Consider the following 57671-nt stretch of genomic DNA (forward strand, 5'->3'; position numbering starts at 1 on the left):
TTTAGGACGCTTACTGTCTAGCCACTGAAAACCGCGAAGGCGCATTTCACCATGATTCACCTGTCCCATAGGGAAAGTAGTGCCTTGCAAGTTACTTCTGAATACTACCCGTTGTGGTTTGCTACTTTCTTTTTCTGGATTGAAGAATACATCAATGATGTCTGCAGTAGCTCGGTTTACACCAATAAAAGCATTGCGGTCGTCAGTGCCGTAATAAATGCTTTCAGAGTTTCCTTTCGAGCGAAGAAAATCCATCCGACCGTCTTTGAAAATACCGTTAATGGTATTGCCTTTTAGCTGATTGAAATAATCACCACCAGCTTTGCTAATCGCTAAAGCATTTTCATATACATAGAGTCGCTCTGGCTTTTTGTTTTTGGTAAAGAGTAACATGGTATCACCAGTAATCTGATTATCCTGCGCCCAGGTAATTGGTGATTTGTACAAACGGAAAATAGAGTCCTTTAATGAATAGAATAAACTATCGCAGCTTGCCTGTAAAGAATCTGAGAAGATTTTAACGTTGTAATAGGCTTCAAAGAATTTGTCTGTACTGTCTTCAGGCGTCTTTTTGTCTTTATTGGGTGGCGGTAGTTTGATGAATGGGGTGGATGAATCACGGATGCTCGGTACTTTTCTGCTACTGGTCAGTTCGCTGAGCCTGGATGAGTATAGTGTATCCGCTTTTATCCAAATGGAATCTCTTTCTTGTTTTACCAATAATATCGGCTTCTGTGTAGCCAGAAATGAATTCTTCTTATTATTCGTTTTGATATCATTGGCGATAATATCGAAGCCTTGTGCAGAATCCTTGCCTCTGTATACGGCATTACCTTTAAAATGACCAAGTCCGGTAGAATCATCGAATGCCATTTGGTCTGCTGTAAACGTGTATGTGCTGTCGTCTACAAAGGGTCTTCTGCCGAATTCTGCTTTCTTGGTGCGCAGGTTGTAAAAACCTTCTCTTGTTTTGATCGTACGCTTACCATTCACAATCCTGCTCGGTGAAACAAATGTGGCAATTTCTGTATTGGTATTGTACAGCAAGGTGTCTGTGTACATTTTAAACTCAGGATCAGTTAATACTACTTGCTGTTTGAAATACACATCTTTTGTATCACCATAATAATAACCTTCTCTACTGACTAGGGTAGTTTTACCATTTACCAATTTGGCACCTTTGAGATAAGTGCCAATGCGTAGCTGTGTATCGTATTCCAGTTCTTCTGTGGTTAGTACACCTTTACCATCAGTCAGCTTGACTGATTTTTTCAGGTAGGCTCTGCGTTCACGACCCAGGTACTTAAGGTATTGTGCATACGTATGTATGGTATCAGCATCATTAATATGCACATTGCCGAAAGCTTCCAGAAAGTTTTCTTTTTGATTCAACACAATACTGTCTGCATAGAAAAGGGTAGTCTCCTGCTTTACCGCAGCTTTACCTGCCAGCGAGAAAAAAGTGGTGGAATCCTTTTTCTGAATGTTTTCTCTGTCGGCCCTGATTACTTCAATGAGTTTACCCGGAACAAATCCGGTATCTGCAATAGCAGTTCTTTGCGCATTGGCGCAGATCGCATAGAGTGTACAAATCAGGAGAAAGCTATGGCGTAAAAGCATCATTGTTTTTGCTTGCTGGAATCAGCCAGTGGTTGCATCAGCGGACCGCTTTTATCCTTTTTGCCAAATACGGATACATTGACGTAGCGCTTAGGATGCATTCTAAGATCATCTACTAGTATATTAGCGCTGCGTATGGTGTTGTTAAGGTTGTCGTAAAGCGCTTTATCATTCATCAGCTTGCCCATCGAGCCTTCACCTTTATCAATCTTGGTGAGGATATTATTCAGGTTGTTAACTGATGTTTTCAAGTCTGCAATGGTTCCGTTAATATCCGATTTGGCGAGTTTGTCTGTTGTAGTCTGCAGATTGCTAACCACACCATTGATTTTTTCATTATTGTCAGCCAGATTCTTTGTGAAGCTATTCACATTATTCATGGTCTTGGTGATGCTGCCTGTTTGTTCATTCAGCATACCCTGCATCGACGCTGAAGCGTTCATCAGGTTGGCTGTGGTCTTGTTCAAATTGGCAATCACTTCCTGCAGATTTCCCTTGGTAGTAGGATCGAATATGCTATTGACATTTTTCAGTACGATATCTAATTGCCTTACAGTTTCCTTGATCTGATCAGCAACAGGCAGGAGTTGATTAGCTACCGCACCAAGAATGCCCATACTTTCCTTAGTCATTAATGTGTCGCCTGTTTTCAAGTGCTTTGGATCATTACCCAATGCGATTTCGATACTCGGGGTACCAAGTGGGTCTTTGATGATTGAAGCAACTGAATTAACCGGTATTTCGTAATCGTCCTTAAGCTTGATGGAAACATTTATTTTCTTCAGGTCTGCACTCTCGGTTTCTATATCGTAAACAGATCCAATCTGAAACCCATTCACATAAACCGGGTTAGAGACCATCAGGCCCTTGGCATCAGGATATTTGGCATAAAGGAAATGCCCTGTTTTAAAAAGGCTTCTGCCTTTCAGGAAATTAAACCCAAGAACCAATAAAGTAATGGCAATGGCTGTTAATGCTCCTACCTTGGTTTCATTCGAAATCTTCATAGCTACAAATGTAGGAATGAAGAAGCATTATTTGCGGGCTACTCCATTAACGGTGCCGATTGTTCTGTTTTCCAGCGAGTTTTTGTAGCGTTTTAATGCATTGATGATCACCTGACTGGTTTCGCGTTGTCCGGCATCGCTGAAAAGATATCTTTCTTCCTCTGGGTTTGAAATAAAGCCGGTCTCCACCAAAACAGATGGCATGGAAGTGCCTTCCAGAACCCAGATACCTTTTTCATTACGTTGACGGGCTTCGCGACTTACTCTGCCGATTTTCTTGAATTCATCTTCAATCGTAAAGGCGAGGTGCTGACTACGCTCAAAAAATTGCTTGGCTTTCAGGGCTACAAATGCGGCGTTTTCAGGAGAGCGGCTATCGAACTCACGAATAATCTGGTTGATAGAGCTATCAACAAAAGCATCTTCATTCTCCATCATTTCGCGCTTCTTACTCTCATTTTTAGCTGCACTCCAGATGTAGGTTTCTGTACCCATTGCTGGAGAAGGAGAGGTCCAATAACGGTAAACGGGTACTTCCTTGGTGTACTTTTTCTTCTTTTTGCCTTTGCCTTTATAGAAAGTTTTGGTCTCGTAATGAGTCACTTCTTTATGCTTAATGCCAGCTGCTGAGTTCAGGTGGATTGAGATAAACAAATCCGCCTTGGCACGATTGGCGATATCACATCTTTCGTAAAGAGATGGATAAATGTCATCACGTCTGGTCATAATAATGTCCAGTTCGGGCATCTGCTCACGGAGCATTTGCTCCAGTTTCAATGAAATTTGTAAGGCAATATTCGCTTCGGTAGATAATGTGCCCTTGGCGCCTTGATCATGTCCGCCATGTCCGGCATCAATCACAATGCGGCGCAAAGCAGGGCGTTGAGGCGCTTTTTGCGCCGCTGCACCAATACTGAATATCATTAACAAAACCCAGGCAACGAACAGTCTTTTCCTCATATCCAATTTGTTAAAGATGTGCTTTATTATCATCTTCAGCCCGAAGGGGCTATTTTTGCCACTACTAACATGAGCAAACGGCGTAAAATTAACGTAAAATATACCCCGGCTATTGCAGTACTCGCAGCATTCCTGATTTTAACAAAGTATCAGCAGGCAGCGGTTCACCTGTCTGGGCAGTTTGGGCAATTTTTAACGTATCCTGACACATTGCCTGCAAAACCGGATTCTCCAAGGGTAAAACCCAATATCATTCGTACAGATAGCACAAAACCTGCACGTGTTAATACAGTTGATACGATTGTTATTTCAAAAGATTCCATAGATGCCCCAATCAAATACACGGCAGAGGATTCCGGCGTTCTAAAAATTGAAACCAAGGAATTTCTACTGTACGGTAAAGCAGAGGCCGATTATAGCCAAATGCAACTGAAGGCAAACACGATTCAGTACGATCAAGCTTCACAATTAGTAAGGGCATACGGTTCAAGAGACACAACCGGTAGTCCGCTGAGTAAACCTGAAATGCGCCAAGGTGAAATGACTTCTCTGAGTGATAGTATCACCTTCAACCTCAAGACATTGAAAGGGGTTACTAAAAATTCTTATTACAAAGAAGGTGAGATGTTTGTGAACGCAACACTCTTGAAAAAAGTGGATACCAATGCCTTCTTCGGGTATAATGCCAAATTCACTACTTGTAACCTGGATACCCCACACTTCGCCATCCGAGCTAAGAAACTCAAATTGATCAATAATAAAGTGGCCATGTCAGGCTTAGCCATTCCAGAATTTGAAGGAGTGCCTGTGCCTATCGGACTGCCCTTTGGTATTTATCCGCTCTCGCGGGGAAGAAGTTCAGGCCTGATGGCGCCGCAATTCATCACTAGTGAGGATTTTGGTATTGGTTTGGAGGGATTGGGTTATTATAAGGTCTTGAGTGATTATGCTGATGTAACAGTAAGAACCAATTTGTATTCATATGGCGGCTGGGCAGTGAATGTTGCGCCAAAGTATATGAAGCGCTATCATTATACAGGTGGTATGAACATCACGTTTCAGAATACCAAATCCCTGAATCGTGGGTTTACTGCCAGTAAGGAGGAATTCAATAGTGTACGCAGCTTTATGATTAACTGGAACCATTCCAGAGATAATAGGGCAAGGCCGGGTACCAATTTTACGGCCAGTGTCAATTTTGGTAGTACCAGATTCAACCAGAACCTGCTCAATAACCCAATTCAGAATTTCCAGAACCAGCTAACTTCTTCAATTAGTTATACCAAGGATTGGAAGGGTAAAATAAATATGTCGGTAAACGCTACCCATAACCAAAACAACAATACCCGATTGGTAAACCTGAGTTTGCCAAATATTGGATTCAATATGGTGACGGTTTACCCGTTTCAAAAGAAAGAAAGAATTGGTACAGAACGTTGGTATGAGAAGCTGGGTATAGGTTTGAATAGCCAATTACAAAATCAGATTTCTTTCTACGATACCGCTTTCAATATGCGCCGATTGCTGGATACCATGCAGTGGGGTGCATCGCATAGCATACCAATTACTTTATCCTTACCTGCATTGGGGCCAATTACTATCGGTCCATCTATTTCGTATGATGAACGTTGGTACGGACAAAGAGTCATTCGTAACTGGAATGCAGTCAATAAAAAAGTAGATACTACTATCCAGCGTGGATTTTATGCGGCAAGACAAATGAGTTTTGGTATTTCTGCCAGCACGCGGATATTCGGTACTGTGGTGATGAAGAAACCGATGGGTAATATCAAAGCCATTCGCCACGAAATCAGACCAAGTTTTGGTGTCTCTTACAAGCCTGATATGATGGCTCGTTATTACAAGAATTTGCAAATCGATACAACAGGCCGTACTATCCGGGTTTCACAATTTGATGGAGGTATTCTGGGAAGCTTTAGTGAAGGCAGATTTGGTGGTATTAGTTTCGGCGTGGACAACCTGCTTGAAATGAAAGTGCGGGATAAAAAAGACACATCAGCACCGGATAAGAAAGTGCGCTTGATTGATGGCTTTGGTTTTACCTCATCCTACAACTTAATGGCAGATAGTTTTGCCCTGTCTCCATTTAATTTTTACCTGCGATCCAATTTGTTTCAAAACATCAATATTACTGCCGGTTTTGTTTTAGATCCATACGAAACCGATAGCAGAGGCTTCAGAAAAAATCAGTTGCAGTGGTCGAGAAACAAGTTTAGTCCGGGCTCCATTACAACAGCCAATATCGCAATTTCAACCAGTTTCCAGGCAAAGACCAAGGATGGTAAAGAGAAGGATAAGGAGATTCCGATGGATCCTTTCATGACACCGGAGGAACAACAAAGACAATTACAGTTTGCACGCGCAAATCCTGCAGAGTTTACGGATTTTGATATTCCCTGGAGCCTTAATTTATCATATTCTTTGAATTACTCCAGAACCATTAAGCCTGATTACAGTGGCTTTCAAAGTGTGATCATACAGGGTATGAGTTTCAATGGGGATTTCAGTTTGTCCAGTAAACTGAAGATTCTTGGAAATGGATTTTTGGATCTCAGTGCAGGTAAGATTCAGCAGTTCACTATGAGTCTTAGTCGTGAAATGCACTGTTGGCAATTATCTGCCAATGTAACACCAATAGGTTTGTTCCGTTCATTCAGTATTACAGTGAATCCTAAATCAGGTATTCTTCGCGATCTGCGCATCAATAGGGCCAGAACTTATTCTAACGCCGGCTTCTAACGATTGGCATCATAATAGTTCCACATAGTTTGGAAGACTTCATCTTTTAAAGCAACGCTTTGTTTGCCTTTACTTTCAATGGGAGCCAAGAAATGAATTTCCAGTTTGTGTGGTATGAGATAAAAAAACTTATTCACCGGTAAGGCTTTGCCGGTATTGAATATGAGTGTGGGTATTACGGCGTTTCCGGTATCTGTTGCCAGTTTAAATGCGCCGTCATAGAATTTTTTCAATGGTTCACCTGTTCTGTTGCGGGTACCTTCTGGATAAATGCACATGTGCATACCAGCTTTCAGTACATGGCGCATTTCGTCAAAACTTTTTCTCCTGCTTTGTTCACTGTTGCGATCTACCAATACAGAACCTTTACGATAGTAGAAACCAAAAATGGGTACTTTGGCAAAAGAGGTTTTGGCAATGGTTTTATTGGGGCCAGGAATAAAAGGTGAGGAGAGTGGCACATCCAATAAAGTGTTGTGGTTGCAAGTGATGATATAGGAAGTATTGGGTGCGAAGTTTTCTTTGCCGCGCACTTTTACCGGGCAACCAATCAATGTTAACCAAACACGCATCCAGATGCGAGCCAACTTGATGAATAAATCCTGACTACGCCACTCAGGCCATAAATGCGTGAGCATGGATGGAATGAATATCAGCAGAAATGTGCCCACGAAAGTCAATAGGCCCCACAAAGCCCAAATGCGCGCAAATATGTTTTTCAGCAAGTTCATGTTCTTGAATTAAAGGTGCCAGTCGATAGGTGCTTTTCCTTGTTTAGCGAGTAGTTCATTGGTTTTACTGAAATGCTTGCAACCAAAAAATCCCTTATCAGCACTAAAGGGAGACGGATGCGCCGCTTTGAGTACATGGTGTTTGGTTTCGTCAATTAGCACTTGTTTCTCTAGTGCAAAGCGCCCCCAGAGCAGGAATACGATTCCTTGCTTTTGATCTGAGAGGGTACGGATCACGTAATCAGTAAAATCCATCCAGCCAATTTTGGCGTGACTGGCAGGTTCATTGGCACGTACAGTTAATGCTGCATTCAAAAGCAATACACCCTGATCGGCCCATTTGGTGAGATTGCCAGTTGATGGAATGAGCATGCCGATATCAGCTTTCAGCTCCTTAAAAATGTTGACCAATGAGGGTGGTGGCGGAACACCATCTTGAACTGAAAAGCTGAGTCCGTGCGCTTGACCCGGTCCATGATAGGGGTCTTGCCCTAAAATCACCACTTTCACGTTGTTGAATGGTGTATGTTCAAAAGCATTGAAAATGAGCTGACCCGGAGGGTAGATGGTTTTGCCAGAAGCTCTTTCTGTTTTCAGGTGGGTAACAATTTGGAGGAACCAAGGCTTGTGAAAAGCCGCCTGTAGCGCTTGTTTCCAGCTTTCTTCAATTTTTACCTCCATGATTGCGAAACAGTTTGGGCGCAAACTAATTAAAATATATTTTTGCCAGCCCAAAAAGGGATGGTCCGGTAGCTCAGCTGGATAGAGCAACTGCCTTCTAAGCAGTAGGTCATTGGTTCGAATCCAATCCGGATCACAAAACCCCTCGCATTTGCGAGGGGTTTTTGTTTGTACCGCCCTTCTGCTGAAATCAGAATAATTTGTAATTTGATTTTCCTTAAACCAACGCACATGAAAAAATCATTCTTAACCAAGACATGGGATGTCTTGCAATATATATTTATCTATTTTCTATCACTGGTATTAATTGCTTTTGCCTTTTCTAAGTTTTTCGATAACCAATTTGAAATATATAAGTATTCAGGTTATGTGCCTTTAAAGGATGTTTCACGAATGACGCATGCATGGTCTTTCTTTGGTCGCTCTTACCCCTATAACTTGTTCTTAGGTATTATTGAATTTGGGGCAGGCGCATTGATTTTGTTTAAGCGTACGAGATTAATAGGTCTTTTACTAGCACTTGGATTATTCGCCAATATCCTTATTATCGATATCGAATTTCAAGTGAAAGATGCGCTGACGCATGTTATTGTAGAAACGATTATGGTCATACTCTTGCTGATTCCTTATTTGCCAAGTTTGAAAGCGTTCTTCTGGAATATGGCTGGTAAGATTCAGTCCGAAAGCCAGATAACTGTCTCCAAATTCGCACGTATTGCGCCTATTGCTTTTATAGCACTGCTTTGTATTGGCTTTTTGGTTGAAGCATATTTGTTTGCGCAATCCAAAGAAAAGTTTATGGGTGAATATGCTATTCAAAGAATGGTGGTTGCTAATGATACACTGCCATTAAGTGGTGGAAAAAATACCAAACAGCCGATGTTATTCTTTGAGTTTGGTAACGTGTGCATCCTCTCTGCAGATGATTCAACTTTTTGGGGTGATTATTTTATTAGAAAAGATAGTATTGAGATCGTCTTAGATAAGCAGTTTCGAGGCGTAAAATCAATAAAAGCCGGTTTGAACAGGTCGCAAGCGCTGATACAGGGTATTACTGATCAGCAGCAACCAATACAGGTTCAATTGGCAACAATGCCTAAGCGAAAGAAATAGTTATAAGAAACCTGATGAAATTAATTCCGGAAGAAATGAAACATCCCCTCCGTATTTCTCTAAAAATCTTTTCTTAGATACTTTCTTAAATAAACCCTCATTAGTTCCCATGCCTTCAATAATCCTAAACAAAATGGGTGAGCCAAAGTCAATGAAAATGTCCCTTTTTGATTGGGACCATGATTTACGAGGCCAGCTCCACTTAAAAGGGTATTTACTATATTCATCCAATTTCCTTTTTTCTCTGGATGTACTATTTGACTGCATTATAAAACGGTTATAGCTGCTTATTTCCTCAGTTATATCAGAAGATGTATCCTTAAAGTTATCTTTAAATTCATTGCCATTTATTATCCATAGCATCTGCTCGCCATAAAATTCTTCTCTTTTCACGATAGTTTGCTTCTGAATTGGCGAATTCTGTAGTTCAATTATCACATTGCTTTTTGTCCGAACATCAGCGATATGTTTAATTCTATCCTTTGTGATTATGACTTCACTTTTTTCTTTCCCAAAAGCATGTTTCCATTTTTTATGCCATTCAGTTTCAGGTTCATGCCAACTGTCGCAGTTTTCGTCTGCAACGTGAGCCCAGTGCCATAAATTTATCTCACCACATTTAGAGAATACATCACCATGACACAAAGGACATTTGCCATGCAACTTTGGTCGAGCTTCAACTTTTTCTCCATTGACATTTGCGTATAGCATTATTTATGCTGAATTACTTAAGCAATTTATCAAGTTAGTTGGAATTAATCCATAGGAGGATATAATAAGCTGTTTATGAAGCCTATAGCAAATTCACCTATCTGCCTTTGGCACTTGGCCTTGCGCCCTTGAAACCGTACTTTTGCCACCTAATTGGCTATCCATGAGTGAAGAGAAAAGCTTGAATTTTATTGAGGAAATTATTGAGAACGACCTGAATAGTGGTAAATTCAGTTCTATTGTCACCCGCTTTCCGCCGGAACCCAATGGCTACCTGCATATTGGTCATGCCAGTTCCATTTGCCTAAACTTCGGTTTAACCAAGAAATACCCCGGTTATACGAATCTCCGTTTCGACGATACCAACCCAACCACTGAGGAAACAGAATATGTAGAAAGTATCAAAGAAGATATTCGTTGGATGGGTTTTGAGTGGAAGCATGAATTATATGCTTCTGATTATTTCCAGCAGCTCTATGATTTTGCTGTGTTACTAATCAAAAAGGGATTGGCTTATGTGGATGATTCTACCAGCGAAGCCATTGCTGCCATGAAAGGAACGCCAACTGAGCCTGGTAAGGATAGTCCGTTCAGAAACCGTTCAGTAGAAGAAAACCTCGATTTGTTTCAGCGCATGAAGCATGGTGAGTTTCCTGATGGAAGCAGAACCCTGCGTGCTAAGATTGATATGGCCCATATCAATATGCTGATGCGCGATCCAATCTTGTATCGTATTAAGCATGCACATCACCATCGTACGGGAGATGCCTGGTGTATTTATCCGATGTATGATTTTGCGCATGGTCAGAGCGATTCCATTGAAAACATCACACACTCCATTTGTACACTAGAATTTGTACCGCACAGAGAATTGTATGATTGGCTGATTGCACAATTGGAAATTTATCCATCACATCAATATGAGTTTGCGCGCAGAAACATCAATTATACGGTTACCAGTAAGCGTAAACTCTTACAGTTGGTGAATGAAGGCCATGTAACCGGCTGGGATGATCCGCGTATGCCAACCATCAGCGGTTTACGCAGAAGAGGTTTTACGCCGGAGAGTATCCGCGATTTCTGTGACCGTATAGGCGTAGCCAAGCGTGAGAATATGGTGGATGTTGGCTTGTTGGAATTTTGTGTGCGTGAGCACCTGAATAAAGTAGCTCAGCGTAGAATGGTGGTATTTGATCCATTGAAAGTGGTGATAACGAATTATACTGCTGCAGAGGAATTATTGCCAACGGAAAACAATCCGGAAGACCCGAATGGTGGTACACGCATGGTGCCATTCTCTGCGGAGATATTTATTGAGCAGGATGATTTTATGGAGAATCCGCCTAAGAAGTATTTCCGTTTGGCGCCCGGACAAATGGTTCGTCTGAAGAGTGCATATATCATCCGCTGCGAAGAAGTCGTAAAAGATGCCGATGGAAAACTGATTGAATTACGTTGTACCTATATCCCAGAAAGCAAGAGCGGTTCTGATACATCTGGCATTAATGTGAAAGGTACCCTGCATTGGGTGAGTGCCAAACACGCAGTGAGTGCAGAAGTACGTTTATACGATCGTTTATTCCGCGTGGAAGATCCAACTGATGAAGAAGGTGATTTTAAGGAATATTTGAATCCTGAATCATTGCAGGTGGTGAACCGTGTATACGCAGAGCCAGATTTGCTCAATGCTGATTTGAATAGTCGTTATCAGTTCTTGCGTAAGGGATATTTCTGCCTCGATAAAGAAAGCACTACCGAACACCTCGTCTTTAACCGTACTGTTACGTTAAAAGATGCCTGGGCCAAGGAAGTGAAGAAAGCCTAACCGATATGCATACCGCATTCCAACAAATCATGGCCGCACAATTTTCTTTTGTGCAGCGCCAGCATACCATCCTGCTTGCCATTAGTGGTGGAGTTGATTCTGTGGTATTGGCTAATTTGTTGTTGAATGCTGGTTTTCGGATTGAGTTAGCACATATGAATTTTCAATTACGTGGTGAGGAGAGTCTGCGTGATGAGCAATTCGTTCAAGATTTCGCCAAGCAAAGAAATTTGGTTTGCCATATCAAGCGGGTTGATACCCAATCTTTCATGGAGCAGCATAACATGGGTGTGCAGGAAGCAGCCCGAGTATTGCGGTATCAATGGTTTGAAGCATTGATGCTAGATCGAAAACTTGATTATCTGGCTACTGCGCATCATGCAGATGATCAATTGGAAACTGTATTTTGGCATTTTTTCCGCGGTACAGGTATCAACGGGTTGAAGGGGATGGATGCATATTCGCCTAAACAAAAATTGATTCGTCCCTTGCTGTCATTTCATAAAGACGCTATTCTTGCACAAGCAAAAGCTGATGGATTGGCTTTTGTGGAAGATAGTAGCAATGCTGATAGTGATTACACTAGAAATTTCTTTAGAAATGAAGTATTGCCCTTGATTGAATCGCGGATGCCGCAAGCAAAACAACAAGCGCTACAGACCATTCAGTATTTACAGGATAATGCAATCATCCTCAAGCATACAATTGATCAGTGGAAAAAGAAACTATTGATCGCTGATGGAGTGCAATACCGAATTCCCATCTTATTGCTGCAAGAATATCCAGCTTGGACAACTGTTTTGTGGGAGCTACTGCATCCTTATGGTTTTACAGCCGGACAGCATGCAGAGATTGTCAAATTATTGCAGGCAGAAAATAGCAGTTATGTAAGTGGTGAAACACATCGTGTGATTAAAGATCGTAAGCACTTGCTGGTTGCTCCAATAAAGTCTACAGTTGATCCACAAACATTGTTAATTGAAGCGGGACAAGCGAGTATTTCATTTTCATTAGGAGAGTTGCTAATTCAACAAACAGCAGTGCCGAAAGAAATCAGTGCAGATCCAATGCTTGCATTGATTGATGCAAGTGCATTAACATTCCCATTTTTATTGCGTCCATGGCGGGTAGGCGATTATTTCTATCCCCTCGGTATGCGCAAGAAGAAAAAGTTGAGTCGGTTCTTTGGCGATATCAAATTGTCACGCACTGAAAAAGAACAAGTATGGGTGATTGAATCCAATAAAAAGGTTGTCTGGATTCTTGGTCATCGTATTGACGATCGATTTAAAATCACGCCGCTGACCAAGCAGGTTGTTCAGATCCGCTTTAAAAAGAACGCATAAAGTCCATCACCTGGCGGATAAAACTTTCCAAAGGATCAAATCCTTTAAAGAAAACAGAAGCAATCAGGATAAACACAATACCTGATACAGCGCCCCAGATATGTGCGGAGTGATTCACATTATCGCCACCACGTTTTTCCATGTAAGCTGAACCAATCAGATATATTGGTGCGAATACGAATCCCGGAATAATCGGTGGCAGAATGAATAAACCAATCTTGATAGTAGGATAGAGGAAGATGCCTGCAAAGACAATGGCAGAAACAGCCCCCGAAGCACCCAAACTTCTATACCAATAATCATCCTTGTGTTTGATATAGGTTGAAATAACACTTACGATGGTTGCCAAGAAATAAAGCAGCAAATACATCACAGTGCCAAGTCCCGGATAGATTTGTGCAAATGCTTCTTCAACGATATCGCCAAACATATACAGCGATAGCATATTGAACAGTAAGTGTGTGATATCAGCATGAATAAAACCACAAGTAATAAAACGGTACCATTGTTTTTTGGTCTTGATGATGGCTGGTTGAAAAATCAGGTCATCAATCGTTTTATGATTGGAGAATGCAGGAAAAGAAATAATCGTGGTGAGTATGATAATAGAGAGTGTAGAATTGATCATAGCGCAAAATTAGGGCTAAACGTGGTGGTATTTTTCATTGCGGTTGATGGTGCAGGCGCGATAGACTTGTTCAGCAAGGATCAAGCGCACCAGCATATGCGGGAATACCAATTTGGAAAGACTCCAGGTAAACTGCGCTCTCTGCTGAATAGTACCGTCCACACCAAAAGCACCGCCAATCAGGAAGACAACTCGCTTGGTACTTTCGTTAGCACGTTGCTGCAAAAGGTTAGCCAATTCGGGTGAACTGATGTTTTTGCCTCTTTCATCTAATAAAATGAGGAAATCATCAGGTTGCAGTTGTTGTAGCACCAATTCAGCTTCTGCTTTTTTGAAGGCTGCTTCATTCAATGAAGCCGCATTCTTTGGTGGTGCAATGATTTTCCATTCCACGCCATAGTATTTCTGAATCCGTTGGGTGAATTCTTCCACACCGGCTTTCACCAAAGCTTCATGTGGTTTGCCAACAGATGCCAGTACAATTTTCATGTGGTAAAAGTAAGTGATTCGTGCGCGGTTTTATACTGTGGACTTTAGTCCACAGTATATGTATTAATTAAAGCAATAGATGTATTTCCCCGGACTTCAGTCCGGGGTGAAATGTGATGTGTTTTAGAAAAACACTGCGGCCATTGTTGGTCGCCCGACCAACAAGAAAAATGATGCAACTAAAGTCGGGCGCTGAAAGCGTACAATATAAATAGAGTCATTCGTGTGAATTCGATACACAACCCTGAAGGGGTTGAATAAAATGTCGCGGTGAGGACACCGCTCTTGGCTGTTAGGATTACTACTTGATTTCTGGCCATTGTTGGTCGCCCGACCAACAAATAGATGTCTACAATTAGAATCGGACGCTGAAGGCGTCCAATATGAATAGAGTCATTCGTGTGAATTCAATACACAACCCTGAAGGGGTTGAATAAAATCTCGCGGTGATAACACCGCTTTGGGCGTATAGGATTACTTCGTGATCCGTGTCGCATTGGTCTAACCCAAAGACCTATCCACGCTTTTAGCGTGGGGGTTATCACTTTTTTGGAAAATATCTGTGGTATGAAAATCAGGATTACTACGTGATCCTTTTCGCATTGGCCTTACTCAAAGACCTATCCACGCTTTCAGCGTGGGGTCTTTTTATTCGTCTGCTTAGCAAAGCAAGCTTTGCACGCATCCAAATAAAAAGACCTGCCAATTTTGGCAGGTCTTTGTGACCCCGTCAGGATTCAAACCTGAAACCTTTTGATCCGTAGTCAAATGCTCTATTCAGTTGAGCTACGGGGCCATTCCCTTAAATGGGCTGCAAATATAGGCGGGGGAGTTCATATTTTGAAATTCCCGCACAAAAATTATCAGAAATGCCAGCGTACAAATGCCTCAATAGCAGCATATTTAGTCATACCCAAAGCTGCATACAGATTGGCTGTATTGGCATTGCGTTCTTCTGCACGCTGCCAGAATTCGCGGCTATCGGTTCCCTGGAAGGGTACCATGTCTTTCTGGCTCTGGTGAATAAAGATGCCAAAACGCTTTTTCATCACCTGATCGGGACTCATAGGGATGGCCATTTCGATATCAGCAATATCCCATTCCTGCCATGCACCTTTATACATCCATACATAGCAGTCCTTCACCCATTTTTCACCGGCAGCTTTTAATCTGCGCATGCTTTCAAAAACAATGTCCAGACAAACTTTATGTGTACCATGCGGATCAGCCAGATCACCAGCGCAATAAATTTGGTGCGGCTTAATCTTATTCAACAATTCCATCGTCAACACCACATCTTCTTCACCCATGGGTTTTTTCTCCACCGTACCAGTTTCATAGAATGGCAGGTTTTGAAAATGACAACGGTCTTCGGTTAAGCCAACATAGCGACAAGTAGCTTTTGCTTCGCATCTGCGGATCAACCCTTTGATGGCGCGTATCTCAGCAGTATCGGGCTGATTTTTAGCTTTATTCGATATGTATTGTCTTGCTTCTCCCAGAATCTTGGTGCTTACTTCATTGTTGATGCCAAACATGTCTTCAAAACCAACAGCAAAATCCAGAAAGCGTGTAACGAATTCATCCGTTACCGCAATATTACCACTGGTTTGATAGGCTACGTGCACTTCATGTCCCTGATCATGTAAGCGCTGGAATGTACCACCCATGCTGATGATATCATCATCGGGGTGTGGACTAAAAATTAAACAACGCTTTGGATGTGGGTCGCTGCGTTCTGGGTGGCCAGGAATCACTGCATTCGGTTTGCCACCGGGCCATCCAGTTAAACTATCGCGCAGCATGTAAAACACTTGCAGGTTTACTTCGTAAGCATCACCTTTTTCAACGAGCAAATCGCCTAAGCCATTCTCATTATAATCATGTGCAGTAAGGCTTAGCACCGGCTTACCTAATTTGAGTGCCATATGTACTACTGCGCGCTTGATCATCTTGGGTGTCCAGTCAACATCACCACTCAGCCAAGGCGATTTAATACGTGTTAACTCACTTGCAGCTACTTCATCAATCACAAATGTGCAATCGTTGTGCTGCTGCAGAATAGAAGCGGGGATTTGTTCTGTTACATGTCCTTCCACTGCTTTGGCTACAATCGGCGCTTTCATACCCCAGGCCATCAGAATCACTTTGCGTGCTTTCATGATGGTACTGATGCCCATGGTAACCGCCATGCGCGGCACTTGAGATATATTCTGAAATTCAAATGAGTTGGCGATACGTGTACTGTTGTCCAACGACACCAACCTCGTCTTAGAAAAAATACTCGAACCAGGTTCGTTGAAACCAATATGACCGTTATTACCAATACCCAATATTTGCAAATCAATACCACCTACGGCTTCTATCAATTGCTCATACTTTACACAATGCTTCTTGATATCTTCTTTCGGTAATTGTCCGTTGGGAATATGAATATTCTCCGCATCAATATCCACGTGATTGAAAAGATTGCGATGCATAAAGCTCCAATAGCTTTGATAGGCTTCTTTCTCCAGGGGATAATATTCATCCAGATTGAAAGTGATCACATTACGGAAGCTGAGCCCTTCTTCCTTATGCATACGCACCAACTCCTTGTATAAAGTAATCGGTGTAGAGCCGGTGGCTAATCCCAATACACAATCTTGTCCCTTCGCCTGCTTCTCGCGAATAAGTGCCGCAATTTCAGCAGCAACAAACTGTGAACCGTGCTTAGAGTTTTCAAAGACTTTCACAGGAATTCTTTCCAGACTATCGGATAAATCAACCGAAAACTTGTGCTGGGCCATATTGCGGATTTTTGCAGACAAATATAAAATTTTGCAGGTTTATGCGGAATTAAGTTTACTTTATTATTTAACTGATTGTTTACCAGCGAAATACACCTTGTTGTAATTGCTGCCCCATAGCTGATAGCGCTTTTGCTGGGTACCTAAACGTTTCTCAAAACTGCTCCAGTTACGCTGTTCTTTTGGCGACCATAACACTTCGCTTAAAGCACTGAGTCGGGGGAAAATCATGTACTCAATCTTGTTGGTATTCTTCATGTATTCTGTCCAGACATTGGCTTGTGCGCCTAATACATATTTGGCTTTATCGCCAGTCAGTTCTTTTGGAACGGGTTCATAACTATACACTTTATCAACTGGGGTATAACCGCCAATGGTTACAGAATCTTCAGGCTTGTTTTGAGAATGATCAAAATAGCACCAACCGCCCGGAGTCATAATAACGTTATGGTTTTGCTTGGCAGCTTCAATACCACCAGCTTCACCGCGCCAGCTCATCACTGTTGCATTAGGCGCTAAGCCACCTTCCAGAATTTCATCCCAGCCAATAATCTGACGGCCTTTGCTGTTCAAATATTTTTCTATGCGCTGAATGAAATAGCTCTGTAAACCGTGCTCATCCTTCAAACCTTTTTCACGAATCAATTCCTGACAAAAAGCAGAACGCTTCCAGGCTTCTTTGGGGCACTCATCACCACCAATATGAATATAGGTAGAAGGGAAGAGGGCCATCACTTCATCCAATACATCTTGCAGAAAATTAAACGTGAATTCACTTGGGCAGAACACATCTTCAAACACTCCCCAAGCTTGTTGCACTTGCTTGCCTGTGGTAGGGCCACTCCAACTAGTCTTTGGTGCTACCTTGGTATTTTCATTAGGGAAGCAACTTAATTCGGGGTAAGCTGCAATCGCTGCAGAGGAGTGTCCGGGTAATTCGATTTCCGGTACAACAGTGATATGTCGCGCAGCAGCATAAGCTACTACCTCCTTGATTTCTTCTTGCGTATAATAACCACCGTATCGGATACCATCATTGCCCTTGCCGGGATAACGATCAATGATGGTGCCATTTCTAAATCCACCTACTTCAGTCAACTTAGGATACTTCTTGATTTCAATACGCCAGCCCTGGTCTTCCGTTAAATGCCAATGAAAAGTATTCATCTTATGCAGTGCGATATAATCGATGTACTGCTTGATGAAAGCCACCGGGAAAAAGTGTCTGCCTACATCCAGGTGTAAGCCGCGATAGGCAAAGCGTGGTTTATCCTGAATGGATACTTCTTTAATCTTGAGTTGTGAAGATTTTTGTACAGGCAATAATTGAATCAATGACTGTACACCATAGAATACGCCTGTTGCATTATCGCCACCAATATAAACATGCTTTTTGGTAACATCCATATTGTAAGCGCCGGGAATAGGGTATTCCATTTTATCGTAGTTGAGTACGATGTTGTGGTCATATTTGCTATCTGTGCTTGTCTGCAAAGTGAAACCGTAAAACTGTTTCAGATATGCATTCAGAAAATCAGCAGCATTTTCCAAACCACTACCTGCAAACACAATCTTGGTTTTTGGGGTGATGGTGAAACTGCCTTTGCCCACTGTCATAGCGGCTGGCTGTGGAATGATATTTACTTCCTGTGCTTTTGTCAGCATAGTTATAAACAAAGCACTCATGATCAGCAATCGTTTTTTCATAAAGGGTTATTTCAAGATAGGTAAATGAATTTTGGATTGATTATGGTAAACGCGAATGGTTGCTTTTTGAAAATCGCTGTCTTTTGCAGTATAGATATTGATAAACTGTTGCGGGTTTCTGTCAACCAAAGGAAACCAACTGCTTTGTATCTGCACCATGATGCGATGCCCTTTTTGGAATGTATGGGCTACATCAGGCAGATTGAATTTTACAGTGGTCGGTTTGTTGGGTGTGAAAGCTTCCGGCTTTTCAAAACTATTGCGGTATCTGCCACGCATCACTTCGCCGCGCACCAACATCTGATAGCCACCCATGGGTACTTTACTTGGCGCTGTTCTGGATGCCTGCGCGCCTTCGTCTGCATATTTGAAATCATCCGGAAATACATCAATCAGTTTAACGACAAAGTCTGCATCTGTACTGCTTAAACTTACCAATAGATCAGCTACCAATGTGCCTGCAACAGTTACATCCTCATTCAATACATCTGTTTCAAATGTGAGTACATCTGTTCTTCTGGATGCGAAGCGTTGATCATCTGTCATGTATTCCCGTGTTCTGCTGAAATGTACATCTTCTGTATAAGGCACAGGTTTCGAAGGATCACTAATGTACGTTGAAGAGCTCTGTTCTTTACTCGCTTTAAAATCAGCTTTGCCATTGGCTTGCAGGTAGAGTGGTGTAGTAGCCGTACTCATTGGCCATTTCGGAAACTGCCACCATTTGTTGCTACCGGTAAAGAAAATATTGGCTTCCGCGATTTTGTCTAAACTGCCTTTATTCTTCAAGTGATAATTGAAAAATGGAATCTCCATATTCTGTGCATACCATTCACTGGTATTGCTGCCAAACTGCACATTGCCTAAGCGAGTACCATCACCGCGTGCCCACTGACCATGATACCAAGGGCCCATCACAATTCGGTTATCTGTTTTGCTCTTGGCTTCAATGGCTTTATACAATTCCCACGCACCAAAGCAATCTTCTGCATCAAACAAACCACCCACCACCAGTACTGCTGGCGTCTGCAATTTGTCTACATGCTTGCGTGCATTTCTGGCCTGCCACCATGCATCATAATTTGGATGCGCCATCAAGTCTTTCCAAAAAGCAATGCTATCACCAGTCAGCTTGGTGAAATTGCTCAATGCACCAATCTTCAAATAGAAATTGTAATTATCCTTTGACGTGAAAATATTCGTGCCCGGTGTTTGCTGGGTAATGGGCTTTGGTCTCGGACGGCCAAAATTCCAGTAGAAACTGAAACCATCCATCAACATGAATGCACCATTGTGGTGAAAATCATCACCAATAAACCAATCGGTTACCGGTGCTTGCGGACTCACTGCTTTTAATGCAGGATGATTGCTCATCGCTGCCATCGTGGTATAAAAGCCCGGATACGAAATACCAAATGCACCTACGCGGCCATTGTTATTCGCGATGTTCTTAATCAACCAGTCAATTGTATCATAGGTGTCGCTAGCTTCATCAACCTCGTTGCCTTTTTTATCAGGGTTGTAGGGGCGCACATCCACAAACTCGCCTTCGCTCATCCAGCGGCCACGTACATCCTGAATCACCATGATATAACCTTCCTTCAGGTAATGCTTATAATGGTTATTCCAGAAAGCACGGAATTTATCAACGCCGTAAGGAGATGATGTGTACGGTGTTCTGTTGATGAGGATCGGATGTTTTTCCGATGCGTCTTTTGGTGTGTAAATAGCCGTGAAGAGTTTCACGCCATCTCGCATGGGGATATATACTTCCTGCTTGGTGTAATTATTGACAATCCATGCAGAATCTGCATCCTGCGCCTGCGCAAAAAAGGGCAGGAGGAGCAGCGCGACAAGCCATTGTTTCATACAGTTCGTTTGGAGTGTATGAAAATAAAAAAGATTCCCCACGAAGGAGAATCTTTTTGTTGGTTGTATTCAGTCAGGTTTAGTCCACCTTAGTGATCTTCAACATATTGGTAGGCAGGTGTAAATGAACCGGCGTACTACCTGTGTTTACCACAATATCGCCTGTGTTCAGGAAGCCTCTTGATTTGAGGATGCTGATCTGGTCAAAAATGATATCATCCACACTTTCCTCTTCATCATAATAGAATGCACGAACACCCCAGCTTAAGCTCAACTGGTTGATGAGTGAACGCTCTTTAGAGAAGATATATAAAGGTGATTTTGGACGATAACTACTCAGCATAAAAGCCGTATAACCGCTCTGCGTCATACCAATCAGGGCATTGGCCTGTACATCGCTGGAAATCTTCGCGGCATTGTAGCAGATGGCATCACTCAGGAAGGAAGGGGAATGTGGCTGAGGACGCAAATCATCTTCACGGTCGTAACGATACTCACGCTTTTCAATTTCCAGAATGATCTTGCGCATGGTTTCTACCACCAGTGCTGGGTGTTTACCGGTAGCGGTTTCACCGCTCAGCATTACCGCATCAGCACCTTCCAATACCGCATTGGCTACGTCGGTGATCTCACTTCTGTTAGGCTTCACGCGATCGATCATAGATTCCATCATCTGTGTAGCCACAATCACCGGCTTGGCTCTATGCAGACACTTACGGATGATGTCTTTCTGAATCAACGGCACTTGCTCAACAGGCAGTTCCACACCGAGGTCACCACGGGCAATCATGATACCATCACTCTCGAGGATGATTTCACGAATATTGGTTAAAGCTTCAGGCTTTTCAATTTTAGCAATGATCTTGGTCTTGCTCTTTTTTTCATCCAGTTTATTACGCAGAATGATCAAATCTTTTACGCTGCGTACAAAACTCAATGCTACCCAGTCGCACTGCTGCTCAATAATGAATTCCAAATCAGCCAGATCCTTATCTGTCAAAGCTGGCAAAGATATTTTTGTATCAGGCAGGTTAATCCCTTTTTTAGAAGAGAGTACACCACCAAGGGTTACTTCTACTTTTACATCACCGTTCTTTTCAATACCTACGACTTTTACTTCCAGCTTACCATCATCAATCAAAATGATGTTGCCAATCTTCACATCACCGGCGAGGTTGGGGTAGGACACATAAATCTTTTCCAAGGTACCCACACACTTCTCGTTTGTGAAAGTGAGTATATCACCGGCATTTACTTCCAGCGCGTTATTCTCAATTTCACCTACACGCAATTTCGGACCTTGTAAATCGGCCAAAATAGCAATATTGTAGGGCTCGTTTTTATTGATATCACGGATGTGCTGAATGATGCGTGCTTTGTCTTCATGACTACCATGAGAAAAATTCAGACGAAACACGTTTACACCGGCGCGAACCAATCCTAATAATTGTTCGGGTGTATCGCAGGCCGGGCCTACAGTTGCAACGATCTTTGTTCTGTGCGATCCATGTGCAATACCTGCAGCTTTGTCCATATTCTTGTGCAGGTACTTGTCCAGGTTTTTTGACATATTTTTTTCGGTTTACGGGGGTGCTAATTAGGTTGCGAGGATTTTGACCACTTTCAGCCAGTCCTGACTGATTTTTTGCTTGGCTTTTACTGCATTGTCTAATGGGGTGTAATGCATTTTATTGTTTACCACACCTACCATCACGTTGTGTTTGCCCTCCATGAGGCATTCCACAGCATGATAGCCCATACGGCTGGCAATCATTCTGTCCAGCGCACTGGGGGAGCCACCACGCTGAATATGGCCCAGGATACACACACGTGTATCCAGATTGGGTAAGGTTTTCTTCAAGATATCTGCTACCTGTTGCGCGCCGCCATAATCATCGCCTTCGGCAACCACAATCAGGTTCACCAGTTTCCTACGTTTTTCTTTTTCGCTTAGGGAGCGAATGATTTCGTTAATATCTGTCTTGGTCTCGGGAATCAAGATGTTCTCTGCACCCGTAGAAATGCCGCTGTATAAGGCAATATAACCTGCATCGCGGCCCATCACTTCTACAATAAAGAGACGGTCGTGTGCATCTGCTGTATCGCGAATCTTATCTATGGCTTCAATGGCTGTATTCACTGCAGTATCGAAACCGATGGTGAAATCAGTTCCGGCTATGTCTTTATCTATCGTACCGGGCAAACCAATACAAGGAATATCAAATTCATTGCTGAAGCGCTGTGCACCGCGGAAACTACCATCACCACCAATGATCACCAGACCATCGATGCCATGCTTTTTCAGGTTTTCGTAGGCTTTCTTACGGCCTTCATACTCCATGAACTCCTTGGAACGGGCAGTTTTGAGAATGGTACCACCACGCTGGATGATATTGGCCACAGATTTGGAATCCATCTGATAGATATCATCCTCAATCATGCCACTATACCCACGTACAATACCAAATACATCGAGATTATAGTAGAGCCCCGTACGAACTACCGCTCTGATGGCAGCATTCATACCCGGAGAATCACCACCGGAAGTGAGTACGCCAATCTTTGTAACTTTTTGTGCCATAATGCTTTAAAGCCCTTAGCTTCATGTTAACTGAAGCAGTGATTAATCACATTGTGTAGGTTATACACAACCGTAAAAGTAAGTTTTTAATAAGAACCGACAAATTACACAATTTCGTCGGCTATTAATCGCCGAAACATGAAGATACTATTAACAGGTGCCATGGGTTTTTTGGGAAGGTGGTTGTTGAACGATTTAGCACCGCATTTTGACATGACCGCTTCCGGCCGACAAGCCAAGCCGACTTGGATGCAGCAGCCTTATGCACAGTTAGACCTTACAGATCAGGATGCAGTGGCGCAAATACTGCAACAAGACTATGATTGGATTATCCACAACGCAGCCATGAGTAAGCCGGATATTTGTTTGAATGATCCTGCTACTGCATGGTCGAATAATGTAACAGCCACCAATCATTTATTGCAGTCGGCAGCTAAGCACACACGTTTTCTCTACATATCGACTGATTTTATTTTTGGTGATGATGGCCCGCATGGGGAAGATGCCACACCACAACCCTTGAACTATTATGGTGAAACCAAACTGGCTGCCGAGCAATTGGTGCAAGCGAGTGGATTGGAATACGCCATTGTACGCCCTGTATTTATTTACGGACAACAATTAACCGATCAGCGAGGCAGTTTTGTGCAATGGGTGGTCAATTCCCTGAAAGCAAAACAATCTATCAAAGTGGTGAATGATCAATTGCGTACACCAACCTATGCACCTGATATTACAAAAGGTATTCTGCAAATTATTCAGCAGGATGCAAGAGGCGCTTACCATTTAGCAGGAAAAGATATCGTGTCTCCATATCAAATGGCGGTGCAAATTGCCGCAGCTGCGGGATTGGATGCCGAACTGATCACACCCGTTGATGAAGCCAGTTTTCCTGAACCTGTGCGCAGGGCCAAGAAAGGCGGCTTATTGATTGATAAAGCCGTTCGTGAATTGGGCTATGCACCAGTTGATATTGAAACCGGTATTCGATTGAGTCTGGCTTAGTTCATCATCAGAATATTCACGCTACGCTGGAGAATATTGAAAGCAATTTCTGCCATCAGGTTTTCTTTATCCAGCGTAGGGTTTACTTCCGTGATTTCAAAACAACAGATCTTTCTGTTCTGCATGAATTTTGAAATCAAATCTTCTGCTTCACGCTCACGTAAACCATTGCTTACCGGTGTGCCGGTTCCTTTGGAGATAGAGGAGTCCAGACTGTCCACATCAAAGGATACATAGATATCCGTACAATCACTCAAATAACGAATGACGGCACGCACAATATTTTCCGGACCTTTTCTACGCACTTCATTGGTGGTAATCACTTTCATGCCATACTTCTCAATCAGGTTGCGCTCTTCTCTTTCGTAATCACGCAGTGAAATGAAGACGATATCTTCTGGCAAAACCTTGGGCGCTATCTTACCAATATGTTTCAACGCATCCCAGGCGCGCTTGGTATCACTATCAATTTCGTGTACGGCATTTTCCTCATTGTCCTCTGCAATCGCAGATGCCAGCGGCATACCATGCATATTGCCGGATGGGGTAGTATAAGGCGTATGTAAATCTGCGTGTGCATCAATCCAAATCACACCTAATTTGCTTTTGGGCTTGGCCATTTTAATACCGGCAATGGTGGCGCCAGCTGTACTATGATCCCCGCTTAACACCACAGGAAAGAAATTGCTCTTGATACTTTCCTGTACCGCCTTACTCACACGCTCGTACATAGTAGTAACACCTTTGATGCGCTTTGCATAAGGCGATTCAATGGGTTCGAATAAGAGTTTATTTTCTGTCTGAATTTTTTCAGAAGGAAAATGCACAAAGAAATTGCTCATGAAATCGAGCGCAGCAATTTTTACAGCATCAATGCCTAGGCTGGCACCACGGGTACCGGCGCCTATTTCTGAGGGGACTTCAATGAGTTTGATATTTTTCATACAATGACATTATGGTTAGCAATAACGATTCATCCACTAGGGACGCAATGGGTTAGAATAAGGCAAAGGAAAGTTTAGCCAGCAGGCAGAATGCGGCGGCTATCGGGATAACTAATATATGGTGTGCTGTTCAGCATCAGATTCAAAAATAGGGGATTCGCCCTATTTCAATTGCAAACTGTCGTTAATTCTGTATAAACCGCACTATCGTTTAAGGAACCGGTACTGCGCTTCAAACGAAAACGCACAAACATTTCCTCACTATACCATTGTTCCTGATAGGTTTTGCGAATCACTTCCTTGTGTTCATGCATGCGATAGGCAAACTCGCGCATAGCTGATTTGGAATGCCAAATACTGAATGTAGCCTGCTTGATCCAAGGTATTTCACCAATGCCCACAGATGTAATAAAGCCCGGTGCACCAGCCATCTGTACAGCTACGGCATCCACATGTTGCCAGAAATTCTTTAATCGATTCAATCGGATAGTAGCACGTGTCAGCACAGCTATTGGCCCATCATAATCGGTGTTCTTTGGTAAGTCGCCAAAAGGTGTTTGTTGATCCCAGGTACCATGTCCTTCAATCGCTTCCAATTCTAATTGCCATACGCGTGCTTTGAATAAACGAAACCAAGCATTCATCCATTTAGGCATATCGGCTTCACCAGTTAATAAGACAGCCCATTGTTGCCAGTCGGGCGTTTTATCGAAAGTCCCATTCTTACCACAGCCCATGAGTTTCCAAAAGCTAAACTGTGTAGTGAACCAAAGCATTATACGAAACCATGCCATGGATAAAAATCCAGCCCAGCCAAAACCTTTGGGATATCGTGCAATGATCAATTGAATACGCATGCTGCAATCTACTACAGATTTTGAGGGGTTTTGTTTGATGATTTCGAGTTTATGATTTGATATTGTGCTAAAGCCTAACCGCAAAGACGGAATGGCGCAAGGTGGCGCTAGGAAGTATATATTTTTACCGCAGAGATAGAGAGGAGCAGAGTTTGCGCAGCGTAAATCATCTTTTAAAATTTGCTCCCCTGCTAAGGGGAGCTGGACCCGAAGGGGACTGAGGGGTATTTACACCACCCCGTCTTGCATTAGATGCAAGCACCCATCTTTCGCTAAAGCTTCAGATGACAGGCCCTCCTTGTCAAGGAGGGGAAATAATTTATAGCTTATTGATGCACTTGATAACCACGCTAAGCTCGCCAAGAATAATTAGCCCGCAAGGATTGGGTGAGATTTGTGCGCCTGATCAACTTTGCGCGCTTTGCGAGAAACTGATGCTAAACGCAATAATAGCTTTTTGCTTTAGGCCTTACGCACTAAACCTTTTCGTTTTTCTTTCCTCGATTCTCGATTCTTTCAATTCTTTTTGCTTTTGCCTTTTTACTTATTACTTTGAACCATGCAATCCCTCGCACATATCGCATTAGTGGTGAAAGATTATGATGAAGCCATTGCTTTCTTCACCCAAAAGCTAGGCTTTCATTTGATGGAAGACACAGTATTAAGTCCAACCAAACGCTGGGTATTGGTAGCACCGTCAGGTAGCAATGGTTGTCAGATTTTACTGGCCAAAGCAGCCAATGAAGAACAATTAAGCAGGGTAGGTAATCAAACCGGCGGACGTGTATTCCTTTTTCTGCACACAGATAATTTTCAACGCGATTACCAGCGCTTACTCGATCATCAAGTCAAAATTATTCGTGAACCAAGTGTAGAAGCTTACGGCACGGTTGCGGTTTTCGAAGATCTCTATGGTAATTGGTGGGATTTGATTGAAAGGAATTAAGAATTAACAATTAATAATTAATAATTAAGAATTGGGGGGTGGGGGTTTGTGCTTTTTATTTCTAAGTCATTGAGTCTCGAATTCATTACTCTATCATTTTTCTTTTGTTCTGTGTTTTTCACCGCAGAGAAAAAGAGTGGCCGGAGTTTGCGCAGAGTAGATCAGCTTTTGAAATATGCTCCCCTGCTAAGGGGAGCTGGCCCCGAAGGGGACTGAGGGGTATTTGAATTACGAGCTTAAATCACAAAGCTTTCAAAGGTCTTTGGTCTTTGGCTGTTAGTCTTTGGCACTTTTCGTTTCTCAACCCTCCATTTTCAATTTTTCCTTCCCCTATTCGTTTTTCTTCCCTCGTTCCTCGATTTTTTCTTCATCTGTTCCTTGTTCTAATGTTCTACTGTTCAATATTCATTTCGATTTTCTTTTCTCGATTTTCTTTTCTCGATTCTCGTTTTTTCCTTACGTTGTTCCTTTACCTTTATATCATGGCCTTATTGCTCACCAACATTGCTCAACTCATTAATACAAGAACCACTAACCAGTTACTACGTGGCAAGGCTTTGGCAGAACTGCCTGTGCTCAACAATGCTTGGCTATTGGTAGAACAAGATCGTATTGCAGCCTTTGGTGCTATGGATGCATTGCCACAAACCAATGCCGAAGTGTACGATGTACAGGGTGGTACTGTATTGCCGGCTTTTGTGGATTCGCATACACATTTGGTCTTTGCTGCCAGCAGAGAAAATGAATTTGTAGATAAAATACGCGGACTCAGCTATGCTGAAATTGCGGCCAATGGTGGTGGTATTTTAAATTCTGCTGCGCGCTTAGCGAATACCGATGAAGATACTTTGTATCAATTGGCAGCAGCTCGTTTGCATAAACTCATTTTATTGGGTACCGGTGCTATCGAAATCAAAAGTGGGTACGGACTATCCACCGAAGCAGAACTGAAAATGCTGCGGGTGATACGCCGACTCAAACAAAATTTTCCCATTCCCATTAAAGCCACATTTTTAGGTGCACATAGTTTTCCGCCGGAGTATAAACAGAATCACGAAGGCTACGTGCAGTTGATCATCCATGAAATGACTCCTGCTGTTGCAGCAGAAAACTTGGCCGAGTATATTGATGTATTCTGCGAGCAAGGTTTCTTTACGCCTGATCAAACCACAAGAATTTTGGAAGCCGGTAAAGCTGCCGGACTCTTGCCCAAAATCCACGCCAATCAATTGCATGTATCGGGTGGGGTAGAAACAGGTGTTGCTGCCGGTGCTATTTCGGTTGACCATTTAGAATCCATGAATCAGGAAGCCATTCATTGTTTGGCTAAATCCAATACCATTGGTACGCTCTTGCCAACTGCCGCGTATTTTCTGCGCATGCCTTTTCAACCCGCGCGCGAGCTCATTGATGCCGGTTGTGCGGTAGCCATTGCTTCAGATTTTAATCCCGGCTCATCGCCCAGTGGCAATATGCAAACCGTGGTGAGCATGAGCTGTATTCAAATGCGCATGCTGCCTGAGGAAGCCATCAATGCGGCCACCCTCAATGCAGCTTATGCTTTACAATTGGAAAACGAAGTGGGCAGTATTACCGTGGGTAAAAAAGCCAACCTGATGATTACCCAACCGATTCCCTCCATTGCCTACCTGCCTTATGCATTTGGCGAAAACCATGTGGCCCGTATGCTGGTGAATGGACAATGGTATGATTGATTGTTTTCGTACCTTGTTACGGAAACCGATTGCTATGCCACAACTGCGTATTTACAACAAACAGGATATTCTTTCTCAGACCAGGATCAGACGTTTTGAAACCAAACTCGGCGAGCGCATTCAAGTGCTGGCAGACCCCAATAATCTCCTCGCATCTCTACAGCAGAGCAGTGCAAAATTTGTGTTGCTGGGCGTGCCCGAAGACATCGGTGTAAAAGCCAATTATGGCATTGGCGGTGCCGATTCTGCCTGGTTGCCCTTTCTGCAAAGTTTTCTGAACATACAGAGCAATGATTTTTTAGACGGACAAGAAATCTTACTCCTCGGTCATTTTGATTTTTCTGCTTTTGAACAACTCATCGAACAGAACGCACACGGCTACGAAGAAAAAGTAGATGCTTACCGCCATGCGGTGAATACGATAGATGATGCCGTGGAACAAGTGATTCAGCAAATTACCCAATGCGGTAAAATACCCATCGTGATTGGTGGCGGACACAACAATGCTTACCCCTGCATCAAGGGCTCGGCAAAAGGCTGGCAGAAATTTACCGGAGGCGATATGGCCCGCATCAATGTGGTGAATCTGGATGCGCACGCTGATTACCGACCCATGGAAGGTCGCCATAGCGGGAATGCATTCCGTTATGCAGAGGAAGATGGTTATTTAGAGAAATACTGCGTTGTAGGCATACATGAGAATTATATTACGCAAAACATCTGGATGGATATCGTAAACAATCCTTTCATGGATTGTATTACGCATGAAGATATTTTCCTGCACGAGAAAAGAACATTTTTGCAAGCAGTAGGCATTGCGACCAGTTTTACAGAAGGCAACCGTTGTGGTATTGAATTAGACTTGGACTGCGTAGAAAATACACTCAGCAGTGCGGTAACACCCAGCGGCATAACAGCTAACCACGCTAGGCAATACGTAAATCTTGCTGCAGCAGATACCCAACCTGCTTATCTCCATATCTGCGAAGGCGCCACAGCATTAAGCGATGGCCGCAACTCTGCCACCACAGGAAAACTCATTAGCTATTTGGTGAGTGATTTTGTAAAAGGGAGTGGGGTATAGATCATATTTATTGGTTAGGCAACCAATAAAGAGTATGTTTTTAACTGTACTGGTTATTGATTGGGCTACAAGCAAAAGCTTTTTACAATTTCCAAAATGTATAACTGTATTGTTCAACAACAAGTATGTTATTATAATCACCCGAAATTATTTCTGTTTTGCTCTCAAGTAATCCATTTTCTTTATAACTATATTGATAAGTTGCGCCACCCAATTTGTTAGCATGGGTAACCATATTTAATGAATCATACGTATATGTTGTCGTTCTTATGAGAATAGGTTCTGTGCTTAGAAGCGGAAATATTCTTTCGCTAATATTTATTAACCTGTTCTTTGTGTCATAAATATATGAAGTATGAAGTTTGTCGCTACTTGATGTGTCGTTTGAATAGTAAGTAATCGATTCAGTTTTCTTTTTATTATGGTAAAAATGTACAGTTTTACCTGAACCACCGATAACGGATTCTTGTATTAGAAGTTTTCTCTTATATTTTTTGTCAAACAATGTTGTATCCGTTCTTTGAATTGAGTAAGAAATATTAATTCTTTTAAGTTGATCACCATATTTATTATTCTTAAAAATGTATTCGTTGATAATTTTTCCATTCCTGTCAAAAACTGATTGTTTTAATAGATACCCTTTTTTGTCAAATTCATAAATGAAAGTTGATGGTTTAAAATTGCCAACTGTAACTATTGCCTTTATTTGTTGTATTCGATTTGCTTTAAAGATTTTCTTGTCGTGACGCCCTTCGAAAAAAGCATCAGTATCATTGACTTGGCTGAAACTTTGAAATGTGAATGTATAAAGTAATAAATGCAATAGGATTCTCATTAGTTTATTTGTTTGTTACAGTCTTATCAGGAGTTTGAAATCATCAATTTTCTTGCTATGCTGACTTTATTGATATAGTTGTCTCAATAAACTTCTGTCTAAGAAGTTTGTCGTGAGATTTTGGATAAGCCCCTATCACCATAACAACTACATCATCAACTTCAATAAGTGTCATGATTAGAATAAAGTTTTCAAACTGAGTTTTATCTGGACTTATTTCCTCTGTAATAAAAGAAACAGCTTCTTTTTTGTTAACAGTATTGTATATGACATCAACTTTAAGTGAGTTCTCTCTGGGACTTGACGTCAAGAATTCTTTTTTAGCATCATCATATTTTCCGGGAAGTGTAACAATCTTTAAAGTTGCATTGATTGACTTTTTTTCAAATCCGCTTCCATCATCTAATGCAACAAATCCTGTGTCGGGATTTTTTAGTAAGAAACTTTTTGTCAGCCAGTTGAGTGTAATTGTTGAATCTGTTTTTGTTGGTTTCTTTTCTTGTGCCCAAGCACTAATTGTTATCGCCAAACAGAAAAATACAACCGCAACAAATTTGTTTTTATGAGTCATGCTTTTGATTATTGAGAATTTGAGGAATGCTTAATTTTTCAAAACGCCAAAACTATTCAAGGAAACTTATAAAGTCAACCCGTTAAACAACGGTATTTTCATGGGAAATTTCCCGTTTTTGAGTGGGGTTTTTCCCGTTTTAAGGCAAAAGGAATAAGTGAGAAGCTAAAAGTGGGTAAGGAAGATTGAACAGATGAACAATAGAGCAAGGAACAGAGGAAGACTAAAGTCAAAAGGCAAAATTCAAAAGTAAAAATGGTAATAATCCTTGCGGGCAAATAAATACCTGACGAGCTTTGCGCTTTCAGCGTTCTATCGATCTCAAATCACAAATCAATAATCACAAATAGTTTAATTCATATGAAATTGTTCCGGCGCTTTGGTCAATACATAGGCAATAGCGTTTTTCACAAAATCATTCAATGTCATATTCTTGATTGAAGCAAATTGTACGGCTTCCTTATGCAGTTCGGCGGAGATTCTTACGTTAAAACTGCCTTTATAGGCTTTATCGGGCTGCTTACCCAATCGGTGGCAGGTATCCAGATAATCATCCACTGCTTCCTTAAATGCTTTTTTCAGTTCTTTCACACTAGTGCCCTCAAAATTGATCAGGTCATTAATGCCCAAAACTTTTCCATGAAAGATTTCATCGGTAGCATCAAAATGTACAGAAGCGTAATAGCTTTTGTATTCGAGGGTGTCTTTCATATCAAATTTTTTGTCGTTCTTTTAATGCAACAATTATGTCGTTAATCTGGTAGCGCTTCAGCAGATTGCCTGGGTGCGGTTTGTGTAAGGACAAGACATGTTTGTCCGCAGCCACAAATTTTCTTCTTGAACCACCTGTTTTACCCGTCTTCAGTTCTACATAACCTAAATGGGAGAGCAGTTTCACCAACTCATCCCAACTAAAGTCTACGGGCGGCGGTTCTGATAAGAGCCTTGCTATCAATTTGTCAATTCTGGTCATAACAATACATGTTTCTTTCATGCATTGGGGGTTGACCGGTATTATAGTTTGTAACTAAATTTTAGTTGCAAATTAAGAAATTGATGAAATAGGCCAAATTTTTCTTGTCACCCAAAGCGTGCAAATTCTTCTTGGCGGGCCTTTTAATCTCCGGCGCTGTGGAAGACTTAGTGGGGGACATAATTTGTAAGCTAATAGCCTAGTTATTATTCTTTTTGGCTTGACCCAAAAAGAACCAAAAAGGTCAAGGCTGCAGAAAAATTTCGATACATACTACGACTCGCTCCGGGCAGAAAGGAAACTCGTGCTTACGCACTCAAACAGCCTTTCTGCTTTTCCTCCGCTCGTCTTGATGTAGGCCGAAATTTTTCTGAGGCCCTTTCTACATTGGATCATTTAAGTAAATCAGCGAAGCTTAGCGCAACCTTGCGTCTTAGCGTCATTGCGGTTAAACTAATCATAATAAAACCTGCGACCAGTGTCATTAGGCAACCACCAATAGCAATAGCAATAGAAAATATTCAATAGCCAATAATTAATTAATTCCCTTCGGCTTCAACAATCTGCTCAAATAGCTTTTCATAATCCGCTTCCAGCTTGGTTACTTCTGCTTTGCTTTGTGCATAAGCCTGCTCTAATTTGGTAAAGCTGTCTTTATTGGCATAGTTCTCCGGCTTGGAGAGTTCCAGTTCAATCTCGGTTTGTTTGGTCTTAGCTGCATTCAGTTGTTCTTCCAGCTTGGCAAATTGTCTTTGCAGTTTTTGCAATTCCTTATTAATGGGTTTGCCCGTTTTAGCAGGCGTGGCTACCGGTGCAGGTGCAGCAGGTGCAGGGGGTGGTGCAGCAGCTTTGCTTTCTTTCGCAGCTTGCTCGGCAGCTTTCTGTTGTCTTTGTTTCCATTCTACCCACTCTGCATAACTGCCTTTAAATTCCTTGATCTCGTGGTCAACAATCTCCCAAATCTTATTCGCCGTTTTAGAAATAAAGTAACGGTCGTGGCTTACGAGAATATACGTGCCTTCATATTTGTTCAATGATTCAGCCAACAATTCCACTGAGTGCATATCCAAGTGGTTGGTCGGTTCATCCAACAATAAGAAATTGGCTTTGCTGGCAATAACTTTCGCCAAAGCCACACGAGCTTTTTCACCACCACTCAATACGCGAATTTTTTTATCGGTTTCATCACCACTAAACAAGAAGCAACCCAGCAGACTGCGTAATTCCAATTCTGTTTTACCACTGCCGCATGTGAGGAGTTCTTCCAGAATACTGTGTTGCAATTGCAAGGCTTCCAACTGGTGCTGTGCGTAAAAGCTTTCGTCAACATTATGTCCCCACACACGCTCACCACTAAATTGTTCTGTGCCGGCAATCATACGCAGTACGGTGGATTTACCCTTACCGTTGGCACCAATAAGGGCAATCTTATCGCCACGGTTAATCTCAGCGCTGGTCTTTTGTACAATGATATTGTCGCCAAACTGCTTACTCACTTCTTTGAGCGTACAGATAATTTTACCCGGTTGTTTATCTACCTGAAAATTGATCTTGATATTGGGTCTTTCAATTTCCACTTGCTCAATACGATCCAATTTATCCAATCGCTTCATCGCACTTTGTGCCTGTGCGGCTTTGGATGCTTTGGCTTTGAATCGTTCAATAAATCTTTCCTGCTGGCGGATATAATCTTGCTGGTTTTCGTAAGCACGCTGCTGCATTTCTATACGCAGGGCTTTTTCTTGTTCGTAGAAATCATAATCACCGGTATAGATATGTACTTGCTGCTGGTAGATTTCTACAATCTTGTTCACCATGCGGTTGAGGAAAAACTTATCGTGGCTCACAATCACCACACTGCCCTGATAATGCTGCAGGTATTTCTCCAACCATTCAATAGAGGGTAAGTCGAGGTGGTTGGTTGGTTCATCCAATAACAACACATCAGGCGATTGCAGAATCATCTTGGCCAAGAGCACACGCATGCGCCAACCACCACTGAAGGTTTTATACGGGCGATGCAATTGTTCGTTATCAAAACCCAAACCATGTAATACTTCTTCTGTGCGATGGTGAATGGTATAACCGCCGGCAATTTCCAGTTCATGGAGTTTATCGGCATATTCATGCAGCAAAGCATCCGTAGAATGTATTTCCAGTTGCTTGCCGAGGTCTTCAATTTCTTTTTCCAGCTGCTTTACTTTTTCAAAAGCACCCATGGCCACTTCCAGAATGGATTCATTGGTATCGAAGCTCAGTAAATCCTGGTGCAGGTAGCCAATGGTGGTATCGCGACTTTTCTCAATCGTGCCCTTGCTGGGGAGGTATTCGCACACCAGTAGTTTCAGCATGGTGGACTTACCCGTACCGTTATAGCCGATGAGGCCAATACGGTCGCCGGGATGAATATGCCAGGTGGCATCTTCCACAATCACTCTTGCGCCAAATTCAAACGTAACATTCTGTAAACCTACCAGCATGGAATCCAATTATTGTGGCGGCAAAGGTAATGGCTGTATTGATGGGCTTTGTAGTAGATTCGCAGAAAAAATATATGCGTCGTTTATTGTTGATGATCGTATGCGCCGGCTTATTTGCCTGCGGCAGCAATGAAGAGCAAACCCTTACAGTTGAGTCGTCCAAGCCGGCAGAAGCGCCTGAGAGCGTGAAAACAATCGATTTTACTGCAGCCATTACTGCTTCATTAGAAGATTATGATGCCCTGAAAACCGCATTTGTACAGGAAGAACTGATGGGGGTTACCCGCGAAGCGGTGAATCTCCTGCACCAGTTGGATAGTATTCCCTTGGATGGTATGCAGGTAAAAGATACCATGGTGAAAAACGATACCCGTGTGCTGATAGAGAGTATGAAGACTGAGTTGCGCATAATGGTGGATGAATTAGGCTGGAAGGAGCGACGTGCGTCTTTTCAGATGGTGAGCGATATGCTCTTTGAGCTCTTGCGTAAAGTGCGTTATGATGGGGCTGTGGTGTACCGACAGCTTTGTCCCATGGCTTTTGGCAAAGACAAACCGGCTTATTGGCTGAGTAAGGATACCAAAATTGTGAATCCTTATCTGCCCAAGACCATGCCCAAATGTGGTTCGGTGGCAGACAGTGTGGTGTATGTGAAACGATAAAATAAAGCCCTTGTAAACTTTCGGGCTGCAGGGGTGTTTTGATGCTATGTTACGATTCTGGTGTGTGCTGTTTTTGGGTGTGATTGGTTTTACGGCTTCGGCTCAGGAAAAATTCAGTCTCAATGGGTATATCCGCGATTCCCTAACAGGAGAGACCCTGATTGGGGCTAACCTGTCGATCAAAGGTGTGGGGCGTGGGGTGAGCAGTAATAGTTATGGTTTTTATTCCATTACCCTGGAAAAGGGACAATACACATTGATCTGCAGTTTTGCGGGTTACCAATCCAAAACATTTGTATGGAACTTTGATGCCAATCTGCAGCAGGATATCAAGCTGCTGCCATCCAGTGCGGTGCTGAACGATGTAACGGTGGTTGGGCGCAGGCGCGATAACAATGTGAAGACTGCGCAGATGGGCAAGTTCGACCTGAATGTGAATACGGCCAAAGCTTTACCTGCATTTTTAGGTGAAGTGGACATTCTTAAGACTTTACAATTATTACCCGGTGTTCGTAATGCGGGCGAAGGCAATGCGGGTTTCTATGTACGTGGTGGCGGACCCGATCAAAACCTCATCATGCTCGATGATGCAGTGGTGTACAATACGGGTCACTTGTTTGGGTTCTTCTCTGTCTTTAATTCCGATGCGGTGAAGAATGTGAGTCTGATCAAGGGTGGTATGCCTGCGCAGTATGGGGGTAGATTGAGTTCTGTGATTGATGTCTCCATGAAGGATGGCAATAACCAGAAAACAGAAGTGGATGCAGGTATTGGTTTGATTTCTTCTCGCTTTGCCATTCAAGGACCTTTGAAAAAGAACAAAGCGTCTTACATGATCTCAGCCCGCAGAACTTATGTGGATGCTTTAGTAAAGCCATTCATAAAGCCCAGTAATCAGTTTTATGGCTCTGGTTATTATTTCTATGATCTAAATGCCAAGTTTAACTGGCAGTTGGGTAGCAAGGATAAGCTTTTTGTGAGTGGTTATTTTGGTCGGGATAAATTCAATTTTAATAATGCCCAGCGTTCCTTCAGCACAGAAGTGCCCTGGGGTAATGCTACCGCGACGGTAAGGTGGAACCATGTGTTCAATAAGAGATTGTTTTCGAATCTATCCTTAGTATATAACGATTACAATTTTGCTTTCTCCGGTGCACAGAATGATTTTGTATTTCAGTTGAAATCGGGTATCCGCGATTTGAATGCTAAATATGATGTAGACTATTTCATTACGCCTGAACACAAACTCAAGTTTGGAGCTCAGTATACTTACCACACATTCCTGCCCAATATTTTAAATGCGAATCAGGGTGATACTTTGTTTGCGCCGCAAAATGCAAATAAGAAATATGCGCATGAATATGCAGTCTATATTCAGGATGATTGGGAAATCAGTAGTAAGCTTAAACTGAATTATGGTGTACGTTATAGTCAGTTCGTGCAAACCGGCCCTTATACCAGTTATACAACGGATATCAATGGGAATAGAATTGATAGTACGATCTATGGTCGCGGCCAGCGTGTGAAATCATACGGCGGTTTAGAGCCAAGGGCTACGTTGCGTTATACGATTGATGAAACACAGTCTTTGAAAGCTGCTGTAACCAGAAATATTCAGTACATCCATTTGGTGACCAATGCCGGAACTACATTGCCTACTGATCTCTGGGTGCCTAGTACAGCGATTGTGCGTCCGCAAACTGGCTGGCAATATGCAGCAGGCTATTTCCGCAATTTCAAGGAAGGCATGTTTGAAACTTCGCTTGAAGCCTATTACAAAACCATGGAAAACCAGATCGAGTACAGAGAAGGGTATACACCTTCTTTAAAAGATCCGGAAACAGAGTTTGTGTTTGGTCGTGGCTGGAGTTATGGCGCGGAATTATTGGTCAATAAAGTGAAGGGTAGACTCACTGGTTGGGTAGGCTATACATTAAGTTGGACTTGGCGACAATTTCCCGATTTGAATGATGGATTGAAATATCCGAGCAGATATGATAGAAGACATGACTTGTCTGTTGTGGGCACTTATGAATTGAATGATCGCTGGAAATTATCTTCTGTTTTTATTTACGGAACAGGTAATGCAGTAACCATGCCGGAGCGTTTCTATTTTGTAGGTGGTGTTTTAACACAGGAGTATAGTAGAATCAATGCATATCGGTTAAAGTCCTATCACCGTCTGGATTTCTCTGCAACTTATACGCCCAAGCATAATGCAAAGCGTAAATCCAAAGACAATTGGATATTCAGTATCTACAATGTCTATAGTCGCCTAAATCCCTACTTCGTTTATTTCGATCAAACAGGCAGTTTAGCAAACGGAGATTTGAAAGTGGTGCCGCTTCAAGTATCACTGTTTCCTTTCATTCCATCTGTTACATGGAATTTGAAGTTTTAGCAACTATTGATGTTTGTCGAAATTTTTCTGAGGCCAAGCTTTTTTTAAATGTAATGATTTAATTCAACCTAATTCTTCGGCTTGTACTGAAACACCACACGGGCGTTTTTCTGTTCAGTGGTAGAGAGAAAGACTTCATAACGTTTCTTGCCAACAGTAACCACCATTAAAGCTGTATTGGGTGCAATATCTCCGAGGTTTTCTGCAACCACCACAACCTCATGTTGTTCATTGGGTTCGGTGCAATGCAGTTTTACAGTAATTGGTCTGTAGGTTAGTCTACCATCTTTAACAACGCGCGTATTGTTATGGTAAACGGAGATGGTATCATTATCTATTTCTCCGTTATCATAAAACTCAATCAAAATATCTGGTTCACTTACTTCAATGGTGCGCACCAATTGATCCATACGCTGCACCAACTCTGGTGGAGGCGGGGGCGTATTTTTTTGAATGGGCATCTCACGGGGTTGCTGAATAACAGGCTTATCGGTTGGCTGTATATTTTGTGGCGCGGGCTTTTGCTGTTCTGTTGTATTCGCTACTACGGGAGGAGTAGCAGGTTTCACCAAAGCAGGTTTATTATTGGCTGCAGGTTGTTTGGTGGCCGGTGGATTTGTTTTTGTGGCAGGCTTTGGTTTCGCATAAACCACAACCGGCGGTTTGCTTGTATTTTTTGTAGCAGGAGGTTCCACTGTTTTTTTAGCAACAGGTGGGTTTGTGGTAGTTTTTTTAGATGTAGCAGGCGCCGGACTTGTACTTGTTTTGGGCGTTATTAGTGTAGAGACTTTGTTGTTGCCCTTGTTCTTTTTTTCCAATGCTACAAGAAAGTCTTCTTTCTTAAACTTACTCTCAGGCACTCTTTCCAAATACACTGTACCACTTCCACAATCCTGTTTCTTACTGGTATTCACCGATGTGTAAGTGCCGCTGAGTATTTCTTTTGCACCTGCTTTACTGTAATCCAAGTAGCAAGTCATCAAGCAGGGTACAGAATTATCGCCAATCTTGAGGTCAACCATCTTGGTTTCTTTAATCACCAGATTCTTTGTGCCACGGTTAAAAACGCCCTTCATTTCGGCCTTGCCATAAAACACGGTGGTAAAGAAAGAATAGGTTACGCCCTCAATGGCATCTTTCGCCAATTCATTGTTGATTTGAATCTCGTAATTGTATTGGTCTTCTACGAATGAGCGTGACATAGGATCATAGTCGCGCTGCATAAAATAGCCCCTCCACACACCAGTCAGTTTTTGGGCGGAAGCAGTAAAAAAGGCAAACAATAAACAAGTCAGGGTAATAATCAACCTCATGCGGCTCAAAAATATGGATCGATTGGTTGTCAGCGAACTAAAGAAGCGTTAAGGTTTCTGCGCCCGAATCGTTAATTTTGCCGTCCAAATCAAGCAGTTAAACCGAAAAGATGATCAATGTAACATTACCGGATGGGGCCGTACGCCAGTATGAAAGCGGGGTTTCCGCGCTGGATATCGCCAAATCCATCAGCGAGGGACTGGCCAGAAAGGTGCTGGCCGCGAGTGTGAACGGACAAGTTTGGGACGCTACGCGTCCGATTACGACGGATGTAGCACTGAAACTGCTGACCTGGGATGATACGGACGGTAAATCTACTTTCTGGCATTCATCTGCCCACTTGATGGCAGAAGCCATCGAGGCTAAATACCCCGGCGCTAAGTTCTGGGTAGGACCTGCTATTGATAAAGGTTTCTATTATGATATCGATCTCGGTGATCGTAAGATCAGCGAGGAAGATCTGGCTGAATTAGAGAAGATGATGAATGGCCTGGCCAAGAAAGCCAATCCATATGTGCGTAAGGAAATTGCTAAAGCAGAAGCGCTGGCTTATTTCACTGAAAAGGGAGATGAGTACAAATTAGATTTGCTGAGCAACCTGGAAGATGGTGCCATCACTTTCTATACCCAAGGCGATTTCACTGATCTCTGCCGCGGACCACATATCCCCAACACAAGTTTTATCAAAGCCATCAAACTCACCAGCATTGCCGGTGCGTATTGGAAGGGTGATGAGAAGAATAAAATGCTGACACGTGTGTATGGTGTTACTTTCCCCAATCAGAAGGAACTGGATGAATATTTGCTGATGTTGGAAGAAGCTAAGAAGCGTGATCACCGTAAACTGGGCAAGGAACTCGGTATTTACACCATGGATGATGATGTTGGTCAGGGTCTGCCTTTGTGGATGCCTAATGGTACTGTCATAATTGAAGAATTGGAGAAGCTGGCCAAGGAAACAGAAGAGGCTGCAGGCTATCAGCGTGTGGTTACACCGCATATTGCTAAAGAGAGTATGTACCTCACCAGTGGTCACTTACCATATTATGCGGATAGTATGTTCCCACCCATGGAAATGGATGGTGAGAAATATTATCTGAAGGCCATGAACTGTCCGCACCACCACAAAATCTTTGCGGCAGAACCCAAGAGCTATCGTGATCTGCCTTATCGTATTGCTGAATACGGTACTTGCTATCGTTATGAGCAGAGTGGTGAATTGTTTGGTTTGATGCGTGTACGTTGTCTGCATATGAACGATGCGCATATCTATTGCAGTAAGGAACAATTCTTCCAGGAATTCAAAGCAGTGAATGATCTCTATCTGAAGTATTTTAAAATCTTCGGTATTGATAAATATGTAATGCGTTTATCGTTGCATGAACCAGCCAAGTTGGGACAGAAATACGTGAACGAGCCAGAACTGTGGAAGGAAACTGAAGACATGGTTCGTAAAGTATTGATTGAAACAGGTACACCATTCGTAGAAGTGGCTGATGAAGCAGCTTTCTACGGACCGAAGATTGATGTGCAGATCTGGAGTGCCATTGGTAGAGAGTTTACGCTGGCAACCAATCAGGTGGATTTCAACTCTGGTCGCAAGTTCAAACTGGCTTATACGACACAACAGAACGATACCGATATTCCTTTGATCATTCACCGTGCGCCATTAGGTACACATGAAAGATTTATCGGCTTCTTGTTAGAGCACTATGCGGGTAAATTCCCGGTATGGTTGTCGCCACATCAGGTGAAAGTATTGCCGATCAGTGATAAGTATCTGGAATATGCACAGCAGGTGCATCAAACCCTGCGCAGCAATGGCATTAGAGCCAGCGTAGATGATCGAAATGAGAAGATTGGTAAGAAAATACGCGAAGCAGAACTGAGCCGCGTGCCATACATGCTGGTGGTAGGTGAGAAGGAAATGACGGAAGGCAAACTGGCAGTACGCAGACAAGGCAAGGGCGATATCGGTGTATTGCCTGTAGCGGAATTCGTGAGTTTGGTACGTCAGGAAATCGGCAATAGAAAGGATAGTGATGGTTAATTAATCAGAATACTTTAATCTTGTACTTCAATTTTTCATCAAACAACAATTAATGGCATTTCCACCCAGACCCGGAGGGGGCAGATTCAATCCAAGATTCCAAAGGCAAATTGAGCCTGAACATCGCATCAACGAAAAGATCAGGGTACCACAAGTGAGATTGGTAGGCGACAATGTAACCGTAGGTATTTATCCTACTGACCAAGCATTGCGTATTGCCAGAGACCTGGAGCTTGACCTAGTTGAGATTTCACCCAATGCAGATCCTCCAGTATGTAAAGCCATTGACTATAAGAAATTCCTTTACGAGAAGAAGCGTAAGGAAAAGGAAATGAAGGCCAATGCCAAGCAGAGCGAGGTAAAGGAAATCCGTTTCACACCAGGAACAGATGACCATGACTTCGATTTCAAAGCCAAGCATGCAGAGAGTTTCCTGAAAGATGGCAATAAGGTAAAAGCCTATGTGCAATTTAAAGGTCGCGCCATCATGTTCAAGGAAAGAGGCGAGTTGGTATTGCTGAAATTTGCCGAACGATTGGCAGAAGTAGGTTCTCCTGAGAGCCTGCCCAAGCTGGAAGGAAAGCGTATGTTCCTGATGCTGACGCCTAAAACAGCTAAGAAAAAGAAAGAAACCACGCCGCCTTCGGCCGGAGCTTAATAGTACAAACAATCCCCACAGCCTTGTGGGGATTGTTATTTTGAGACTTTTGCACAATTGATTATCAATCAGTTGAATATCCTGCCACCAAAAAAGTCAGGTGAAGTTTTTGCCATAAAGCCTGATTTCCATACTTTTGCGCTCCAAATTTCCCACAAGGCTCAACAAGTGCACCGTCCGTTCGGGGCCGCCAGTAGGGAGTAATCGTAACAGATTATCAAAATGCCAAAGGTAAAAACAAACTCCAGCGCCAAGAAGCGCTTCAAGGTGACCGGCAGCGGTGAAATCACCTTCCAGAAAGCTTTCAAACGTCACATCTTAACCAAGAAATCTAAAAAGCGTAAGCGCGCCATGAACAAGAAGGGCGTGGTTGGTGCACCTAACAAGGATTTCGTAATGCGTTTATTGCGTTTGAAATAATCTAATTTAATCATCACCGTTACCGGTTAAAATAATTTTGTATGCCACGTTCTAAAAATGCAGTAGCATCAAGAGCAAGAAAGAAAAGAGTTCTCAAAGCGGCCAAAGGTTTCTATGGCAAGCGTAAAAACGTATATACCGTTGCGAAAAACGTTGTTGAAAAAGGTCAAACCTATTCTTACGTTGGTCGTAAACTGAAGAAGCGTGAATACCGCCAGTTGTGGATTGCCCGTATCAACGCTGCTGTTCGCGAAGAAGGTCTTACTTACAGCCAGTTTATCAATAACCTGAACAAGAAGGGTATTGAGCTGAACCGTAAAGTATTGGCTGATCTGGCGATGAACAACCCAGAGAGCTTCAAGGCCTTGGTTGCTCAAGCGAAATAAGCCGCTGCGCACCTGAAAAAACTTAACCCCGGACTTCCGGGGTTTTTTGTTTCCCATATGTTGCAATAAACTAATTTTGCGCCCTAAACCTACTGATCACCACTAACCGATCTGCGAATGAACAACACCTACACCGATCTGGTGAAACAGACCTTCCACTTTCCACAGGAAGGCTTTGATATCAACGACGATAATAATTTGATGTTTAACGGACTTGATGTCAAGAAATTGATTGAGAAGTATGGCACGCCCATGAAAGTGACCTACCTCCCCAAAATAGGGATGCAGATCAACAAGGCGAAGAAGATGTTCGATGTTGCTTTTAAGAAGCATAAGTATGAGGGCAATTATTTTTATTGCTACTGTACAAAAAGCTCACACTTTTCATTTGTAGTGGAAGAAGCACTGAAGCACAATATTCATTTGGAAACTTCTTTTGCATATGATATAGAGATCATCAATCAATTGTATAAGAAGCGTAAGATCAATAAAGAGATTTCTATTATCTGCAACGGCTTTAAGCAGAAATCATATACCTCACGGATTGCTAAGCTACTGAACACAGGCTTCAAGAATGTGATTCCAGTATTGGATAATAAGGAAGAGCTGCTTGCCTATAAGCGTTCAGTTAAAGTGCCTTTCAAATTGGGTATTCGTGTAGCAGCAGAAGAAGAGCCGAATTTTCCTTTTTATACTTCTCGTTTGGGTATTCGTGCAAAAGATATCCTGGAGTTTTATGTAGATGAGATTGAGGGTTTTGAAGATCGTTTTCAATTGAAGATGTTGCACATTTTCCTGAACAAGGGTATTAAGGATGATATTTATTACTGGTCTGAGTTGAATAAAATCATCAACTTATATTGCCAGTTGAAGAAGATCTGTCCGGAGCTGGATTCGATCAATATTGGCGGTGGTTTCCCCATCAAGCACTCGCTTGGTTTTGAATATGATTATCAATTCATGATTAATGAGATTGTTGGTAATATCAAGCAGGCTTGTAAAAAGGCCAAAGTGCCTATGCCGAATATCTATACAGAGTTTGGTTCATTCACTGTAGGAGAGAGCATGGCCCATATTTATAGTGTTGTAGCACAGAAGGTTCAAAACGATCGTGAGTGCTGGTACATGATTGATTCATCTTTCATCACTACTTTACCAGATACCTGGGGTATTGGTGAGAAATTCCTCATGTTGCCGATTAATAAATGGGACAATGATTATCACCGGGTAGTATTAGGCGGAATTACTTGTGATAGCCATGATTACTACGATTCTGAAGAACATATCAATGAAGTGTTTCTGCCCAAAGTAAACAATAGCGATAAGGAAGATCCGAATAACAAAGAGCCTTTATATGTAGGTTTCTTCCACACTGGTGCTTATCAGGATCAGATAAGCGGTTATGGCGGAATTAAGCACTGTTTGATACCATCGCCCAAACATATCATCATTGAGCATGATAAGAATGGAAAGCTGGTGGATTGGGTGTATGCAAAGGAGCAAACGGCTCAAAGCATGCTCAAGATTCTTGGGTATCTATAATGAATCAACTGAAATATGACGAGTGGCTGTAGGTTCTGCAGCCACTTTTTTATTTTCACCAAAATAAAGACATGAAAAAAATATTCATCCTGATTTGTCTGATAAGTCTTGCTCATTATACACAGGCGCAGTCTGCCACAGACTCTGTAAAGCAAGTGGTGAATCAATTATTCACCGCCATGAAAACTTCAGATCCTGTCTTGTTGCAGCAATGTTTTGCTGATAGCGCTATTCTGCAAACCATTGCCATGAATAAAGAAGGCAAGACGATTGTTCGTAACGAATCTGTTGCTGCTTTCGCTGCAAGTATCAGTAAAGCGCCTGCAGGTGCTTTGGATGAAAGAATTGAATTTGATGTAGTGAAAATCGATGGGGCATTGGCTATTGCTTGGACACCCTATCAGTTCTTCTTGAATGGCAATTTCAGTCATTGCGGTGCGAACTCTTTCCAGCTGGTGCGTTTTAAAGGACAGTGGAAGATTCAATACCTCATTGATACCAGAAGAAGAACAGGTTGTCGTTAATCTGCCGATTCCAGTTCCGCAATATGTTTCTCCAGATCGTGAATATACCTGCCGTATAAACGGTTGAGATACCATTTGGTGAAAAGATAAATACCACCTGCAAGTACAATCAGGTAAACACCAAGAAATACCAGTACCTGCGTAGAAGAAGTGAATACATTACTCACCATCGCTTCCATTTGCGGGTTTTGGTAATTGCTGGTATCCAGATAACTTAAAGAGCCTGCATACACAATACAGATGGGAATCAGGGCCATGGTAAATTGGAAATACCGTTTTACATATTCACGCAGAATGGCTGTGAGTTTTTGTAGACTGCTTTTTACCGGTAATGCATTGCCCTGCAATGCAGTAATGCGTTTCAGCAATACAACAAGAATGGGTAAGAATATCAGGAATAAAACGGAGAATGTACCGAAGTAAATACGCATCACACGCCAGTCGCTGAAAAATGCTTCATACATAAACAGGGCTAAGAATAGGATGGAGGTGATAATCTCAATCCATACACTGCGTTTGAGTTTTGCTAAAACGGATTTTGTTTTTCCCTGCATGGCACGTTCCAGTCCCCACGCTTCCAGCGGTGCTGCCGGTTGTTCCAGGTGTTTGTTCAGGGATGCTTTCAGTTCATCGAGTTCCATGATGATTGTTTTTAGTTGAACTGATAATGTTTTTTACTGTTTTCTTTCAGCTTGGTTTTGATACGGTTCATCTTAACGGCTACATTGTTCGCCGTGATGCCCATCATCTCGCCAATCTGTTGGTAGCTGTAATCTTCCAGATATAACATCACCAAGGCTTTGTCGATCTTCGACAATTCACCGATGGCTTTATACATGGCAATTACTTGTTCTTCGATCTGTGAATCAGCTTCAGTTGCTTTTTCATGTGTGGTATCGTCGTAGACCATTCGTGGCTTTCTTTTGTCCTTACGGAAAAAAGTGATGGCCGTGTTCAGTGCCACACGATACAACCATGTTGAGAACTGCGCTTCACCACGAAAACTTCCATAAGCTTTCCACGCCTGTAAGGTGATTTCCTGAAACAGGTCTTCTCTGTCTGCAGGATTATCCATGTACAGGGTGCACACCTTATGAATGATGCGCTGGTGTTTGTTCAGCAGGTCTATGAATACTTGATCAGGGTTCATTAGTACACAACAGGCTTTACAGTATATCCCTCTTTGCGAAGTAAAGCAATTACGCCCTGATCTCCGCCGAGATGGCCGGCGCCCACTGCAAAAAAGCTGGGTTGCTGCGTTGCAATAGCTTTGATACGAGGTATCCAGCGCAGGTTTCTTTCCGATAATAAAGCTGTTTCGAATGCATCATCCATGCCGCTACCACGCATGAAATGGTACAAACTGTCGATATGTTTCTTTTTGTATACTTCTGTAAGTTGGGTAAATGCCTGTTGAACACTGTCAAAGCGCATGACCATTTTCTGTAGTGCAACAGCTTGGGAGTCGAGTGGCTGTTTATCAATAGCTGCCAATTGTTCTTCAACTTGTTCCAATCCTTTCACAGGAATATTTTTTGTTTTGGCATATTGTATCAATAGCATTTCTGGCTGTACTTGTTCCGCACAGGGCAGTGATTTCAATAGTAACATGGACATGCTCATGAAGGGTTTGAAATTATTCAGCATGGTGAGTGGGACTCCAGTTATTTCCTGAAATTGTTTATTCATTTGCTCAAACTGTGCAGCCGGAAAGTAGGAGGCCATGGGTTTGCTGCTGGCTAAAGATTGCATCATTTTTACCTGCATGCTGGCATCCGTCATATCGAGTTCTTCCACCAATAAACTTGTTCTGCTGAGTTTGGCTTTGATGCTGTCATGAAAATCGAAATCAGTTTTACACATGGCATGAAAAGTGCCAAATACATAGGATGGTTGCTTAAAGTCTTTACCTGAAATCTCCCAAAGCAGAGAGCTCTGTTGTTGAGCCTGTGTGGGCAAAGCGCACACCAGTAAAAAAGCTGAAATAATCACCAGGGGTTTCATTATGAATTATTTTCTGCATCGTTGGTATGCAGTTGCCTGTAATTATTACAGTGGACCCAAAAAATAAGCCCCGTGTAGAAACACGGGGCGATAACCAAAACCAACTGCTTGTCGTGTCAAGCACGACGTATGAAAAGCTTAGATAATTTCAATTGTCTTGGGTGTAACAGTTACTTCAGCCTTTTTGGGCAAGAAGAGTTTAAGTACACCATTGTCATATTTCGCCTGAATGCCATCTGCATTAATTTTTTCATCTAAAGTGAAGCTGCGTTTGAAGCTTTGCAAACGAAACTCTCTCCGCAAGGTTTTGTATTCCTTGTTTTCTTCTGCAGTTTTCTGCTCAAAACTGATTGTAAGCGTATCTTTTTCAACCGCTACTTTGAAATCTTCCTTGTTGCGACCGGGAGCCAACAGTTCCAAGTGATACGCATCACTTGTTTCATGAATGTTTACGGGAATCTGGAAAATGCTACCCTGCATGTCCTTACCCCAATTGGCAGGAAAACCATAGAAGAAATCGTCGAAAATGTTGTTCAGGTTTCTGTGTTGATGTTTCATGATTGTCATATCTAGATGTTTTTGTTTTCATCTTATCCATTCAAATCAGGTACCAAGGCAATTTTTCACTTTTTAGTTGGTCAGGATGGCAATAATATTCGGCTAAAAGTGACATTATGACATTTTCGATTCACGAAAAAAGACTTTATGACTGTTTTTTGCGCTTGATGCAGAAAGGGATAAACAGTAATTTTGTGCAAAATCGATTGATATGTATCCCGCAGAAATAGTACTGCCCATGAAGGCAGAATTGACAGAGGAAGGATTTGCAGATCTGACCAGCCCTGAATCAGTAGAAACCACTTTGCAGCAGCCAGGTACTACCTTGGTAGTAATCAATTCTGTTTGTGGTTGTGCAGCAGGTACTTGCAGACCAGGTGTAGTCATGGCTGTAAGAAATGCCAAGAACCTACCCGACAGACTGGCTACCAGTTTTGCAGGTTTTGATAAAGACGCCGTAAACAAGTTGCGTGAGCATTTGTTACCATATCCTCCATCATCGCCTGCTATTGCGCTGTTCAAGGATGGTCAATTGGTGAGTATGGTTGAGCGTCATCAGATCGAAGGCAGACCTGCACAGGTAATCGCCCAGCACCTGATAAGTGAGTTTGATAAGCATTGTAATTAAGCTTTGTTTTTCATAGATGGGTTAGTAAGTACGAGTCCTGCCTTTTGGCAGGACTTTTTTATTCGCATGTCTTTAACGGCAGGTCTTGGTTAATTGCCTATCATTGCAACTGTATTATTCGAAGGCTTATGTATCCCAATCTCTACTACCTTTTTCAGGACTTATTCGGAATAGAAATTACTGCGCTTAAATTAATCAACAGCTTTGGCTTTTTTGTGGCCCTGGCTTTTATTGCCGGCGCATGGGTACTTACAGCTGAATTGAGAAGAAAGGAAGCAGCAGGCCTTATGTCGTTTACAGAAGAAAAGATTCTGGTAGGCGCACCTGCTAGCATTCAGGAATTGTTAGTGAATGCCCTGATGGGTTTTCTGCTTGGTTATAAGATTATTGGTGCATTTACGATAAAAGATGCACTGGATGATCCGCAATCATTCATTCTATCTGCACAGGGAAATTTACCAGTGGGCATACTGCTGGCTGTTTTTTTTGCAGGATTGAAATGGTGGGAAAAAAACAAACAAAAGCTGGCCAAACCTGAAGAAAGAACCATCCGCATCTGGCCGCACGACAGGGTAGGTGACCTTGTTATCTATGCAGCATTGTTTGGTTTTCTGGGTGCAAAAATTTTTCACAACCTCGAAAATTGGAATGAGTTTGCTGCTGATCCGATCGGTTCTCTGATTGCTTTTAGCGGACTTACTTTTTACGGTGGTTTAATTGTAGCTGGTGTATTCATTGCCTGGCAGGCCCACAAACAAAAGATTGGTATTATTCATCTGGCCGATGCTATCGCACCAGCTTTGATGCTTGCGTATGCTGTAGGTAGAATTGGTTGTCATATTGCTGGTGATGGAGACTGGGGTATTGTGCATGCAGGTGCCAATCCTTACAGTTGGCTGCCAGATCATTTGTGGTCTTATACTTACCCACATAATGTGCTGGGAGAAGGCGTGCCTATTGCAGGTTGCAGCGGCCCTTACTGCAATCAATTGCCACAGCCAGTTTACCCAACGCCATTGTATGAAGTAATTGCTTGTACATTTATTTTCTTCATCCTTTTTGCCTTGCGCAAAAAATTACGCTTACCCGGTCAAATGGCCGGCCTATACCTCATCTTCAATGGTATGGAGCGTTTTGCGATTGAAAAAATCAGGGTGAATACCAAATATGAAGCCTTGCCTTTTCAGCCAACACAAGCTGAATTAATCTCATTGGCATTAATCCTATTTGGCCTTGTGTTGATGTATCTCGCAGGTCAAAAACGCTTTACCAAAAAGCCTGCATAGGCTGAATATGTGGTAATTGTCATTCGGTTTAACCCATTTTGGGGCTAAACACACATTTTTATGTGGTTGTGCATCCTCCTTTTCCTTTGTCTTTTTGTGTCGGTTTGTTGAACCTATCGCAGAACTCTGTGATGAACGGTGTAACAGAATGATCAATAGATCGTCTGATTAGCTGAAAACCAGTCATCCTTGCTTTGCACCGTTCATTATAAAGCCATATACATGGCAATGCATACTACTTAGCTTTGCTATGGATTCAACAAACACTAAAACAACACTTATGAAGACAATATTGACAAAACTGCTGCTCTTAGCCGGATTCTCGGTTCCGGTAGTAGCCATGAGCCAAACGGTTCAGGGAAAAGTAAGTACCAATCAAAAACCTGCAGAATCTGCTTCTGTGGGCTTACTCCGTGCAAAAGATTCTTCCGTGGCCAAACTAGCGGTTACCGATAAGAATGGCGACTATCTCTTCGAAAAAGTAAATGCCGGTAAATACCTGCTTACTGTGCAGCTGGTAGGTCATGAAAAACAGTATTCTCCCGTTTTTGATCTAGCAGCAGGAGCCAATTATACAGCGCCGGTTTTTGCGTTAAAACCCTTGAGCAAAGATCTGGCTGGAGTAACCGTGAGCTCACGCAAACCCATGATTGAGCAAAAAATTGACAGAACAATCGTGAACGTAGAGAACTCTGTAACCAGTGCAGGTAGCAATGCTTTAGAAGTGTTAGAGAAATCACCAGGTGTGAGTGTAGATAAGGATGGTAATATTAGCTTGAAAGGCAAAGCCGGCGTCATGGTATTTATTGATGGCAGACCAACTTATTTATCTGGTCAGGATCTGACGAATATGCTGCGCAATATGCAAAGTAATCAGGTTGAACTCTTGGAGCTTATGACCAATCCGCCCGCAAAATATGATGCTGCAGGTAATGCAGGTGTGATCAATATCAAAACAAAAAAGACCAAGGTTTTTGGCTTTAATGGTAGTGCGAGTGTTGGGTATACGCAAGCTGTTTATAACAGATTCAATGAAAGCCTGAATCTGAACTATCGTAAAAACAAAGTGAATCTCTTTGGTAACCTGAGCCATAATTACCGCAATAATTTTCAGGTATTGGAAATCAATAGAAAGTTCTTCGATAATACGACCAAGGATGTATTGTCACTGTTTACACAATCCACAAGAATGCGTAATCAGGGTAATTCATACAATGGTAAACTGGGGATGGATTATTTCGCAGGAAAGAATACCACTTTCGGTATCGTGGTGAATGGATTCATCAATCCTGGAGAGTTCCGCAGCAGCAGTGTGATTGATATTGCTAATCCATCCAATGTGTTGCAACGTCAGACCGTATCTGGAAATATGAGTGAGCAGGAATGGAAACATTTTGGTACTAATTTGAATTTCCGTCACGTATTGGATACAACCGGTAAAGAAATCACTGCTGATTTGGATTATCTCCGTTACGATGCTACCAATACACAAGAATTGATCAATAGCTATTTCAATAATGTGGGTGTACCCATCTTCAGACCAGATACTTTGCTGGGTAATTTGCCACAACAGATCAAAATTTATTCTGCGAAAGTTGATTATGTGCAGCCCATGAAAAAAGGTGCCAAGCTGGAAGCTGGTTTGAAAACCAGTTTTGTACAAACTGATGCCAATGCCATTTACGATACAGTATTAAACGGTCAATTGCGCAGAGATGTAGGCAGAAGTAATCACTTTGTATATGAAGAACAGATTCATGCTGCTTATGTCAACTATTCAAAGCAGTTAAGTCCTAAGTGGAGTGGTCAGTTGGGTTTACGTCTTGAGCAAACTGTAGCAAAAGGGCAGCAATTAACAACTGGTGAAACGTTTACCCGTGACTATGCACAGCTTTTCCCAACCGTGTATGTACAATACACTGCGAATAAGAAAAACAGTTTTGTATTGAATTATGGCCGCCGTATCCGCAGACCTGATTATGAAAGCCTGAACCCATTTGTAGAGTTTCTAGACAGATATACATATGAGAAGGGTAATCCTTATCTGCGTCCACAATTCAGTCATAATGTTGAATTAAGTCACACCTTCATGGGCTTCTTAACAACTACACTGAATTATACCAATACAACAGATATCATTCAGCAGGTTTTGGAGCAGCATTCAGATAAAAATGAAACATTCGTAAAGCAGGCCAATATTGCATCACAGCGTCAGTATGGTATTTCAGTAAATGCGTTTAATCAGTATACCAAATGGTGGAGTGGCAATATCTATGTGAATGTTTACAATAATGAGTTTAAGGGTATCATCAACAATGATTATGTGACTATTGGCAATACAACAGCGATGGTTAATGTGTCTCAGCAATTTAAGTTCAATAAAACCTGGAGTGGTGAGTTGAGTGGTTTTTACAGATCAGAAGGTATTGAAGGTGTGTTCAGAATTGGTGGTTTTGGTATGGTGAATGCTGGTGTATCCAAGCAGGTGATGAAAGGAAAGGGTAGTGTTCGATTGAATGTGCGTGATATCTTCTGGAGTCAACGTATCAATGGTAAGAGTCGCTTTGGAACAATTGATGCCAACTTTCATCAATACAACGATAGCCGTTTTGTGAATCTTTCATTCACCTATCGCTTTAGCAAAGGAAAGGTTGGTAACACACAGCGTAAGCGTGGTGGTGCATCAGATGAACAAAGCAGGGTAAGTATTGGGAATAATTAATGCATCTACTAACATAAGCTTAACACCGTTCATACAAAAACACTTTGCTTATAGCAAAACAGAACAGACATTTGCATTATCAACTTAGTTTTTTTCTCATGTGCATTATATAGGAAAGCGGCCCCGATGTCTATCGGGGCTTTTTCTTTTACCTTTGCCAAAATTCCATTTATGCCTTCATTTGATATTGCCAGCAAGGTTGACCTGCAAACCCTGGATAATGCCATCAATACGGTAAAAAAAGAAATCGCCAACCGCTTCGATTTCCGGGATTCTCCTGTGTCCATTGAACTGGATAAAAAGAATTATCTGGTTAAGCTGGAAGTGGAGAGTGATATGAAGATGAAGCAAGTAATCGATGTATTGATCAGCAGGGCCATGAAACAGGGAATCGATGCGGCGGCATTCAATTTTGATAAAGATGCTTTCCCCAGTGGCAAAGTGGTGAAAAAAGAAGTGCCTGTTCGTAATGGACTGGCTCAGGATGATGCAAAGAAAATCGTCAAGCTGATCAAGGACAGTGGCCTAAAAGTGCAAGCAGCCATTATGGACGATATTGTACGTGTTACAGGTAAGAAAATCGATGATTTACAAGAAGTTATCGCAAAATGTAATGGTGCAAACCTGGGCCTGCCGCTGCAATATGTGAACATGAAGAGCTGATAAAGCCTTGAAAATCTGCATTTTTTTGGTTGTCAGCCTGCAAAATCCTACTTTTGCCATCCAAAAATTTTATAACAGTACGGCAAAACCCGTGCGACCTTAAAAAATTCATTATGAAGCAAGGTATCCATCCAGAAAGTTATCGTTTCGTTGTCTTCAAAGACATGAGTAACGGTCATGCATTTTTGAGCCGTTCTACTGCAAATACTAAAGAAACCATTCAGTGGGAAGATGGCAATGAGTATCCATTGGTAAAATTGGAAATCTCCAGCACATCACACCCTTTCTATACTGGTAAGAACATGCTGGTAGATACAGCAGGTCGTATCGACAAGTTCAAGAAGCGTTACGAGAAGAAGAAGTAATTCCTTCAAGAGATATAGTATCCCTCCGCAAAATGCGGGGGGATTTTTGTTTATTTGATGATAAATCCCGCATTATGAAACTGGACATATTGGCTTTTGGTGTACACCCGGATGATGTTGAGTTGGGCTGTGCCGGTACATTGATGGCTGCAAAGGCTGAAGGGAAAAAAATTGGCGTGATTGATCTTACTGGTGGTGAACTGGGTACAAGGGGAACTATTGAAACCAGAAAAGTGGAAGCTGCCAATGCTGCCAAAATCATGGGACTTGATGTTCGGGAGAATTTGGGTATGGCTGATGGCTTTTTTCAGAATGATGAAGCACACCAGCGTTTGGTGATTACTGCCATCCGCAAATACCAACCAGAACTTGTTTTGTGTAATGCGCCTGAAGACAGACACCCTGATCATGGCAGAAGTGCCAAGCTTGTCTCTGATGCTGCTTTCTTATCAGGATTGAGGAAGATTATTACGCATGATCATGCAGGCCAGATTCAGGAAGCCTGGCGCCCCAAATATGTGTTTCATTATATACAAGATCGTTTTATTCAACCCTCATTTGTGGTTGATATTTCTGCGCATTATGAGCAAAAGTTACAGGCAGTTCTTGCGTATACAACGCAGTTCAACGCAGTTGATGATCAGGGTGAGCCGCAAACCTATATTTCCTCACCTCAGTTCTTAGATTCTGTGCGTGCCCGTGCATTAATGCTTGGAAAACGTATTGGTGTTGAATACGCAGAAGGCTTTATTTCTGAAAAAGTTTTGGGCATCAGCAGTTTTGATGCATTTATTCAAAACGTAACTTAAGTATTAGCTTTTGGGTGCACTAATCAATCCAAAAACTTCGGCATTTTTCCTTGGCTGTATTGAATTGTAACAGGGCGTGAAATCTACTCTTTCAAAATAGCGGCTAAACAGAGTTGTATAATCACGTACATCACCACCAAATGGTGGGCCGCCCTCAAATTCACGGTTAAACCAGACGCCAGCAATTTTTCCACCCGGCTTCAGTAATGATGCCATTTTTTTGGCATAAGCTTCTCTTAAATCTGGTAATAAGGCGCAGAAAAAAGTTTGCTCAATAATTCTGTCAAATTGCCTATCCAAGTCAAAGAAATCCATACAGATAATCTGTAATCCTTTGTCTAACCATTGTGCGTGATTTTTTTGCAATCTCTCTGTAACAACGGTTGAAATATCCACGATGGTTACATTGGTAAACCCTTGTTCCATCAGATAAATTGCTTCATAGCTGTTACCACCACCTGGAATGAGTATGGATAGATCTTTATTGGTTAACTGATCAAAGTAGGTTTTCAGTGGGTCAGCCACATGACCAATATCCCAGCCTGTATAACCGCTTTCATATCGTTCATCCCAGTAGGATTGATCCAGCTTAGTTACCATGCGTATTGCGTTTTCTGGGAATGAGGTGCAGATTGGTTTGTCGGCCTCCGATATAACGGAATCCCTTTTCATCAAAATAGCCATCTTGTTCCAGCATGATGCGTATTTTCTTTTTCCATTCAGGGATCATGTACTCAGAATTTAACTCAATAGAATAAGCAGTTCTATAATGCATGGGAAAATCACCGCTACCCGGAACACCTTTTTGTTGATCCCACATGCCAATCGTTGGGCCGGATGCATGACCGTGAAAACCGATAGGGTGGGTATAGATACTGGCAGTAATATTCTCTTTAGCACATTGTTGCAATGCTTCTTTTAATATTTGGTTACCTGTTTTGCCTGCAGCGAACTGGTTGGTTAAAATATCTTGTACACGGTTGGATTGGGCAAATGCTCTTTTGATAGATTCAGGCACATCTTTTTCTCCTGGAAGTAGCACATAAGCGTGTTCCTGTATATCTGTATTCAAGCGCAGATAAGTGATGCCTATGTCAACATGGAGCAGATCGCCGGGGCGTATCACATCATCTTTTGGTCTATTGCTAAAAGCACGCAGGTGTTCAAAATTTTCAGGGTCATTGCGCTGTACGGCAACAGAAGGATGAAACCAAGTATCTAATCCTAAATTGCGGATGCGCTGACGAAACCACCAAACCAGATCATCAGTTGTGGTAATGCCGGGCATAATTACTTTCTCTGAGAAGCCCTCATCAATAATTTGGTGTGTGAACTGAATCAATTGAGGATAGAGCATCATTTCACGCTCTGTTCTAGTTTCTAACCAACGAACTGCCAATTTCTCTGCAGAAACAACTTTAGCCTGTTGCTCCTTGGATAGTTTCTCCATAAACTCTTTCTGCTCAGTATACGTGAGTCCATCTGCATGTCCATAATCAGTAGAATAATTCAGTGCAATTTTTTGTGGATTTCTTTGCTGAATGATTTGTACCAATGCATCCCATTGGTTAGGATATTTTTCAATATCCCATGCTGCTTTGATATGCTCGCCTACATTATAACGAGCAATAGCCAGCTTTTCAAAATTGCCTGTGCCAGCATTATTATAGAACACCAATATCGTACGTCTTCTTGCAGATAGCCAGGTAGATGGCAGGAAGGTTTTAATTACAGGATCTTCATTGTATTCTCTGGAAATGATGACCCACATATCAATTTTTTCTTCCTGCATGAGTTTTGGCAGGAGCTGGTTGATGCGTTCACCAAGTAGTTCATCAACAACGCGACTTTGTTCTCTTACACTGAGGATTTGTTGTGCATGTGTAGTAGCTGCTAACATCAACATTGCAGCAATAAAAAATTTTCTCATGGAAGAAGTTTGTTCTTAAAGATAGGGGGAAATAAAATGTGCCGGCTTGATTCCGGCACATTCCACACTGTCCTAAACAACCTGTCTGTTATGAAAAGAAACTATTAACAGGTAACAGCGTAATGCTGTGGTGTAAAATTCAGCTAGAACAGCGGCCTTAACAATGATGTTTGTCATTGTTGTTGATATTGTTGTGTAATATATTCCTGATGGGGAATCATAAACTGAATAAGTGTATCCAGATCGATGCCGGCTCTCGCACAAGCATCTGCCACATCTTCACGGGAAACTCCGGCTGCAAATGTTTTGTCCTTCAATCTTTTTTTGACACCTTTTACATCCATGCCTGCATAGCCTCCAGGACGCATGAGTGAGTAAGCATGCAAAAAGCCCGATAGTTCATCGAATGCGTAGAGCATCTTATCCAAATCAGTTACCGGCTCCACGCCAAAATGGGCAGGACCATGGCTTGCAATGGCGTGAATCAATTCCGGATCTATCTGACGGTTTTCCAATTCTTCGATAATCTTACTGCAGTGCAGATCAGGCCATTGATCCCAGTCGGCATCATGCAGCAAACCGGCCATTTCCCATTTCCATTGTGTTTGCGCATCGGCATCCAATTTTTCTTTGGCCCAGGCACGTAATAAATAACCTACCTGACGCATGTGTAATTGCAGCCTGGGATTTGGTACCCAACTCAGCAATAAGGATTCTGCTTCCTCTCGGCTGAGTAGTCTGCCCAGATTAGCTGGATTTCCGAATGTTTGCCTGTTCAATAACATTGACATAACATATTGATTATCTGATCAGTAAATTGCCTTTGTCGAATATCCGTTATTTCCTCAAAAAAAAGCCCTGATTTTATTTACCTAACACTTGTTAGCTTATTTTTGCGCACTGAAAATAACGATTATGCATTTCCAACTTACTGAAGAACAAATGATGATCCAAAAAGCTGCCCGTGATTTTGCGCAGCAGGAATGTTTGCCCGGTGTTATTGAACGCGATGAAAAGCAGCAATTCCCAAAAGAGCAGGTAATGAAGCTGGCAGATCTGGGTTTCATGGGTATGATGGTAGATCCCAAATACGGTGGAAGTGGATTGGATACCATGAGCTATGTATTGGCGATGGAAGAAATTTCTAAAGTGGATGCGAGTACCAGCGTATGTATGAGTGTGAACAATAGTTTGGTAAGCTGGGGGTTAGAAGCATTTGGTTCTGAAGAACAAAAACAACAATACCTCACGCCAATTGCCCAGGGCAAGAAAGATGGCGAATTATATATTGGTGCGTTTTTACTCAGTGAACCTGAAGCTGGTAGTGACGCTACTTCACAGCGCACTACTGCTGAAGATAAAGGCGATTATTATCTGCTTAATGGTACTAAGAACTGGATTACAAACGGTTCATCGGCTTCTGTTTATCTGGTGATGGCGCAAACCGATGCTGCTAAAGGCAGTAAGGGGATTAACTGCTTGATTGTAGAAAAGAATTGGCCCGGCGTTACAGTTGCAGCCAAAGAAAATAAAATGGGTATCCGTGGTAGCGATACACATACCATCATGTTTACTGATGTAAAAGTGCCTAAGGCTAACCGTATTGGTGAAGATGGCTTTGGTTTCAAATTTGCCATGAAAACACTTGCCGGTGGTCGTATTGGCATTGCTGCCCAGGCTTTGGGTATCGCCAGTGGAGCTTATGAACTGGCATTGGCTTATAGCAAGCAGCGTAAAGCTTTTGGTAAGGAAATTATGCATCATCAGGCCATTGCCTTCAAATTGGCAGATATGGCTACACGTATTGAATGTGCTCGTTTGCTTTGCCTGAAAGCTGCATGGGAAAAGGATAATGGTATTGACTATACCTTGAGCTCTTCAATGGCTAAGGTATTTGCATCAGAAACTGCCATGTGGGTAGCCACAGAAGCTGTTCAAATTCATGGTGGTTATGGATTTGTGAAAGAGTACCATGTGGAGCGTCTCATGCGCGATGCAAAGATTACCCAGATTTATGAGGGTACTTCTGAAGTACAGCGTATCGTTATTTCCAGAAGCATCTTACAATAATTATAAGTTACTATACTTTTGAAAGCATGCAAGCTAGTCTTGCATGCTTTTTTTCTTAGTGCAAGAGGTAAGTGTGTATTTTCGTCATCTATGCAGTCTAGGTTTCTTTTGCTGATATTATTATCCTTTTGCTTGCGCACAACAGCATCAGACAGTTTGGTAACTGCACTTTTGCAGCGTGTGGCTGCTCTGCAAGTAAAACAATATGATGCTTTTCCCGCAGGTGCGTTTCCTTCTTACAGAGCATATGCATTGAATCAGCGGATAGAAAAAGCAGATGTCAATCCTTTCTTTACTGGATTGATTGTTTTTACACTAGATAAATTCAGACATCAATTTAATCCGGGACAAAAGGCAATAGCTGATAAGATAATGCGTGATGCTTTGCCGATGTTTAAAAAATTTGAAAGCCCCAATCATCCGCATATATACAATTATTGGCCAACGGATAC

Annotated in this window: 52 protein-coding genes and 2 tRNA genes (2 of these 54 cut by a window edge); 25 read left to right on the forward strand and 29 right to left on the reverse strand. The window is 42.2% G+C overall.

All coding sequences use genetic code 11. From position 1 onward, the window contains the following. The 3 genes in view from J0L83_02855 to J0L83_02865 are tightly spaced (at most 27 nt apart) and all read right to left on the reverse strand, a layout consistent with a single transcriptional unit that may run on beyond the window. Nucleotides 1–1623, reverse strand: partial view of a hypothetical protein gene (locus J0L83_02855; protein ID MBN8663483.1) — the 5' portion only. 27 nt of this gene lie to the left of the window's left edge; the window shows 1623 of its 1650 coding nt (coding positions 1–1623); its start codon is at nucleotides 1621–1623; its stop codon lies beyond the left edge, outside the window. Beyond that, a complete protein-coding gene (locus J0L83_02860) occupies nucleotides 1620–2627 on the reverse strand; it encodes an MCE family protein (protein MBN8663484.1) in 1008 nt (335 codons plus the stop codon). Before J0L83_02860 ends, J0L83_02855 begins: the two co-directional genes overlap by 4 nt. A 27-nt stretch (nucleotides 2628–2654) precedes the next feature. After that, nucleotides 2655–3587, reverse strand: a complete 933-nt coding sequence (locus tag J0L83_02865; protein ID MBN8663485.1) for an N-acetylmuramoyl-L-alanine amidase — start codon at nucleotides 3585–3587, stop codon at nucleotides 2655–2657. Nucleotides 3588–3656: 69 nt separating this feature from the next. Here J0L83_02865 and J0L83_02870 point away from each other — a divergent pair, with 69 nt between their 5' ends. Further along, entirely contained in the window at nucleotides 3657–6347 is a 2691-nt protein-coding gene (locus tag J0L83_02870) for an LPS-assembly protein LptD (GenBank protein MBN8663486.1), read from the forward strand. Here the strand turns inward: J0L83_02870 and J0L83_02875 are convergent. After that, nucleotides 6344–7078 (reverse strand): 1-acyl-sn-glycerol-3-phosphate acyltransferase, encoded by a 735-nt coding sequence (locus J0L83_02875; GenBank protein MBN8663487.1) that lies wholly within the window; start codon nucleotides 7076–7078, stop codon nucleotides 6344–6346. The two genes, J0L83_02870 and J0L83_02875, sit on opposite strands and share 4 nt — an antisense overlap. Before the next feature lie 9 nt (nucleotides 7079–7087). Then, nucleotides 7088–7759, reverse strand: a complete 672-nt coding sequence (ung, locus tag J0L83_02880) for a uracil-DNA glycosylase (protein ID MBN8663488.1) — start codon at nucleotides 7757–7759, stop codon at nucleotides 7088–7090. 62 nt (nucleotides 7760–7821) lie between these two features. Here ung and J0L83_02885 point away from each other — a divergent pair. Together J0L83_02885 and J0L83_02890 are read left to right on the forward strand one after the other, a co-directional pair. Then, nucleotides 7822–7895, forward strand: a tRNA-Arg gene (locus J0L83_02885). Nucleotides 7896–7990: 95 nt separating this feature from the next. Further along, entirely contained in the window at nucleotides 7991–8872 is an 882-nt protein-coding gene (locus tag J0L83_02890; GenBank protein ID MBN8663489.1) for a hypothetical protein, read from the forward strand. On the opposite strand, the gene J0L83_02895 is transcribed toward J0L83_02890, so the two are convergent. Continuing rightward, nucleotides 8873–9583, reverse strand: a complete 711-nt coding sequence (locus tag J0L83_02895; protein MBN8663490.1) for a hypothetical protein — start codon at nucleotides 9581–9583, stop codon at nucleotides 8873–8875. 163 nt (nucleotides 9584–9746) lie between these two features. Here J0L83_02895 and J0L83_02900 point away from each other — a divergent pair, with 163 nt between their 5' ends. Both J0L83_02900 and tilS read left to right on the forward strand, forming a co-directional pair. Further along, nucleotides 9747–11408: a glutamine--tRNA ligase/YqeY domain fusion protein gene (locus J0L83_02900; protein MBN8663491.1), complete on the forward strand. Its 1662-nt coding sequence runs from the start codon at nucleotides 9747–9749 to the stop codon at nucleotides 11406–11408. Nucleotides 11409–11413: 5 nt separating this feature from the next. After that, nucleotides 11414–12754: a tRNA lysidine(34) synthetase TilS gene (gene tilS, locus J0L83_02905; protein ID MBN8663492.1), complete on the forward strand. Its 1341-nt coding sequence runs from the start codon at nucleotides 11414–11416 to the stop codon at nucleotides 12752–12754. Here tilS and J0L83_02910 read toward each other — a convergent pair. The 8 genes from J0L83_02910 to pfkA form a co-directional block, all read right to left on the reverse strand. After that, nucleotides 12738–13382 carry a rhomboid family intramembrane serine protease gene (locus tag J0L83_02910; protein MBN8663493.1) on the reverse strand — a complete coding sequence of 215 codons (645 nt, stop codon included), beginning with the start codon at nucleotides 13380–13382 and terminating at the stop codon, nucleotides 12738–12740. The two genes, tilS and J0L83_02910, sit on opposite strands and share 17 nt — an antisense overlap. A 15-nt stretch (nucleotides 13383–13397) precedes the next feature. Beyond that, a complete protein-coding gene (locus J0L83_02915) occupies nucleotides 13398–13871 on the reverse strand; it encodes a 23S rRNA (pseudouridine(1915)-N(3))-methyltransferase RlmH (GenBank protein ID MBN8663494.1) in 474 nt (157 codons plus the stop codon). 722 nt (nucleotides 13872–14593) lie between these two features. Continuing rightward, nucleotides 14594–14667 (reverse strand) — tRNA-Arg (locus J0L83_02920). A 67-nt stretch (nucleotides 14668–14734) separates the two neighbouring features. After that, nucleotides 14735–16660 (reverse strand): glucosamine-6-phosphate deaminase, encoded by a 1926-nt coding sequence (nagB, locus tag J0L83_02925; protein ID MBN8663495.1) that lies wholly within the window; start codon nucleotides 16658–16660, stop codon nucleotides 14735–14737. A gap of 63 nt (nucleotides 16661–16723) precedes the next feature. Next, nucleotides 16724–18367 (reverse strand): beta-N-acetylhexosaminidase, encoded by a 1644-nt coding sequence (locus J0L83_02930; protein ID MBN8663496.1) that lies wholly within the window; start codon nucleotides 18365–18367, stop codon nucleotides 16724–16726. A 6-nt stretch (nucleotides 18368–18373) separates the two neighbouring features. Next, nucleotides 18374–20236, reverse strand: a complete 1863-nt coding sequence (locus tag J0L83_02935) for a CocE/NonD family hydrolase (GenBank protein MBN8663497.1) — start codon at nucleotides 20234–20236, stop codon at nucleotides 18374–18376. Between the two features lie 79 nt (nucleotides 20237–20315). After that, nucleotides 20316–21806: a pyruvate kinase gene (gene pyk, locus J0L83_02940; GenBank protein MBN8663498.1), complete on the reverse strand. Its 1491-nt coding sequence runs from the start codon at nucleotides 21804–21806 to the stop codon at nucleotides 20316–20318. A gap of 27 nt (nucleotides 21807–21833) precedes the next feature. Continuing rightward, a complete protein-coding gene (pfkA, locus tag J0L83_02945) occupies nucleotides 21834–22817 on the reverse strand; it encodes a 6-phosphofructokinase (protein ID MBN8663499.1) in 984 nt (327 codons plus the stop codon). A 138-nt stretch (nucleotides 22818–22955) separates the two neighbouring features. Between pfkA and J0L83_02950 the strand changes: the two genes are divergently transcribed. Then, nucleotides 22956–23822, forward strand: coding sequence for an NAD(P)-dependent oxidoreductase (locus tag J0L83_02950; protein MBN8663500.1), 867 nt, complete (start codon nucleotides 22956–22958; stop codon nucleotides 23820–23822). Here J0L83_02950 and J0L83_02955 read toward each other — a convergent pair. Both J0L83_02955 and J0L83_02960 read right to left on the reverse strand, forming a co-directional pair. Continuing rightward, nucleotides 23819–24766: an arginase gene (locus tag J0L83_02955; protein MBN8663501.1), complete on the reverse strand. Its 948-nt coding sequence runs from the start codon at nucleotides 24764–24766 to the stop codon at nucleotides 23819–23821. The two genes, J0L83_02950 and J0L83_02955, sit on opposite strands and share 4 nt — an antisense overlap. A 167-nt stretch (nucleotides 24767–24933) precedes the next feature. Continuing rightward, entirely contained in the window at nucleotides 24934–25623 is a 690-nt protein-coding gene (locus J0L83_02960; GenBank protein MBN8663502.1) for a spheroidene monooxygenase, read from the reverse strand. Nucleotides 25624–26182: 559 nt separating this feature from the next. Between J0L83_02960 and J0L83_02965 the strand changes: the two genes are divergently transcribed. From J0L83_02965 to J0L83_02975, 3 genes are all read left to right on the forward strand, one after another. Beyond that, nucleotides 26183–26569, forward strand: coding sequence for a VOC family protein (locus J0L83_02965; GenBank protein ID MBN8663503.1), 387 nt, complete (start codon nucleotides 26183–26185; stop codon nucleotides 26567–26569). A 479-nt stretch (nucleotides 26570–27048) separates the two neighbouring features. Next, on the forward strand, nucleotides 27049–28284 hold the full coding sequence (locus J0L83_02970) for an imidazolonepropionase (GenBank protein MBN8663504.1): 1236 nt from the start codon (nucleotides 27049–27051) through the stop codon (nucleotides 28282–28284). Between the two features lie 34 nt (nucleotides 28285–28318). After that, nucleotides 28319–29368, forward strand: coding sequence for a formimidoylglutamase (locus J0L83_02975; GenBank protein ID MBN8663505.1), 1050 nt, complete (start codon nucleotides 28319–28321; stop codon nucleotides 29366–29368). Nucleotides 29369–29450: 82 nt separating this feature from the next. On the opposite strand, the gene J0L83_02980 is transcribed toward J0L83_02975, so the two are convergent. The 5 genes from J0L83_02980 to J0L83_03000 all read right to left on the reverse strand — a co-directional run bounded on the left by J0L83_02980 (nucleotide 29451) and on the right by J0L83_03000 (nucleotide 34227). Then, nucleotides 29451–30203: a hypothetical protein gene (locus J0L83_02980; protein ID MBN8663506.1), complete on the reverse strand. Its 753-nt coding sequence runs from the start codon at nucleotides 30201–30203 to the stop codon at nucleotides 29451–29453. Nucleotides 30204–30258: 55 nt separating this feature from the next. Continuing rightward, nucleotides 30259–30774, reverse strand: a complete 516-nt coding sequence (locus J0L83_02985; protein MBN8663507.1) for a hypothetical protein — start codon at nucleotides 30772–30774, stop codon at nucleotides 30259–30261. Between the two features lie 351 nt (nucleotides 30775–31125). After that, entirely contained in the window at nucleotides 31126–31485 is a 360-nt protein-coding gene (locus J0L83_02990; protein MBN8663508.1) for a type II toxin-antitoxin system HicB family antitoxin, read from the reverse strand. A 1-nt stretch (nucleotide 31486) separates the two neighbouring features. Beyond that, entirely contained in the window at nucleotides 31487–31747 is a 261-nt protein-coding gene (locus J0L83_02995; protein MBN8663509.1) for a type II toxin-antitoxin system HicA family toxin, read from the reverse strand. A gap of 539 nt (nucleotides 31748–32286) precedes the next feature. Beyond that, nucleotides 32287–34227: an ABC-F family ATP-binding cassette domain-containing protein gene (locus J0L83_03000; GenBank protein MBN8663510.1), complete on the reverse strand. Its 1941-nt coding sequence runs from the start codon at nucleotides 34225–34227 to the stop codon at nucleotides 32287–32289. A gap of 14 nt (nucleotides 34228–34241) precedes the next feature. Here J0L83_03000 and J0L83_03005 point away from each other — a divergent pair, with 14 nt between their 5' ends. Next, nucleotides 34242–34889, forward strand: a complete 648-nt coding sequence (locus J0L83_03005; GenBank protein MBN8663511.1) for a DUF3347 domain-containing protein — start codon at nucleotides 34242–34244, stop codon at nucleotides 34887–34889. A 46-nt stretch (nucleotides 34890–34935) separates the two neighbouring features. Next, entirely contained in the window at nucleotides 34936–37290 is a 2355-nt protein-coding gene (locus J0L83_03010) for a TonB-dependent receptor (protein ID MBN8663512.1), read from the forward strand. Between the two features lie 68 nt (nucleotides 37291–37358). Here the strand turns inward: J0L83_03010 and J0L83_03015 are convergent, their stop codons facing one another. Further along, complete coding sequence (locus J0L83_03015) at nucleotides 37359–38603, reverse strand: hypothetical protein (GenBank protein MBN8663513.1); 1245 nt, start codon at nucleotides 38601–38603, stop codon at nucleotides 37359–37361. 110 nt (nucleotides 38604–38713) lie between these two features. Here J0L83_03015 and thrS point away from each other — a divergent pair, with 110 nt between their 5' ends. The 6 genes from thrS (at nucleotide 38714) to J0L83_03045 (ending at nucleotide 44184) form a co-directional block, all read left to right on the forward strand. Further along, nucleotides 38714–40654: a threonine--tRNA ligase gene (gene thrS, locus J0L83_03020; protein MBN8663514.1), complete on the forward strand. Its 1941-nt coding sequence runs from the start codon at nucleotides 38714–38716 to the stop codon at nucleotides 40652–40654. A gap of 52 nt (nucleotides 40655–40706) precedes the next feature. Then, the gene (infC, locus tag J0L83_03025; GenBank protein MBN8663515.1) at nucleotides 40707–41312 is read left to right on the forward strand and encodes a translation initiation factor IF-3; all 606 of its coding nucleotides are present in this window, start codon (nucleotides 40707–40709) and stop codon (nucleotides 41310–41312) included. A gap of 222 nt (nucleotides 41313–41534) precedes the next feature. Continuing rightward, the gene (rpmI, locus tag J0L83_03030; GenBank protein MBN8663516.1) at nucleotides 41535–41732 is read left to right on the forward strand and encodes a 50S ribosomal protein L35; all 198 of its coding nucleotides are present in this window, start codon (nucleotides 41535–41537) and stop codon (nucleotides 41730–41732) included. Nucleotides 41733–41773: 41 nt separating this feature from the next. Next, nucleotides 41774–42118, forward strand: a complete 345-nt coding sequence (rplT, locus tag J0L83_03035) for a 50S ribosomal protein L20 (GenBank protein MBN8663517.1) — start codon at nucleotides 41774–41776, stop codon at nucleotides 42116–42118. 117 nt (nucleotides 42119–42235) lie between these two features. After that, on the forward strand, nucleotides 42236–43660 hold the full coding sequence (locus J0L83_03040) for an arginine decarboxylase (GenBank protein ID MBN8663518.1): 1425 nt from the start codon (nucleotides 42236–42238) through the stop codon (nucleotides 43658–43660). Nucleotides 43661–43731: 71 nt separating this feature from the next. Then, complete coding sequence (locus tag J0L83_03045; protein MBN8663519.1) at nucleotides 43732–44184, forward strand: nuclear transport factor 2 family protein; 453 nt, start codon at nucleotides 43732–43734, stop codon at nucleotides 44182–44184. On the opposite strand, the gene J0L83_03050 is transcribed toward J0L83_03045, so the two are convergent. The 4 genes from J0L83_03050 to J0L83_03065 form a co-directional block, all read right to left on the reverse strand. Further along, on the reverse strand, nucleotides 44181–44825 hold the full coding sequence (locus J0L83_03050; GenBank protein ID MBN8663520.1) for a hypothetical protein: 645 nt from the start codon (nucleotides 44823–44825) through the stop codon (nucleotides 44181–44183). The genes J0L83_03045 and J0L83_03050 overlap by 4 nt on opposite strands. An 11-nt stretch (nucleotides 44826–44836) precedes the next feature. Then, nucleotides 44837–45334 (reverse strand): RNA polymerase sigma factor, encoded by a 498-nt coding sequence (locus J0L83_03055; GenBank protein ID MBN8663521.1) that lies wholly within the window; start codon nucleotides 45332–45334, stop codon nucleotides 44837–44839. Beyond that, entirely contained in the window at nucleotides 45334–46188 is an 855-nt protein-coding gene (locus tag J0L83_03060; protein ID MBN8663522.1) for a TraB/GumN family protein, read from the reverse strand. The genes J0L83_03055 and J0L83_03060 overlap by 1 nt, the downstream gene beginning before the upstream one ends. A gap of 138 nt (nucleotides 46189–46326) precedes the next feature. Then, complete coding sequence (locus J0L83_03065; GenBank protein ID MBN8663523.1) at nucleotides 46327–46755, reverse strand: Hsp20/alpha crystallin family protein; 429 nt, start codon at nucleotides 46753–46755, stop codon at nucleotides 46327–46329. Nucleotides 46756–46957: 202 nt separating this feature from the next. On the opposite strand from J0L83_03065, the gene J0L83_03070 reads away from it, so the two are divergent. The 6 genes from J0L83_03070 to bshB1 all read left to right on the forward strand — a co-directional run bounded on the left by J0L83_03070 (nucleotide 46958) and on the right by bshB1 (nucleotide 53219). Further along, on the forward strand, nucleotides 46958–47374 hold the full coding sequence (locus J0L83_03070) for a BrxA/BrxB family bacilliredoxin (GenBank protein ID MBN8663524.1): 417 nt from the start codon (nucleotides 46958–46960) through the stop codon (nucleotides 47372–47374). A 128-nt stretch (nucleotides 47375–47502) separates the two neighbouring features. After that, nucleotides 47503–48660: a prolipoprotein diacylglyceryl transferase gene (locus J0L83_03075; GenBank protein ID MBN8663525.1), complete on the forward strand. Its 1158-nt coding sequence runs from the start codon at nucleotides 47503–47505 to the stop codon at nucleotides 48658–48660. A 280-nt stretch (nucleotides 48661–48940) separates the two neighbouring features. Further along, a complete protein-coding gene (locus J0L83_03080) occupies nucleotides 48941–51382 on the forward strand; it encodes a TonB-dependent receptor (GenBank protein MBN8663526.1) in 2442 nt (813 codons plus the stop codon). 171 nt (nucleotides 51383–51553) lie between these two features. Beyond that, a complete protein-coding gene (locus tag J0L83_03085; GenBank protein ID MBN8663527.1) occupies nucleotides 51554–52045 on the forward strand; it encodes a YajQ family cyclic di-GMP-binding protein in 492 nt (163 codons plus the stop codon). Between the two features lie 113 nt (nucleotides 52046–52158). Then, the gene (locus tag J0L83_03090; GenBank protein MBN8663528.1) at nucleotides 52159–52410 is read left to right on the forward strand and encodes a type B 50S ribosomal protein L31; all 252 of its coding nucleotides are present in this window, start codon (nucleotides 52159–52161) and stop codon (nucleotides 52408–52410) included. A gap of 74 nt (nucleotides 52411–52484) precedes the next feature. Beyond that, the gene (gene bshB1, locus J0L83_03095; protein ID MBN8663529.1) at nucleotides 52485–53219 is read left to right on the forward strand and encodes a bacillithiol biosynthesis deacetylase BshB1; all 735 of its coding nucleotides are present in this window, start codon (nucleotides 52485–52487) and stop codon (nucleotides 53217–53219) included. A 3-nt stretch (nucleotides 53220–53222) separates the two neighbouring features. Here bshB1 and J0L83_03100 read toward each other — a convergent pair whose 3' ends face one another. The 3 genes from J0L83_03100 to J0L83_03110 form a co-directional block, all read right to left on the reverse strand. After that, entirely contained in the window at nucleotides 53223–53819 is a 597-nt protein-coding gene (locus J0L83_03100) for a methyltransferase domain-containing protein (GenBank protein MBN8663530.1), read from the reverse strand. Continuing rightward, the gene (locus J0L83_03105; GenBank protein MBN8663531.1) at nucleotides 53809–55149 is read right to left on the reverse strand and encodes a M24 family metallopeptidase; all 1341 of its coding nucleotides are present in this window, start codon (nucleotides 55147–55149) and stop codon (nucleotides 53809–53811) included. The genes J0L83_03100 and J0L83_03105 overlap by 11 nt, the downstream gene beginning before the upstream one ends. Before the next feature lie 173 nt (nucleotides 55150–55322). Next, nucleotides 55323–55940 (reverse strand): hydrolase, encoded by a 618-nt coding sequence (locus J0L83_03110; protein MBN8663532.1) that lies wholly within the window; start codon nucleotides 55938–55940, stop codon nucleotides 55323–55325. Between the two features lie 124 nt (nucleotides 55941–56064). Between J0L83_03110 and J0L83_03115 the strand changes: the two genes are divergently transcribed. Then, nucleotides 56065–57219 carry an acyl-CoA dehydrogenase gene (locus tag J0L83_03115; protein ID MBN8663533.1) on the forward strand — a complete coding sequence of 385 codons (1155 nt, stop codon included), beginning with the start codon at nucleotides 56065–56067 and terminating at the stop codon, nucleotides 57217–57219. Between the two features lie 252 nt (nucleotides 57220–57471). Further along, nucleotides 57472–57671 carry the 5' portion of a hypothetical protein gene (locus J0L83_03120; GenBank protein MBN8663534.1) on the forward strand. The gene runs 784 nt beyond the window's last position, so 200 of the gene's 984 nt are visible here — the first part of the coding sequence; its start codon is at nucleotides 57472–57474; its stop codon lies beyond the right edge, outside the window.

The sequence above is a fragment of the Chitinophagales bacterium genome, from assembly GCA_017303835.1.
Lineage (GTDB): Bacteria > Bacteroidota > Bacteroidia > Chitinophagales > Chitinophagaceae > JAFLBI01.

Excerpts from the sequence above, each read along its gene's own strand:
- thrS (MBN8663514.1), top strand. The coding sequence starts at position 38,714 with ATGATCAATGTAACATTACCGGATGGGGCCGTACGCCAGTATGAAAGC.
- J0L83_02870 (MBN8663486.1), top strand. The coding sequence starts at position 3,657 with ATGAGCAAACGGCGTAAAATTAACGTAAAATATACCCCGGCTATTGCA.
- J0L83_02960 (MBN8663502.1), bottom strand. The coding sequence starts at position 25,623 with ATGCGTATTCAATTGATCATTGCACGATATCCCAAAGGTTTTGGCTGG.
- J0L83_02860 (MBN8663484.1), bottom strand. The coding sequence starts at position 2,627 with ATGAAGATTTCGAATGAAACCAAGGTAGGAGCATTAACAGCCATTGCC.
- rpmI (MBN8663516.1), top strand. The coding sequence starts at position 41,535 with ATGCCAAAGGTAAAAACAAACTCCAGCGCCAAGAAGCGCTTCAAGGTG.
- J0L83_02935 (MBN8663497.1), bottom strand. The coding sequence starts at position 20,236 with ATGAAACAATGGCTTGTCGCGCTGCTCCTCCTGCCCTTTTTTGCGCAG.
- pyk (MBN8663498.1), bottom strand. The coding sequence starts at position 21,806 with ATGTCAAAAAACCTGGACAAGTACCTGCACAAGAATATGGACAAAGCT.
- J0L83_02890 (MBN8663489.1), top strand. The coding sequence starts at position 7,991 with ATGAAAAAATCATTCTTAACCAAGACATGGGATGTCTTGCAATATATA.
- J0L83_02990 (MBN8663508.1), bottom strand. The coding sequence starts at position 31,485 with ATGAAAGACACCCTCGAATACAAAAGCTATTACGCTTCTGTACATTTT.
- J0L83_03010 (MBN8663512.1), top strand. The coding sequence starts at position 34,936 with ATGTTACGATTCTGGTGTGTGCTGTTTTTGGGTGTGATTGGTTTTACG.
- J0L83_03100 (MBN8663530.1), bottom strand. The coding sequence starts at position 53,819 with ATGGTAACTAAGCTGGATCAATCCTACTGGGATGAACGATATGAAAGC.
- J0L83_02900 (MBN8663491.1), top strand. The coding sequence starts at position 9,747 with ATGAGTGAAGAGAAAAGCTTGAATTTTATTGAGGAAATTATTGAGAAC.
- J0L83_03080 (MBN8663526.1), top strand. The coding sequence starts at position 48,941 with ATGAAGACAATATTGACAAAACTGCTGCTCTTAGCCGGATTCTCGGTT.
- J0L83_03070 (MBN8663524.1), top strand. The coding sequence starts at position 46,958 with ATGTATCCCGCAGAAATAGTACTGCCCATGAAGGCAGAATTGACAGAG.
- J0L83_02955 (MBN8663501.1), bottom strand. The coding sequence starts at position 24,766 with ATGAAAAATATCAAACTCATTGAAGTCCCCTCAGAAATAGGCGCCGGT.
- pfkA (MBN8663499.1), bottom strand. The coding sequence starts at position 22,817 with ATGGCACAAAAAGTTACAAAGATTGGCGTACTCACTTCCGGTGGTGAT.
- rplT (MBN8663517.1), top strand. The coding sequence starts at position 41,774 with ATGCCACGTTCTAAAAATGCAGTAGCATCAAGAGCAAGAAAGAAAAGA.
- J0L83_02930 (MBN8663496.1), bottom strand. The coding sequence starts at position 18,367 with ATGAAAAAACGATTGCTGATCATGAGTGCTTTGTTTATAACTATGCTG.
- J0L83_02965 (MBN8663503.1), top strand. The coding sequence starts at position 26,183 with ATGCAATCCCTCGCACATATCGCATTAGTGGTGAAAGATTATGATGAA.
- J0L83_02910 (MBN8663493.1), bottom strand. The coding sequence starts at position 13,382 with ATGATCAATTCTACACTCTCTATTATCATACTCACCACGATTATTTCT.
- J0L83_03090 (MBN8663528.1), top strand. The coding sequence starts at position 52,159 with ATGAAGCAAGGTATCCATCCAGAAAGTTATCGTTTCGTTGTCTTCAAA.
- J0L83_03075 (MBN8663525.1), top strand. The coding sequence starts at position 47,503 with ATGTATCCCAATCTCTACTACCTTTTTCAGGACTTATTCGGAATAGAA.
- J0L83_03065 (MBN8663523.1), bottom strand. The coding sequence starts at position 46,755 with ATGACAATCATGAAACATCAACACAGAAACCTGAACAACATTTTCGAC.
- J0L83_03115 (MBN8663533.1), top strand. The coding sequence starts at position 56,065 with ATGCATTTCCAACTTACTGAAGAACAAATGATGATCCAAAAAGCTGCC.
- J0L83_03055 (MBN8663521.1), bottom strand. The coding sequence starts at position 45,334 with ATGAACCCTGATCAAGTATTCATAGACCTGCTGAACAAACACCAGCGC.
- J0L83_02875 (MBN8663487.1), bottom strand. The coding sequence starts at position 7,078 with ATGAACTTGCTGAAAAACATATTTGCGCGCATTTGGGCTTTGTGGGGC.
- J0L83_03015 (MBN8663513.1), bottom strand. The coding sequence starts at position 38,603 with ATGAGGTTGATTATTACCCTGACTTGTTTATTGTTTGCCTTTTTTACT.
- J0L83_03000 (MBN8663510.1), bottom strand. The coding sequence starts at position 34,227 with ATGCTGGTAGGTTTACAGAATGTTACGTTTGAATTTGGCGCAAGAGTG.
- J0L83_02915 (MBN8663494.1), bottom strand. The coding sequence starts at position 13,871 with ATGAAAATTGTACTGGCATCTGTTGGCAAACCACATGAAGCTTTGGTG.
- J0L83_02865 (MBN8663485.1), bottom strand. The coding sequence starts at position 3,587 with ATGAGGAAAAGACTGTTCGTTGCCTGGGTTTTGTTAATGATATTCAGT.
- J0L83_02975 (MBN8663505.1), top strand. The coding sequence starts at position 28,319 with ATGCCACAACTGCGTATTTACAACAAACAGGATATTCTTTCTCAGACC.
- J0L83_02995 (MBN8663509.1), bottom strand. The coding sequence starts at position 31,747 with ATGACCAGAATTGACAAATTGATAGCAAGGCTCTTATCAGAACCGCCG.
- J0L83_02980 (MBN8663506.1), bottom strand. The coding sequence starts at position 30,203 with ATGAGAATCCTATTGCATTTATTACTTTATACATTCACATTTCAAAGT.
- J0L83_03050 (MBN8663520.1), bottom strand. The coding sequence starts at position 44,825 with ATGGAACTCGATGAACTGAAAGCATCCCTGAACAAACACCTGGAACAA.
- J0L83_03045 (MBN8663519.1), top strand. The coding sequence starts at position 43,732 with ATGAAAAAAATATTCATCCTGATTTGTCTGATAAGTCTTGCTCATTAT.
- J0L83_02950 (MBN8663500.1), top strand. The coding sequence starts at position 22,956 with ATGAAGATACTATTAACAGGTGCCATGGGTTTTTTGGGAAGGTGGTTG.
- nagB (MBN8663495.1), bottom strand. The coding sequence starts at position 16,660 with ATGGCCCAGCACAAGTTTTCGGTTGATTTATCCGATAGTCTGGAAAGA.
- J0L83_02985 (MBN8663507.1), bottom strand. The coding sequence starts at position 30,774 with ATGACTCATAAAAACAAATTTGTTGCGGTTGTATTTTTCTGTTTGGCG.
- J0L83_03105 (MBN8663531.1), bottom strand. The coding sequence starts at position 55,149 with ATGAGAAAATTTTTTATTGCTGCAATGTTGATGTTAGCAGCTACTACA.
- J0L83_03040 (MBN8663518.1), top strand. The coding sequence starts at position 42,236 with ATGAACAACACCTACACCGATCTGGTGAAACAGACCTTCCACTTTCCA.
- tilS (MBN8663492.1), top strand. The coding sequence starts at position 11,414 with ATGCATACCGCATTCCAACAAATCATGGCCGCACAATTTTCTTTTGTG.
- ung (MBN8663488.1), bottom strand. The coding sequence starts at position 7,759 with ATGGAGGTAAAAATTGAAGAAAGCTGGAAACAAGCGCTACAGGCGGCT.
- J0L83_02895 (MBN8663490.1), bottom strand. The coding sequence starts at position 9,583 with ATGCTATACGCAAATGTCAATGGAGAAAAAGTTGAAGCTCGACCAAAG.
- infC (MBN8663515.1), top strand. The coding sequence starts at position 40,707 with ATGGCATTTCCACCCAGACCCGGAGGGGGCAGATTCAATCCAAGATTC.
- J0L83_03060 (MBN8663522.1), bottom strand. The coding sequence starts at position 46,188 with ATGAAACCCCTGGTGATTATTTCAGCTTTTTTACTGGTGTGCGCTTTG.
- J0L83_03110 (MBN8663532.1), bottom strand. The coding sequence starts at position 55,940 with ATGTCAATGTTATTGAACAGGCAAACATTCGGAAATCCAGCTAATCTG.
- J0L83_03085 (MBN8663527.1), top strand. The coding sequence starts at position 51,554 with ATGCCTTCATTTGATATTGCCAGCAAGGTTGACCTGCAAACCCTGGAT.
- bshB1 (MBN8663529.1), top strand. The coding sequence starts at position 52,485 with ATGAAACTGGACATATTGGCTTTTGGTGTACACCCGGATGATGTTGAG.